Here is a 55,107-nt window from a genome sequence, read left to right as displayed (position 1 = left end):
TCGGCGAGCAGGAGGTCGCGCCAGCGTTCGGGTACGGGGCCGGCTTCGGCTTCGGAGAACTTGACGATGACGTGCCTGGGGCCGTCCGGGGTCTGGGCGCAGGCGGTGAACTTGGGCTGTTCGCCACCGGCGGAGGAGCCGGGCAGTTCGCCTTGGGCGGCTTCGTGGGCGAGCCGGGTGTAGGCCTCGGCCTTGTCTTCCGGAAGGATGGGGGTGGGCTGGGGGGCGGCGATGAAGTGATCCCGGGCCTGGTCGCCGGTGAGCAGGTTGCCGATGAGGTCGTGGCCGTGGGCGAGCAGGGCACGCAGGGCGTGGGTGTCGGTCCAGTCGCCCAGGCGCGGGGGCAGGCCCAGGGCGTGGCCGTGGCGGGCGGCGTAGGCCCGGCCGAGGTAGCCTTGGGGGCGCATGTCATACAGCCACCATGGGAGGCCGGGGCTGTGCAGACGGGGGCCGTCGAAGGGCTGCATGACGAAGCCGTCCGGGCAGACGGGGATGAGTGTGCCGATCAGCTGGATACGCCCCTCGGGGTCGACCCGGTGAATGGGGATGTCCGGGAGCCCGCGGCGTGGGTCGCGGAGGGTGTACTGAATAGATCTTGCGGCGCCGATGCGCACCACGTCGGCCGCCATTGTGCCCAGCGCGCGGGACAGGCTTGGCTGGCTTATGCCAATTTTTTCAGTGAGTTGGCGGGCGGTTTGGGGGCCGCGGGTGAGTTGCAGCCTGATGGCGTCGGCGTGCGTGTCCATGGATTTGAATGGATGTGTGAATAGATACTCTGGTCCATTCTAGGGTGTCCTTTCAGCGCTGACCAGCCGTGCCGTCGCGGGCGATGGCGACCATGCCGGTGATGGTGCCGGTGGCGTCGCGGATGGGGGCGGCGTGGAGGTCGGTGTGGCGGGGGGTGCCCTTGAGGCTGCGGCTGCGGTAGCGGAGGTGGCCGCGGTGGCCGCCCAGGATGCGCTGGCGGAAGGCGAGGTAGTCGGCGAGGTCGTCGGGGTCGATGAGTTCTTCCATGCGGGCGGTGAGGCCATGGGCGAGGTTGTCGGCTTCGAGGTTGCGGATGCAGGCGGGGTTGAGCCGGCGCAGGCGGCCGCTGAGGTCGAAGACCTTGACGCACTCGGGCTGGCTGTCGAAGACGGCCTGGAGGTCGGCTTCGCGCTGGATGAGGGCTTCTTCGGCGAGGTATTGCACGGTGACGTCGTAGAGGCTGAGGAGGGCGCCGACGGGCTCGCCGTGTTCGAGGAGGGGGACCAGTTCGATCTCCCAGATGATGTCCTGCCAGTCGGTGTGCAGGCGATGGTAGCTGCGGCTTTGGCGGCCGTGCAGGCACTGGCCGATGTCGTGGCGGAGGCGGGTTCGGATGGGTTCGGGGAGGAGGTCGGGCAGGGATTGCTGGGCGAGGGTGGCGGGGTCGTGGGCGATGAGCCGGGCGAAGGCGGGGTTGGCGACGATGCAGCGCTCCAGCGGGTCGATCATGGCCAGCCCGCAGGGGGCGGTTTCGATGATGGCGGCGTAGGCCTGGAGTTGTTCCCGGTCTTTTTGGCGGGCCTGCTGCAGGGCGATTTCGTGCCGGTGCTGGCTGCGCAGCCACAGGGTGAGCAGCCCGGCGGCGATCAGCAGGAGCAGGGCCAGCCCGCCGGCCCAGCGCAGGTTGGTGATCCAGGCGTTGTCGTAGATGTCGCGGGGCACGGCCACGATGGCGCTCAGGGGGTAGCCGGTGACGCGGCTGGCGGCGCGGGCGCGGATCTGTCCGTCGAACTCCGAGGGGCCGACCTCGAAGGCTTGATTGCTCGTCTGCCGGAGCAGGTTGCCCGAGGAAGTGCGCCCGACCTGATCGGGGAGCATGGGGTAGCGCATCATCAGCTGCCGCTGGGCGTTCCACAGGGAGATGGCGGTGCCGGGGGGCCAGTCGATGGAGGCGTAAAACTTGGAGAGCTGCTCCTCGACCCCCAGGCTCACCACTACCACGCCGAGGAAGCGGCCGTTGCCGTCTTCAACCCGCCGGGCCACCTGGATGGCCCACTCGGCGCTGGTCTTGCCGCGCACGGTGTCGGAGATGGCGGTGCTGTTGCCGTGGGCGGCTGCCAGGCTGCGAAAGTAGGGGCGTTCGTGGATGCGGGTGCCGTCGGGCACGCTGGTGGCCGATGACAGCACCAGGCCGTTGGCGTCGGCGATGAAGAGGTTGATGGCGCCGGGGAGGTTGCGCAGAAAGGACTGGAGCAAGAGGCGGTTGCTCTCGGGGGCGATGGGGGATGCGCCGGTGTGGGCGGCCTGGCTGAGCTGGTGGAGGACGCGCGGGTCGTTCATCACGCCCTGGGCGGCAAGCTCGGCAGAGCGGACGATGCTGCCGGCGTGCTCCGCCAGGAGGCGGGAGTAGCCTTTGACCGACAGGGCCATGCGCTCATGGGTGGTCTGGCGCTCCAGGGCGAGGCCGGCGGCCATGACGGCCAGGAGCACCAGCACGCTGCCCCACAGGGCGATCAGGCGCAGCTTCATGATGCAAGCTCCAGGGGCCGGGGCTGACGCATGAAGTCCGTCATCCAGGCGGCGGCCTCGGGGGCCGGAACGGGCCTGCTCAGCAGATAGCCCTGGACGCAGTGACAGCCCATGCCCTCCAGGATGTGCAGCTGGCCGTCCTTCTCGACGCCTTCGGCGAGGGTACGCACTTTCATGGCGCCGGCCATGGTGATGATGGCGTCGACGATGGAGAGATCGAACTGGGAGGTTTCGAGGTCCTCGATGAAGCTGCGGTCGATCTTGAGGCAGTCGATGGGCAGGCGGTGGAGCTGGCTGAGGGACGAGTAGCCCACGCCAAAATCGTCGATGGCGATGCTGACGCCGATGCTGCGCAGCTGTTCCAGCAGCTGCATGGTTTCCACCCCGTCGGAGGAGAGGGTGGATTCGGTGATTTCGAGTTCCAGCCGCTGGGGCTCGACGCCGTTGCGGAACAGGGCGGCTTCGATCATCTCGGCAAAGTTGGCGCGGATCTCGCTGGGCGAGACGTTGATGGCGATGCGCGGCACCTCGAGGCCTTGCTCGTCCCAGTCGCGCAGCTGGCGCAGGGCCATGTCGAGCACCTTGCGGGTGACCTCGCCGATGAAGCCGCGCTGCTCGGCCAGGGGGATGAAGTGGTCGGGGGGCAGGATGCCGAAGTGGGGGTGGCGCCAGCGGACCAGGGCTTCGACACCGCACAGGGTGCCGGCGCTGAGGTTGGCCTGGGGCTGGAAGTGCAGGATGAGCTCGTCCCGGCGCAGGGCTTCGCGCAGGTCGGTGTCGAGGGCCTGGGTTTCTTCGGCGCGCTCGCTGAGGGCGCGGGAGTACAGGCAGGTCTTGTCGCCGCCGGTCTGCTTGGCCTGGTACATGGCCAGGTCGGCGTGGCGCAGCAGCTGGTCGCCCTGGCCGCCGTGCTCGGGGTACATGGCCACGCCTACGCTGGCGCTGAGGTGCAGGGTGTGGCCCTTGGCGATGAAGGGGGTGCGCAGGCTGTTGATGATCTTGGTGGCCACCTGCACCGCGTCGGCGTGCCCGGCGATGTCGGCCAGGATGACGGCAAATTCGTCGCCCCCCAGGCGGGCCACGGTGTCGGAGTTGCGGATCACCTTGGTCAGCCGTTCGGCGGCCTTCACCAGGGCGTCATCGCCCACGTCGTGGCCCAGGGAGTCGTTGATGGGCTTGAAGTGGTCCAGGTCGATGAACAGCACGCCGATCCGGGTGTGGCGGCGCTGGGCAAAGCGGACATGCTGGTCGAGGCGGTCGCGGAAGGTGGCGCGATTGGGCAGGGCGGTGAGCGGGTCGCGGGTGGCCAGATGCAGGATGTGGGATTCGGCGGCGCGGCGGCGTTCGGATTCCTGTTCCAGGTGGAGCAGGCGGCGGCGCAGCTCGATTTCGGCGAGGACGCTGCTGGCCAGGGTCTTGAGGGCGCTGCGCTGGCCGTCCGAGAGATGCCGGGGCTGGTGGTCGATCACGCACAGGGTGCCCACGGCCTCGCCCGACGGGAGCACCAGGGGCACGCCGGCGTAGAAGCGGATGCGGGGGCCACCCGCGACCAGGGGGTTGTCGTGGAAGCGGGGATCTTCCAGGGCGTCTTCGATCACCATCATCTCGTTGCGCAGGATGGTGTGGGCGCAGAAGGCGATGGAGCGGGAGGTTTCACGCACTTCGGTGCCGCAGTGGGACAGGAACCACTGGCGGTCTTCGGTGACCAGGGAGATCAGGGCGATGGGGGCATCGGTGATCCTGGCGGCGAGCTGGGTGAGGTTGTCAAAGGCTTCCTGTTCGGGAGTGTCCACCAGGTGGGTGCCGTGCAGTGCCTCGAGGCGCAGGGATTCGTTGTTGGGCAGGGGCGGCAGCAGGGCGTCGATCTGGGCCAGGCACTCGGCCAGCTCGGTGCTCTTGTCGAAGAAGCCGTTGGCGCCCAGCTGCTGGCAGGCCAGGCGCAGGGATTGCCCGGTGTTGTTGGTGAGGATCAGGACCCGGGCGCCGCAGCCGGCTTCGCGGATCTTCCTGAGTACATGTACGCCGCTGCCCGGGGCCAGGGACAGGTCGAGGAGCACCAGGTCGGGCTGGGTGCGCAGGATCAGGGCCGTTGCCTCGGTTTCTTCGGTGGCGGTGCCGACGATCTGGATGCGCGGCTGCTGCCGCAGCAGGCGTTGCAGCTGGGTGCGGATCAGCTCCGAGTCTTCGACGATGACGGTCTTCATGGCAAGCTCCTGCGGGTGTTCTTTCATGCTCGCAGTGTTGCCCGTGGCGGGGTTTTGGCGTATCAGGCGTTCGCTCAAGCTCGCATCAGGTTTACCGGTTTGGGCTGTAGGGGATCACCTACGTGCGGTCGCTGAGGAGGTCGTGCTGAAGGCAGTAGCGCACCAGGTCGGAGTTGTTTTCCACGCCGAGCTTGTCGAGGATGCGGGTGCGGTAGGTGGTGACCGTCTTGGGGGAGAGGCGCATGGCTTCACCGATCTCGGTGAGGCGCCGCCCTTCGGCCAGGAGCAGCAGGACGCGGTATTCCTGGGGGGAGAGCTCTTCGTGGGGGGCCTTCCTGGCCTCGCCGGTCATCAGGCTGGCCAGGTGGTCGGCAACCACGTCGGTGATGTAGCGCCCGCCGGCCATGACCCGCTCGAGGGCAATGGTCAGCTCGTCGGCGGCGCGGTCTTTGTTGAGGTAGCCGGCGGCCCCCAGCTGCATGGCGCGGGTGGCGTAGGCCAGCTCGTCGTTGAGGCTGAGCACCAGGATGCGCAGCCGGGGCGCGGCCCGGCGGAGACGGATGACGCTCTCCAGGCCGTCGGTGTCGGGCAGGTTCAGGTCCACCACCGCGGCATCGGGCTCGCCCTCACGCAGGGTCTGCAGGGCGGCGGCGAGGGTGCTGGCTTCCACCACGTCCGCGTCGGGCCAGCGCCGGGAGATGAGCTGTCGAACACCGAGCCGGACAATGGGGTGGTCTTCAAGGAGCAGGATCTTCATCGGGTGGGTCGCCATCGGGTCGGGATAACGGGATCTGCAGGCTCACGACGACGCCGCTCCCGTGGGGGGCGTTGCCGATCGCGAGGCTGCCACCAAGCAGTTCGGCCCGTTCCTGCATGCCGGCCACGCCCAGGGCGCCGGGCCGGCCGGCCGTGGCCGACATGCCGATACCATCATCCATGATTGTAATCCCGTAGCAGGAATTGTCCTCAACCCGGCCGGTCACCGCAAAGTGGCTGGCCCGGGCGTGGCGCAGGACGTTGGTGCTGGCCTCCTGGATGATCCGGTAGGCGGCCAGGGCCTGCCGTTCGTTGAGGATGTCGGCGTCGTCGAGGCGCACCGCATGGATGATGCCGTTGCCGCGGAAGCTGGTTTCCAGCAGCTGTTCGACGGCCGCCTGCAGGCCCAGGTCGTCGATCAGGGGGGGGCGCAGCTCGGAGGCGATGCGGCGGGCGGTGGCGACGCCCAGATCCAGGGCAGTGATGAGTTCGCGCTCCTGCTCCTGGGGCAGCACGCCTTCGGGCAGCCCGCGGAAGATCATCTTGATGCCGGTGAGCACGGCGCCGATCTGGTCGTGGACTTCGCGGGAGATGCGCTGGCGCTCGGCCTCGACGGTGCGTTCCTGCTGGTCGGCAAAGCGCGAGATGCGTTCCTTGGCAGACTGCAGCTCGGCGGTGCGTGCATCGACCCGCTGTTCGAGGAGGCGTCCGTATTCCTCAACCTCGGTGAGTGCCCGGTGCATCTGGTCGAGCTCGGTGATGCCCGCCGACTGGCCCGCCGCCACCTCGCCCCGCAGTACGGCCTTGGTGGCCTGCACGGTGTCGCGGATCGACAGGCTGATGCGTCGGGACAGCCAGATGGCCAGACCCAGGCCCAGGGCGAGCATCGCACCCCCCAGCCCGACGAGGATCTGCACGTCCTGCTTCCAGGGGGCAGCCAGGGATGCCTTGGGCACCCCGATTGCCAGGTACCAGCCCCAGGTGCCGATGGGGCGCAGGGCGGTCTGGGTGACCACGCCTTCCTTGGTGACGCCTTCCCACAGGGGTTCGGTCCGGTTCTGGATGGCCGCCACCAGTTGGGGTGAGCCCTGTTGCCCGACGAACTGGTCTGGCGACAGGGAGCGGGCGATGAAGCGCCCGTTGGCGTCGGTAACTGCCGCGACCCAGCCCGGTGGCAGCTTGTCGGGGCTGATCACGGCGTTGATCGTGTCCACGTTGAGGATGGCACGCAGACAGTAGGCCACCTTGCCGTCCTGCATCACGGGCACCGCCAGGGCCACCAGGAAGCGGTCGTTGATCGGCGAGCGGAACACGCTGGAGGCCACGGGATTTCCGGTGCGGAAGACCTCCTGGGCGGCGGCGATCTGGGCCGTGGGGGTGGTCTGCCCGTAGGGCAGCGAGGACAGGAAGAGCATCTTCCCGTCCCTGTCGATGAGGGTGACGGCGATGATCTCGGGGTTGCTGTCGCGGATGCGCCGGGCGATGTTGTACAGGCCTTCGACATCGCCCCGGGCGGCCGCGTCGGAGGCCGCCAGGCTGGCGATGTAGCCGAAGTTGCGGGCCAGCACCTGGCGCACATTGGCCGCCAGGGTGTTGGCCCGGGTGGTGAGGTCGGTTTCGATGGTGCTGCGCCGCTCGTCGGCATAGCGGTAGGCCGAGTAGCTGGCGAACAGCAGCAGGGGCAGGGAGGGCAGGAGGACCAGCAGGAGCAGCCAGGTCATGATGCCTGCGCGGATCTTCATGGGCCTCCTTGTGACACGGGTTTCAGGGGAAATGCAAACTTACCAGATATTCACCCGGCTTTTCTTGGGGGGGGCGTGCAGGGGTCAGGCCGGGCCGGGCGCGGCTACTTCGATAAGCCAGTCCTTGAGGGCGAGGGCGGCGGGGCGCAGGGGCAGGGCGCGGGGGTGGATCACGTAGTAGCCGGCGCTGAGGGGCAGGGCGTGGTCGAAGGGGGCGTAGAGGCCGCCCTGGGCGAGCTCCTCTTCCACCAGCAGTGGGCTGGTGAGGACGAGGCCTTGCCCCTGCCGGGCGGCTTCGATGGCCATCACGCCCTGGTCGAAGCGGATCTGCGGGAGCTGCTCGATCTGTGCGGCGCTCAACCGGGTGAAGCGCTCCAGCCAGATGGGCCAGTGGGGGTGCATGGTGGTGGTGAGCAGGGTGGCGCGGGCGATGTCGTCGGGCTGGGCCAGGCCGATGGCGGCGGCGTAGCCCGGCTGGCAGTAGAGCCGTGCCTCGTCGGTGTGGAGCAGGGTGGTTTCCAGCGCAGGGTCGTCGCCGTCGAAGTAGCGGATGGCCAGGTCGATGCCGTCGCGCTCGAACTCCACCAGGGTGGTGGTGGAGTTGAGGTGCAGGGCGATGTCCGGGTGGCGGGTGAGGAAGCCGGCCATGCGCCGGGGAAACCACTTGGCGGCAAAGGTGGGGGGCATGGACAGGGCCACGCTGCGGCTGCGCTGGTGGCGCACCCGCCGACTGGCGTCGGCGATGCGGGCCAGGGCGGGCTGGATCTGCTGCCAGTAGGCGAGCCCGTCGGGGGTGGGGGTGATCTGCCGCACCTGGCGGATGAACAGGGGCAGGCCGAGCCATTCCTCGAGTTTCTGGATCTGCTGGCCCACCGCGCCGGGGGTTACGCAGAGCTCGCTGGCGGCCGCAGAAAAACTGCGGTTCCGCATCACGGAATCAAGAAATACGAGTGCTTTGAGGGGCGGATAGGTGTTCATGGGATAGAAAAACTATTTCATGGTGCATCTTAAATGATTTGTGGCGGGTGCCGCGCGACGGGACAATCTCCAGCCAGACAAGGAGGTGAATCGTGTTCCAGAGCGTGCGTCGTCCCGATGTGCTGGCCATTACCCTGGCGGCGGCCGGCATCCTGATGGTCACCATGGGGATCCGTCAGTCCTTCGGGCTGTTTGTCAGCCCCATCAATACGTCCACGGGCCTGGGGGTGGCCACCATCAGCTTTGCCCTGGCCATCGGGCAGTTTGCCTGGGGGGCGATCCAGCCTATTGCCGGTGCGGTGGCCGACCGCCATGGCCCGGCGCCGGTGTTGCGCGCCGGGCTGGTGCTGCTGGCCCTGGGCTGTGCCCTCACGCCCTTCATGGACAGCGGCTTCGGGTTGGCCGTGAGCCTTGGCCTGCTGGCCTCCATCGGGTCGGGGGCGGGGGCCTTCTCGGTGCTTATCGGAGCGGCGGCCCAGCGTCTGCCGGCGCCTTCCCGTGGCACCGCGTCGGGCATCATCAACGCCGGCGGGTCGTTTGGGCAGTTTGTGTTTGCGCCGCTGCTGCAGCGCCTGATCCAGTCGTTCGGCTGGATGGGGGCGCTGTGGTCGATGGCGGTGGTGGCCCTGCTCACCCTGCCGCTGGTGGGGCGGCTCGCTGGGGCGGCCACGCTCCCGGCTGCGGCCGCCGAGGGGCAGGGCGGGCTGGGTCGCGCCGTGCGTGACGGGCTGCGCGACCGCAGCTATCTGCTGCTCCACGCGGGCTTCTTCACCTGCGGTTTCCACATCGCCTTTCTGGTCACGCATCTGCCCGGCGAGGTGGATCTGTGCGGCCTGCCGCCCAGCGTGGCGAGCTGGTCCCTGGCCATCATCGGGCTGGCCAACGTGGCCGGCAGCCTGTATGCCGGGGCCTGGGTGACGCGCTACCGGAGCAAGCACGTGCTGGCGGCCATGTATGGCTCCCGGGCGCTGCTGATCGGCGTGTATCTGCTGATGCCGCGCACCGAATGGACCTACTACCTGTTTGCCGCCGGGCTGGGCTTTACCTGGCTGGCCACGGTGCCGCCCACGGCGGCCCTGGTGGGCAAGCTGTTCGGCACGCGCTACCTGGGTACGCTGTTCGGGCTCACCCTGCTGTCCCACCAGATCGGTGGCTTTCTGGGGGCCTGGTTGGGCGGGCTGGCGGTGACACAGTTCGGGGATTTTTCGTGGATGTGGTACGCCGACATGGCACTGGCCGCCCTCGCCGCGCTGGCCAACCTGCCCATCCGCGAAGCACCGGTGCAGCCCGCCGCCCAGCCCGCCTGAACCCTAACCCCAACAAGGAAAGACCGTACCGTGAGCACACTCCGCGATGACATCTCCATCACCCACCTCAACGAGATCGGCCAGGAATACCTGCCCGGGGCCCTGGGCCTCGAGATGGTCGAGCTGACCGAAGGCAGCCTGAAGAGCCGCATGCCGGTGAAGAGGCTGCACTTTGCCCCCAACGAGTTTCTGCACGCGGCCAGCGTGGTGGCCCTGGCGGACACCACCTGCGGCTACGCCACCGTGGCTCACCTGCCGGCCGGGGCGACGTCGTTCACCACCATCGAGCTGAAGAGCAACCACCTGGGCACGGTGAAGGAGGGCAGCATCGCCTGCCACGCCACCGCCCAGCACCTGGGGCGCAACACCCAGGTGTGGGACGCGGTGGTCACCGACGAAGCCACCGGCCGCAAGATCGCCCTGTTTCGCTGCACCCAGATGATCCTGTGGCCGCGTAGCTGAGGCCGGCTGTTACCCGGGGGCCTGCCCTGGGGCGGGCAATTTGCCCGATGTTGCGGGCGATTTTGCCCATCCCGGGGGCGGGGGCTATCGGGGTGGTGCGGGATGTCTAGAATCCGGAGAAAAGACTACAACGCCGTCCAATACCCGGAGACAAGCCCCCATGCGCCCCACCCGACGTTACTTCTCCCTGGCCCTCGCCGCCTCGCTGTTGACCTGTTGTCTGCCGGCCCAGGCCGATGAGCAGATGGACACCATCCGCAAGCGCGGGCGGTTGAAGGTGGCGGTCTATAACAACTTTCCGCCGTATTCCGATGCCGGCAAGGGCATCGATGTGGAGCTCGGCCAGGCTCTGGCCGCCAGGCTGGGCGTGGAGGCCGAGATCATCAGCTTCATGAGCGGCGAAGACATGGGCGATGATCTGCGCAACATGGTCTGGAAAGGGCATTACCTGCGGGGTGATCCGGCCGACGTGATGATGCGCGTGCCGGTGGACCCGGTGTTCGCCGAGGCCAACGACAAGGCGCGCATCTTTGGGGCTTATCAGCGCGAGGTGATGGGCATGGCCCGGGTGGCCAGCCGGGTGCCGGTGCCCAGCGGTTCGGCGGCCATTGCGCTGGAGGTGTTCACCCGGGAGAAGGTCGGCGTCGAGGGTGACACCCTGGCCGACTCCTTCCTCGGCGGCGTGATGCAGGGGCGGATCCGCTCCAACGTCGTGCATTACCGCTCCATCGAGGAGGCCGCCAAGGCCCTGCGGGAGGATGGCATCGTGGCCATCATGGCACCCATCGGCGAGCTGGAGGCGGCGCTCCGGGGAGACACCCGTTTCGTCATCGACGAGGTCAAGCTGGGCGAGCTGAGCCAGAAGAGCTGGCCCATCGGCATGGCCGTGAAGGCCGAGGCGGACGAACTGGCCGGCAGCCTGAGCACCGCCCTGGCGGCACTGCAGAAGGATGGCACCGTGGAGGCTATCTTCAAGCGCCACGGCGTGACCCTGCGCTCTGCCCGCTGAGCGCGACTCGAAAGGGATTGATGATGCGTCTCCACACCCGCCTGCTTGCCCTCGTCGGCACCCTCGCACTCGCGCCGGCCTGGGCGGCCGACATCGAATGGCCGACCTACGGCCTTGACCACAGCAACCGGCGCTACGCCGCCATTGACCAGATCAACACCGGCAACGTGGCCAGGCTGGTCCGGGCCTGGACCTACCGGAGCGGGGTGAAGGCCACGTTTCAGGCGACCCCCATCATGGTGGATCGCACGATCTTCCTGTCGCTGCCCTTCAACCACGTGGTGGCCCTGGATGCCGTGACCGGCAGGGAGCTGTGGCGCTACGAACACGCCCGCAAGAAGGACTACCCCCTGTGCTGTGGCCCGGGCAACCGGGGCGTGGCGGTGGCCGACGGCAAGGTGTTCATGGGCACGGTGGATGCCAGGCTGGTGGCCCTGGACGCCAAAACCGGCAAGCTGCTATGGGACATCGAGGTGGCCGATGGCGGCAGCGCGCCGGCCGAATCGGTGAACACCCTCACCGACTCGGACCCCCTGCGCAAGGCCAGCATCGCCGGTACCTCGGGGGTGGGCATCGCCATGGCGCCGGTGGTGTACAAGGGCAAGGTGCTGATCGGCGTCACCGGCGTGGGCTACGGCCTGCACCTGGATTCCGACCGGGACGGCGCACCCCTGGGGGCGGTGGTGGGCTTTGCGGGCAACTACGGCCGGTCGGGGTTTCTGGCGGCTTTTGATGTAAACACCGGGCGCCGGGTGTGGCAGTTCGACACCATCGCCCCGGTCAACTGGGAGGGCGAGTTCCGCGCCACCACCCCCGACGGCATGCCCCTGCACCGGGACATCGCGAAGGAGCGGGCCGATCTGGCCAAATACCCCGACGCGGCCCGCTATGGCGGCGGCTCGGCCTGGTCCACCCCGGCCATCGATGCCCGTCACGGCCTGCTCTACTTCGGCACCGGCAACCCCTCACCCCAGATGGACGGCACCTCGCGGCCGGGGGACAACCTCTATTCCGTATCCCTGGTGTGCCTTGACGTGGACACCGGCAAGATCCGCTGGCATTACCAGCAGGTGCCCCATGACCAATGGGGCTACGACGTAGCCAGCCCGGCGGTGCTCTTCGACTATCCCCATCAGGGCAAGGTGGTGCCCGCCGTGGGCCAGGCTGCCAAGATCGGCTGGTACTACATCCATAACCGCCTGACCGGCGAGCTGCTGCGCAAGTCGGACGAGTTTGTGGAGCACCGCAACACCTTCACCCGGCCGACCCCGGAGGGGCAGGTGATCCTGCCCGGGGTGCTGGGCGGCATCAACTGGTCGCCCACCTCGGTGGACGAGGCGCGCCTGACGGCCTACGTGCCGGCCATCCACTGGCCGGTGAAGTACACCAAGCAGCGCATCCCCGCCACGGCGAGCAAGCCGGCCGTGGAATACACGACCCTTGAGCCCCTGATGGACGTGCCCCGCTGGGGCGTGCTGTCGGCCATCGACCTGGCCTCGGGCCGGATCAAATGGCAGAAGAAGACCGAACAGCCCCTGGTGGGCGGCCTGCTGGCCACCGCCGGCAACCTGGTCTTCATGGGGGAGGGCAGCGGGCGCTTCAATGCCTACGATTCCGCCGCGGGCGAGCTGCTGTGGAGCGACCAGCTGGACGCTGGGGTGAATGCCCCGCCGATCACCTACCAGATCGACGGCGTTCAGTACGTGGCGGTTGCCGCAGGCGGGAACCAGATCTTCGGCTACCGGACAGGGGACAGCTTCCAGGTTTACAGGCTGGGGAAATAATCGTGTGAGGGATCGATACTTCCGAACCAAGGCGTGACAAAAGCTGTCAATGGGAATTGCCTTTACAGGAGAGAATCCGGGGCCTTGCGCGGGGTGTATCAAACCCGGCGCGCTCAGCCCTCCTGAGTTCCCATGATCCATGTCACTCCATTCCGCCATCGGGGCTCTGCCCGGTGAGCGCAAAGTTTTTGTCCTGCGGCCTGCTCATCATCAATGAGCGGGCCGAACTGCTGGTGGGGCATTCCACGGGCAACGAGCACTGGGATCTGCCCAAAGGCCTGATCGAGCCCGGCGAGGCACCCATCGACTGCGCGCTGCGCGAGACAAGCGAAGAGTTCGGGCTGGCCTTCGAGCCGGCCTGCCTGATCAACCTGGGGCGCCATCCCTACTACCGCGGCAAGGATCTGCACCTGTTTGCCGTGGGTGTCGATTCCGCCGAGATCCGGCCGGAGCAGTGCCTCTGCACAAGCTATTTCCCCCATTACCGGACGGGCGAGTCGGTGCCCGAGATCGATGCCTACGCCTGGGCCACTGACATGAGCCTGGGCGTACGTCTGGCTGCGAGCATGCGGCGCCTCCTGCTGGGCAGAAGCCTGCTGAGCAAGGCCCGGCACCTGCTTGGCATATCCAGCCCGTCCCCCCACGACGGGATTGGCCGCGCGCTTTTCTGACCGGGCGCCCGGGCTTCCATGGCCTACAGCATTGCCGTACCGGTCTGCAGCGAGCTGCTCATCAAGAAAAGCCGCTTCATCGGTTGCGTGCAGGCCGTGCCCGACCGGGCTGCGGCCCAGGCCATCGTGGCCGCCCTGCGTGCCGAGCATCCGGGCGCCGCGCATGTGTGCTGGGCGCTGCTGGCCGGTGGGCATTCGGCGGCGGTGGATGACGGCGAGCCCGGCGGCACCGCGGGCCGCCCGATGCTCGACGTGTTGCGCCACCAGGATCTCGAAGGCGTGCTCGCCACCGTGGTGCGCTATTACGGCGGTGTCCGGCTGGGGGCTGGCGGCCTGGTCCGCGCCTACACCGACAGTGTCGCCCAGGCCCTGAAGAGCGCCCGCAAGATTCCCCTCGTCCGGTTGCGTACGCTGCTGTGCGCCGTGCCCTACGCGCTGGAGGGGGTGTTCCGGCGCGAGATCGACGCGGCCGGTGGTGCCCTGTTGAGCGTGCAGCACGGCGAGCAGGTGGAGCTGAGCTTCAGCGTGGCGGAAGGAGAGGCGGAGGCCTTGATGGCCCGCCTGAACGAAGCCGGGCAGGGGCGGGTGAGCTGGCGGGGCTGAATGGCCGGCGGTGGACATGAAAAAAGGCACCCGAAGGTGCCTTTTTTGCTGCGCATCGTTGCCAACTTGTTGAAAACGCTACGCTATATCTGGTGGGCGGTACTGGGATCGAACCAGTGGCTTCCACCGTGTGAAGGTGGCACTCTACCGCTGAGTTAACCGCCCGGTAGGTGAAGAGCGCATTGTAGTAATGGGTCGGAGGGCTGTCAAGCGGGTGCGCGAAATTTCTTTTGCGGAGGGGGCAAGGGGAACTTGCCGGTGGGCGGGGTTTTCTGGGTTTTGAGGGGGGCGTAGATCCACCCGGTTGCACATCCCGCCCCATCCGATACTTTCATGTTGCGTGTTCGTGTATCCCTGGCCCGTGTCGGGCTACTGCTTGTCGTGTGTGCCTTTCAGCCTGCCCGGGCGGAGTTGTTGGGCGAGGAGGATCTGGCGGAGGTGGTGCGCAAACCGGCCATTGGGCTTTACAAGGGCTATGCGGAGTTCAAGATGGCCCACTATGCGGAGGCGAAGCAGATCTGGACGGCGCTGGCGGAGCGGGGGATGGGCGAGGCCTGGTTCAACCTGGGAATTCTGGCCGAAGACGGGCTGGGCGAGCCGCAGGATGGCGCGGAGGCGCGGCGGCGTTACGAGAAGGCCGCCCTGGCCGGCAGCCGCAACGCCGCCCTGCGCCTGGGTACGTCCCTGCAGACTCACCGTTTTGGCGCGCCGGATGTGGCTGGCGCCCGCCACTGGCTGAAAACGGCAGCCGACATGGGGGACGATGAGGCCGCAACGCAGCTGGCGGTGCTGGATGGCACGACGCAGCGACCGGTCAGCGCCGCCGACCGGCGTCTGGCCCAGGCGCGCCGCCTGGAGGCCGATGGCAGCCTGCCCGATGCGCTGGCGGCCTACCGGGCGATTGCCGATGCGGGCGACCCTCGGGGGCTGACGCGCCTGGCCTGGTTGCATGAGGCGGGGCGGGGTGTGCCGCGCAATCTGGGCGAGGCGGCACGCCTGTTCCGCCAGGCTGCCGAGGCCGGTGAGCCCGAGGGGCAGTACGCCCTGTCGGTGATGCTGGAGACGGGGGCCGGGCAGGCGCAGGACGGTGCGCAGGCGCTGCGCTGGCTGCGGGCATCGGCGGAGGGCCGTTATCCGCCGGCCATCGAGGCGTTGAAGGCACGCTGAGCCGGGCTTTTGTGGGGTCGAATTCATTCGACCGCGGGCTTGGATCAAAGGCAGGCCGGTGATTGAACGCACGGAGGTCGAATAAATTCGACCCCACGGGGAGCCGGCGTGCTGGCGGTCAGATGACTTCAAACTGAGTAAATCAGGATGAATTCGACCCCACGGGACGCTAGATGGTGGTGGCCCGGGCCACGCGGCGGCTGTCGATGGCGATGAGCGCGCCGGCCACGCCGATCACCAGCATGCCGCCAAGGGCGATCCGGTCGGGGAGCTGTTCGAAGACCAGCCAGCCGAACAGGGTGGCCCACAGCAACTGCACGTAGAGCAGGGGCGAGAGCAGGGAGGCGGGGGCTTCGCGGAAGGCGCGGGTGAGCAGGAAGTGCCCGCAGCCGGCCAGCACGCCCATGGCGCCCATGGCCAGGTAGTCAGGGGCGGTGGGTTCCGGGCCGTGGTTCATCCACGGTAGGGCCGCGGTGGTCAGGGCGCTGCCGATGAGCGCGGTGTGGAACAGCAGGGTGACCGGGGTTTCGGTGTTCGACATCTTGCGGGTGAGGATCTGGTAGAGCGCATACACCACCGCGGCGGCGAGGGCGAAGGCGATGCCTTCGGGCACCAGGCCGCTGCCGGGCCGCGCCACCAGCAGCACGCCGCCAAAGCCCAGCAGCACGGCCAGCCAGCGCAGGGCACCGATCTTTTCGCCGAGGATGGGGCGCGCCAGCAGCACCACGATGACCGGCGAGGCGAAGATGATGGCGGTGGCTTCGGCCAGGGGCATGCGCTGGAAGGCCGCCACGCCGCAAAGGCTGGTGGATAGCAGGAGCAGGCCGCGCACCAGGTGCATGCCCGGCCGCCGGGTGGCGAAGAGCCGGCTGCGCAGGGCCGGGCCGAGCATCACCAGCATGAGCAGCAGGTGCACGGTGTAACGCGCCCACACCAGCAGCGGCACCGGAAAGCGGGTGCTCAGGTGCTTGGTGGTGACGTCGAGCATCACGAAGAGCAGCAGCGAGACCATGGCCAGGCCGATGCCCAGCAGCGGGCGCTGGGTGTGGCTCACGCGCCGAGGGAAAACAGGAAGATGGCGCCCTGGTCGGGACGGCTCTCGGCGCGGATCCAGCCGCCGTGGCGCCGCACGATGCGATGCACGGTGGCCAGGCCGATGCCGCTGCCCTCGAACTCGGCTGCGGCGTGAAAGCGCTGGAAGGGCGTGAACAGCTTGGTGGCGTCGGCGCGGTTGAAACCCACCCCGTTGTCCGCCACGAAATAGGCCATGCCCTCCGGCTCCTGGCGCAGCCCGAAGCGGATGCACGGCCGGGCCACCGGGCGGGTGAACTTCCAGGCGTTGCCGATGAGGTTCTCGAGCACGGTGCGCAGCAGCACCGGGTCGCACTCGGCATGGATGCCGGGCTGGATCTCGAAGCGCACCCCGCGCTCGGGGAACTCGTCGGCAAAATCCCGGGCGATGCTGCTGGCTGTGGCGGAGAGGTCGGTGTCCCGGCGCTGCAGGGGCTTGCGGACGTGGCGTGACAGGTCGAGCAGATCGTCGATCAGGCTGGCCATGCGCCGGGCCGCCTCGCGCACCCGGTTGAGGTGGTCCATGCCCTCGGGGCCGAGGGTGGCGGCGTGCTCGTCCATGACCACGCTGGAGAAGCCTTCGATGGCACGCAGGGGGGTGCGCAGGTCGTGGGAGACGGAGTAGCTGAAGGATTCGAGCTCGGCCAGGGTGGCGCTGAGTTCGTCGGTGCGTCGGGCAACCCGCTCTTCGAGGGTGGCGTTGAGGGCCCGGACCTGTTCTTCCATCTGCAGCCGGTCGGTGATGTCGCGGCCCACCACGACCAGCATCTGGCGGCTGCCGTCCGGGTTGAAGACGGGCGTCTTGATCACGTCCAGGTGGCAGATTGTGCCGTCGGCGTCGGGCAGGTGGTCGATGTAGCGGTAGCCCTCCGGGGTGTTCCACGCCTGTTCGTTGGTGGCGGCGCAGTTGAGCAGGGGGGCCGCCCGGGGGGGCGTGGCGAGGCCCGCCAGTTCCTCTTCGGTCAGGCCGGCGTAATGGACGCCGGTGAGCCCGAAGAGCTGCAGCCCGGCCCGGTTGCTGATGAGCCAGCGGTTGTCCCCGTCCTTCACGATGATCACGTCAGGGGTGGATTCGATGATCCGGTGCAGGCGCTCTTCGCCCTCGCGCCGGGCCAGGCGCACGCGCTGGTCGATGAGCTCCTGCTCCTGCTCGGCGATGATCTCCCGCAGGAAGGCAACGTAGCGTCCCTCCAGGCTGGTCACGATGTCGTGCTCGGAAAGGATGCCCACCAGGCGCCCGCCGCGCATCACCAGCAGGTGGCGGATGCCGGCCTGCTGCATGGTCTGGGCGGCCGACCAGACCGAGGTGGAGGCCTGGATGCTGATCGGATTCGAGGTCATCACCTGGGCCAGGGTGATGTCGGCGATCCGTGCGTTGCGCGACAGCAGCACGGTCAGGTCGTGGAAGGTGAACACCCCCACCGGCAGCCCGGCGGATTCGGCCACCACGCAGCCGATGTTGTACTGGCGCATCTGGCGGATGGCCTGATCGACCCCCGAGGTGTCCGGAATGGTGTGGGGGCGGGGGCTCATGACGTGACCCACGGTGTCCAGGTGGGTGAAATGCTCAACGCCCAGGGCCGCCAGCAGCTCGGTTTCGGAGATCAGCACGCCGGGGTCTTCGGCACTGTCCTCGATGCGGATATGCCGGCTGCCGTGGCGCACCAGCAGGCGATAGGCCTCGCGCAGGTCGGTGTCGGGGTAGCCGACGGGCGGGTTGGGGTCGCAGGCTTCGCCGAGCATCAGGCTGGTGGGGTCGCCATCCAGGCAGGCCCGGGCGGCGCTGCGTTCGGTGATGATGCCCACGTAGCGTTCGTCGCACATCACGATGGCTCCCGAAACCCGTTGCTTCAGCAGGGTGCCGAGGGCTTCGGCCAGGGGCATCTCGGCCGGCAGGCGCAGGGTAATGGGCGAGCAGACGTCCTTCAGGGTGCCGCCGTGGGTGGATTGCCGGAGCGGGTTCATGGGGGCGTTATCGGGGCCGGGGGCCGAAGCCAGTGGTTCAGAATCCGGCGGGCGGCGCCAGCCATCTCGTCGGCGAGCAGGCCGGTGTCCAGGCCCAGTTCGGCGCACAGGCTGTCGCCGGCCAGGCCATGGAGATGCACGCCGGCCAGCAGGGCATCCCGGGGCGGCCAGCCGCGGGCGAGGAGGGCGCAGATGAGGCCGGTGAGCACGTCGCCCATGCCGGCCGTGGCCATGGCGGGGTTGCCGGTGGTGTTGATCCACCAGGCGCCATCGGGCCCGGCGATCACGCTGCCACAGCCCTTCAGCACAACCCAGGCCTGGTAGCGGCGGGCCAGGGCGCAGGCTGCGGCGACCCGGTCGGCCTGGATGGCGGCGGTGGTGCAGGCCAGCAGGCGGGCCGCTTCGGCCGGGTGGGGGGTGAGTACGGCAGGCCGGGCACGCCCGGCGAGGGCCGCTTGCAGCGCGGTGTCGCGGGCCACCAGGTTGAGGGCGTCCGCATCCAGCACCAGGGGCGTGGCTGCCCCCAGGGCCGTTGCCACCAGGGTGCGGGCCGCGTCGCACTGGCCCAGGCCCGGGCCCACGGCGAGGGCGCCGAGGCCGGCCTCGTCGAGCAGCGCGACGGCGCTGCGGAACATCAGCTCGGGGCGCAGCAGGTCGACGGCCAGGGCTGCCGGGTCGAGCAGGCCGACCAGCACCCGGCCGGCACCCAGGTAGGCCGCCGCCCGCCCGGCCAGCAGGGCTGCGCCGACCATGCCCGGCGCGCCGCCGATGATGGCCGCGTCGCCGTAGCTGCCCTTGTGGCTGTTGCGCCGGCGGGGCTGCAGGTGGGCGCCGAACAGGGCCGGGCGCACGGCGTGGCCGGGGGCCGGGGCCAGGGCTTCGGCGTCCAGGTCCAGGGTGGCCAGGTGCAGGGTGCCGCACCGGTCGGGGCCGTCCAGGGTGAGCAGCCCGGGCTTGAGGGCGATGAAGGTGAGGGTGTGGTCGGCCTGGAAGCAGGCGCCGGGGCAGCCGCCGGTGTCCGCATCCAGGCCGCTGGGAATGTCCAGGGCCAGGCGCAGGCCCGGCGCGGCCGACATCTGGGTGATCCAGTTGCCGTACAGGCCTTCGATGGGGCGCTGCAGGCCGATGCCGAACAGGGCGTCGATGACCAGCGCCCAGCCCCCCTCGGGGGGCGGTGGCAGGGTGGTGTGGGTGGTGCCGCCAAAGGCCAGCCAGGCGGCGTGGGCGGCGGCGGCGTCGGCGGGCAGGCGGATGGGGTCGGCGGCAAAGGCCACGCTCACGTGGTGACCGGCGGCATGCAGGCGGCGGGCCACCACGAAACCGTCGCCGCCGTTGTTGCCGGGCCCGCAGGCCACCAGCACCGCGGCACCCGGGGCGGGCAGCAGCTCGAGGGCCAGCGCCGCGGCGGCAGCGCCGGCCCGTTCCATCAGGGGCGGTACGGCGCCGGGGAGGGCCAGGGCCTCGATGGCGCGGATGGCGGCGACGGGGTAGATCGGGGGGGCGGGCATGCGGTTATGGAGTTCAGATGTTTTCCATTAGTTCGAAAGCCATTTCCCGCAGGTCGTGAAATTCACTTTCGCCAATGTTCAGGTGTTGCAGCACGTGGGGGCGGATGCGCAGCCAGCTGGCGTCCTCGCTCATGCGCATGAAGCTGCCCACGAAGCAGTCGGACAGGGCGGCGAGGCTGATCAGGGTGCGGCAGCGGGCGTCGTCGGTTTCGGCGTCGGGGGCGAAGATGGACAGATCGTGGTGCACCAGGGTGGCCCGGCTGATGTCCTCGGCGAGGCCCCAGTTGCGGGTGAGAAAGCAGCCGATGGCGGCGTGGTGGGTGGCGTGCCGGGCCTCTTCCACTTCGGTGAAGCTGCGGCTGTCATCACTGTTGGCCACCTGCAGGGTGTCCCGGTAGTCGGGAAAGCGCTGCATCAGCACGGCAATGCCGCAATCGTGGAACAGCCCGAAGGTGTAGGCGTGGTCGGCGGGAACGCCCCGGAACTCCTTGGTCAGGCGGGCTGACAGCTGGGCGACGCGGATGCTGCTGTCCCAGAAGCGGTCCAGCCGCACCGGCCCGGTGATGCTGCTGCGCAGGGCAAAGCCGGCCACCAGGCTGGCCAGCACGCGGCTGCCGAGCACCGGGATGGCCTGCTGCACGGTGCTGACCTTGCGGCTGAGGCCGAAGGCCGGGGAGTTGGCCACCTTCATCACCGCGGCAGCCAGGGCCACGTCGCTGTTGATGATCTGCCCGACCACCGACAGGGACATGTTGGGCGATTCGATTTCCTTCTGCAGACGGGTGAGCACCTCGGGACGGGGCGGGATGCCGATGCCTTTGACGAGGCGTTCGACATCGGCGGGTGCGGGAGTGGACATGGGGGTGGGCGTCGAAAGGTGTGCCCTGATTCTAGCCGACCCGGGGGGCTACGCAGCACCTACGCAATCTGACGTATTCCGGCGCGGAGGAGGGCTCCGTAATCTTCAAACCGTTGCTGCACCGCATTAAACCGAATCCACCGATCCAAGGAGCCCTCGATGCAAAACCGTCGCACCTTCCTCAAGGCCGCTGTTCTCTCCGCCTCCATCGCCGCCATGGGCGGCCTGTCTGCCAGTGCCTACGCGGCCGACACCATCAAGGTCGGTATCCTGCACTCCCTGTCCGGCACCATGGCCATCTCCGAGACCGCGCTCAAGGAGACCGCGCTGATGACCATCGAGGAAATCAACGCCAAGGGCGGCGTGCTGGGCAAGAAGCTCGAGCCGGTGGTGGTGGACCCGGCCTCCGACTGGCCGAAGTTTGCCGAGAAGGCCCGCCAGCTGCTGTCCCAGGACAAGGTGGCGGTGACCTTCGGCTGCTGGACCTCGGTGTCCCGCAAGTCGGTGCTGCCGGTGTACAAGGAGCTCAACGGCCTGCTGTTCTACCCGGTGCAGTACGAGGGTGAGGAGCTCGAGAAGAACGTCTTCTACACCGGCGCAGCCCCCAACCAGCAGGCCATCCCGGCGGTGGAATACCTGATGAGCAAGGAAGGCGGCTCGGCCAAGCGCTTCGTGCTGCTGGGCACCGACTATGTGTATCCGCGCACCACCAACAAGATCCTGCGCGCCTTCCTCAAGAGCAAGGGCGTGGCCGATGCGGACATCATCGAGGAATACACCCCCTTCGGTCACTCCGACTACCAGACCATCATCGCCAAGATCAAGAAGTTCGCCGGCGAGGGCAAGAAGACGGCGGTGATCTCCACCATCAACGGCGACTCCAACGTGCCCTTCTACAAGGAGCTGGGCAACGCCGGCCTGAAGGCCAAGGACGTGCCGGTGGTGGCCTTCTCGGTGGGTGAGGAGGAGCTGCGCGGCGTCGATGCCAAGCCCCTGGTCGGCCACCTGGCCGCCTGGAACTACTTCATGTCGGTGAAGAACCCCGAGAACGACAAGTTCATCAAGATGTACCGGGACTGGGCCAAGAAGGCCAAGCTGCCCAAGGCCGACACCGTGGTCACCAACGACCCGATGGAAGCCACCTACGTGGGCATCCACATGTGGGCCCAGGCCGTCGAGAAGGCCAAGTCCACCGACACCGACAAGGTCATCGCCGCCATGGGAGGGCAGACCTTCAAGGCGCCGTCGGGCTTCACCCTCAAGATGGACGAGACCAACCACCACCTGCACAAGCCGGTGTTCATCGGCGAGATCAAGGCTGACGGCCAGTTCAACACCGTGTGGAAGACCAAGGGCCCGATCCGCGCCCAGCCCTGGAGCCCCTTCATCCCGGGCAACGAAAGCAAGCAGAAGCTGTAAGCGCTCGCGACCTCCTCTCGCGAAGGCAGTAGTTGGCCGGCAATGGGCTCCGGGCCCGGAGCCGGCTTTTTTTGGAGGAGGTGATGTGCTTGTGGGGTCGAATTCATTCGACCTCCCCGCCTTGATTCACCTCCGAGGTCGAATGAATTCGACCCCACGGGGCTTTGCCCTGTACCCATCCCAACCCCGGGGGATCCCATGAAACGACTTCTCTTTCTGATCAGCCTGTGGCTGTGGGCCGGCGTTGCCGCCGCAGCCCTCGACCCGGCCAGGGTCAAGGACCTGGCCTCGGACGATTTCGACGTCAAACAGGCCGCCGTGGCTGCCCTGGCTGCCGCGGGTGACGACGCCGACGCCCAGCGCCTGCTCAAGGCGCTGTCGGACGACGCCGTGGCCGTTGCCGGCGAGCGTGTCGTGATCGTGGCCGGCGACCAGGTGCTGGATGCAGCCACCGGCGCCGCCATCAAGCCCGCGCCGGCCAACTCCGAATCCCTGAGCCTCAACAACAGCCTGCGCCAGCAGGTGGACGGTGCCCTGGCTGCCGTGCGCCTGCTGTCCACCGACCGGGCCGAGCGCCTCGCCGCAGCCCGTGCCCTGCTCGCCGACATGGGCGACGGCGCAGCCCTGCTGCCGCTTTTCGACAAGGCCCTGGCCCAGGAGCAGGACGGCGAGATCAAGCCCATCCTGGCCCAGCTCGCCGCCCAGGCGGCTCTGGGCAGCCCCGACGTCGCCCGCCGCCTGCAGGCCGTGCGCGACTTGTCGGGCTCGGGCAGCGCGGCGGTCAAGGCCCTGCTGCTGCCCCTGCTGGACGCCGCCAATGAACCCGAAGAGAAGGTGCGCCTGGAGGCCGGCACGGCCATCAAGGCCATCGACGCACGCCTGGCCTGGAGCGACACCGCCGGGCAGATCTTCACCGGCATCTCCCTGGGCTCCATCCTGCTGCTGGCGGCCCTGGGCCTGGCCATCACCTACGGGGTGATGGGCGTCATCAACATGGCCCATGGCGAGCTGCTGATGGTGGGGGCCTACTCCGCCTACGCCATGCAGGCCCTGTTCCGGGCGAAGTTTCCGGAGTTCGTCGATTACTACGTGCTGGCGGCGGTGCCGGTGGCCTTCTTCGTGGCGGCAGCCGTGGGCATGCTGATGGAGCGCACGGTGATCCGGCACCTGTATGGCCGGCCCCTGGAGACCCTGCTGGCCACCTGGGGCCTGTCCCTGGTGCTGATCCAGGCGGCGCGCCTGCTCTTCGGTGCCCAGAACGTGGAGGTGGCCAACCCGGCGTGGATGTCCGGCGGCGTGCAGCTGGCCGAAAACCTCTCCCTGCCCTGGAACCGCCTGGTCATCGTGGCCTTCTCCGGCTTCGTGCTGCTGCTGGTGTGGCTGATGATGAACAAGACCCGCCTGGGCATGTTCGTCCGTGCCGTCACCCAGAACCGCCCCATGGCCGGCTGCGTGGGCGTGCCCACGGCGCGCATCGACACCCTGGCCTTCGGCATCGGCTCGGGCATTGCCGGGCTGGGCGGGGTGGCCCTGTCGCAGATCGCCAACGTGGGCCCCGACATGGGCCAGGGCTACATCGTCGATTCCTTCATGGTGGTGGTGCTCGGCGGTGTGGGCCAGCTGGCCGGCGCGGTGTGGGCGGCCCTGGGCCTGGGCGTGGTTACCAAGTTCCTCGAAGGCTGGGCCGGGGCGGTGATCGCCAAGATCCTGGTGCTGGTCTTCATCATCATCTTCATCCAGAAGCGACCCCAGGGGCTGTTCGCCCTCAAGGGCCGGTTCGTCGATTGAGCGGAGGACACGCCCATGCGCACACCTTTGACCGTCAAACTCTTCGCAGGCCTCGGCCCGCGGGGCTGGCTGGCCGTGGCGGCCGTCGCCTTCATCGCCTGGGTGCTGGTCCCCATGGCCCACCTGATGCTGCCCGAGAGCCACCCGCTGCACGTCTCCACCTACGCCATCACCCTGATCGGCAAGATCCTGTGCTACGCCGTGGTGGCGGTGGCCATGGACTTGATCTGGGGCTTCGGCGGCATCCTGAGTCTTGGCCACGGGCTGTTCTTCGCCCTGGGCGGCTACAGCTTCGGCATGTACCTGATGCGCCAGATCGGCCGCGAAGGCAGCTATCAGAGCGACCTGCCGGACTTCATGGTCTTCCTGGACTGGAAGGAACTGCCCTGGTACTGGAGCGGCTCCGATCACTTCCTGTGGGCGCTGTTCCTGGCCATTGCCGTGCCCGGCGTGGTGGCCTGGATCTTTGGCTACTTTGCCTTCCGCTCGCGCATCAAGGGGGTGTATTTCTCGATCATCACCCAGGCCATGACCTACGCGGCCATGCTGTTCTTCTTCCGCAACGAGACCGGCTTTGGCGGCAACAACGGTTTCACCGACTTCAAGCGCATCCTGGGCTACTCCATCACCGCGCCGGAAACCCGGCTGGTGCTGTTCGGCCTGTCGGTGGCCCTGCTGCTGGCGGTGATCATCCTCGGCAAGGTGCTGATCGCCTCCAAGTTCGGCAAGGTGCTCACCGCCATCCGCGACTCGGAAAACCGCGTCATGTTCATCGGCTACAACCCGGTGCACTACAAGCTCTTCATCTGGACCCTGTCGGCCATGCTGTGCGGCCTGGCCGGCGCCCTCTACGTGCCCCAGGTGGGCATCATCAACCCCTCCGAGATGTCGGTGGCCAACTCCATCGAGATCGCCATCTGGGTGGCGGTGGGTGGGCGCGGCACCCTGGTCGGGCCGGTGCTGGGCGCGGGCATCGTCAATCTGTCCAAGACCTGGTTCACCACCAGCTTCCCGGAATACTGGCTGTTCTTCCTGGGCCTGCTGTTCATCCTCGTCACCCTCTACCTGCCCCAGGGTGTGGTCGGGCTGTGGGCCAAGATCAAGGCCCGCCGGGCCGAGAAGGCGGCCATCGCCGCGTCCCGGGCCGAGGTGGCCGCCGCACCGGCGCCCCGCGCTCCGGCCGCCGAATCCAAGATCCCCAACGGCACCGCCGCCAAAGGAGCCTGAGCATGCGCGTCGAATCCTCCATCTCCCGCAACGCCCCGGCCGACGGCCAGCAGGAACACTGGGACGGTGCCGCCAGCACCGGCCACGTCCTCAAGCCTGGCGAGCTCGACCTCTCCCACGGGGTCATGCTCTACCTGGATGACATCACGGTGAGCTTTGATGGCTTCCGCGCCCTCAACAAGCTGTCCCTGCAGATCGACGCCGGTGAGCTGCGCTGCATCATCGGCCCCAACGGCGCGGGCAAGACCACCATGATGGACGTCATTACCGGCAAGACCCGGCCCGATTCGGGCAAGGCCTTCTTCGGGCAGACCATCGACCTGACCCGCCTGACCGAGCCGCAGATCGCCCACACCGGCATCGGCCGCAAATTCCAGAAGCCCACGGTGTTCGAGAACCACACCGTCTTCGAGAACCTGGAGCTGGCCCTGAAGACCGACAAGCAGGTCAAGAAGAGCCTGTTCGCCCGCCTGTTCGGCGATGACCTGGACAAGATCTCCGACACCCTCCGGCAGATCCGCCTGGCCGACCAGGCCGACCGGCCCGCCGGGCTGCTCTCCCACGGCCAGAAGCAGTGGCTGGAGATCGGCATGCTGCTGGTGCAGGACCCGAAGCTGCTGCTGCTGGACGAGCCCGTGGCCGGCATGACCGACGACGAAACCGAGCGCACCGCCGAGCTGTTCGTCAGCCTCAAGGGCAAGCACTCCCTGATGGTGGTGGAGCACGACATGGCCTTCGTCGAGGCCCTGGGCGGCAAGGTTACGGTGCTGTGCGAAGGCTCGGTGCTGGCCGAAGGCGACCTGGCCACCGTGCAGGCCGATCCGAGGGTCATCGAGGTGTATCTGGGCCGGTAACAAGGCAAATATTCAAAGAGGAACACGCAATGCTCACCGTCACCAACCTCAACCAGTACTACGGCGGCTCCCACATCCTGCGCAACCTCAGCTTCGAGGTGCCCATGGGCAAGGTCACGACCCTGCTCGGGCGCAACGGGGTGGGCAAGACCACCTTGCTCAAGACCCTGATGGGCCTGGTGCCCGCCGCCACCGGCAGCGTCCAGCTGGGCGGTGAGGACATCACCAAGGCCCCCAGCTACGGCCGCGTGCGCGCCGGCATCGGCTACGTGCCCCAGGGGCGCGAGATCTTTCCGCGCCTCACCGTGGAGGAGAACCTGCTGATGGGTCTTGCCACCCGGCCCGCCGGCAGCGAGGTGCCGGCCCGCATCTTCGAGATGTTCCCGGTGCTCAAGCAGATGATGCGGCGCCGCGGCGGTGACCTCTCCGGCGGCCAGCAGCAACAGCTCGCCATCGGCCGCGCCCTGGCCCCGGGGCCGACGCTGCTGATCCTCGACGAGCCCACCGAGGGCATCCAGCCTTCCATCATCAAGGACATCGAACGCGCCATCCGCGCCCTGGCTGAGACCGGCGAAATGGCCATCCTGCTGGTGGAGCAGTACTACGACTTCGCCCGCTCCCTGGCCGACCACTATCTGCTGATGGAGCGCGGCGAGATCATCAGCGCCGGGCGGGGCGACGAGATGGAGGCCAACAAGGTGCGGGAGATGCTGTCGGTGTGAGGAGGCGCCGGGCGCATTCAGGATGTTGCCCAGGATGCGCATTATCGGTATGGTCGCAAGCATCCATCCAAGCCGGAGTTCGCCATGGCTGCCAGCAATACTTCACCGAATGTCGCCAAGAAGGCCACCAACGTGTCCTTGTCCGAGACGGTGCTCGCCGAGGCCAAGGCCTTGCGCATCAACATCTCCCAGGCAGCCGAATCCGGTGTGGTCAGGGCGGTAGCCGAAAAACGCGCGGAACTGTGGGTGGCAGAGAACGCCAAGGCTTTCGAGTGCTGGAATGACTACGTGGAGAAGAACGGTCTGCCTTTGGCCAAGTACCGGAGCTTCTGATGTCGCAGTACACCGTCTACAAGAACCCCGAGGGGCGCGGCTACCTTCTGGATCTGCAGGCCGGCATCAACAGTCATTTCTCGACTCGGGTTGTCGCCCCCCTGTTTCTGCTGGAGGAGATTCCGGTCTTCGCCAAGGGGCTGAATCCGGTTTTCGAGGTTGAGGGGCAGCGCGTCGTCATGATGACCCAGGGCATGGCCGCCGTGCCGGTACAGATGCTCAAACAGCCGGTCATGTCACTGGCTGATCGACGGGTGGAGATTGTTGCGGCCCTGGATCTGTTGTTTCAGGGGTTTTAGGCTCGGCAGTCTGTTGCTCGCGAGGGCGGGTAACTTCATCTGTTTTCCTCATCGGCACGCGTCTTGCTGTTTCAACCCCCATGCCGGTGACGATTTCTCCCCCCCTTGGGGCGCGGCCTTCCGAGGTCGCTGATTTATCAAACAATAACGCCCGCAATTGGTGCGCCCGCCTGGAGCTTGGCTTCGAGGCTCGCGCTGGCTATGGCACTGTATTGGTGCATCGGCGCCATGAGGGCCCGCTTCGGGTGCAGAAAGCCCTCTATCCCGAAGGGCCGGACGTCTGTCATGCCCTGATGCTGCACCCGCCGGCCGGCATTGCCGGGGGGGATGCGCTCACCGTGCAGCTGCGGGTGGGGGCGGGGGCCAAGGCCCTGATCACCACTCCGGGCGCCGGCAAGTGGTATCGCAGCAACGGCCCGTTGGCTACCCAGCGACTGGACTTCGCGGTGGCGGCGGGGGGCGTGCTCGAGTGGCTGCCCCAGGAGAGCATCGTTTTCGATCAGGTCCGTGGCCGCACCGAGACGGTGGTGCGCCTGGCCGGCGACGCGGTGTACATCGGGCTGGATCTGCTGTGCCTGGGGCGCACGGCCTCCGGCGAGCGCCTGACCCGGGGTGAGCTGCGCCTGGCTTCGCGCATCGAGCGGGACGGGCGGCTCGTGTGGTGCGAGCAGGGGCGGATCGAGGGGGGCTCGCGCCTGCTGGTCTCGCCCGTGGGGCTGCGTGGCCAGCCGGTGACGGGCAGCCTGCTGGTGGTGGCCGAGGGGCTCGACACGGCATTGCTGGAGGCCTGCCGGGCGATCCGGCCGCAGGTGGGGGAGGGGGCGGTGACCCGCCTGCCCGACCTGCTGGTGGCCCGCTACCTGGGGCCCTCGGCCGAGGCCGCCCGGGCCTGGTTCGTCGCCCTGTGGGCGGTGCTGCGGCCGGCCATCGTGGGGCGCCCGGCGGCGGTACCCCGGATCTGGCATACCTGATATTCATGGGCACGGATGGCCGGTAGGCGGCCTGTGCCCCAGACTGACACGAAAGAAGGAATCACCATGGAACTGACCCCCCGCGAGAAGGACAAGCTGCTGATCTTCACCGCCGGCCTGGTGGCCGAGCGGCGCAAGGCCCGTGGCCTCAAGCTCAATTACCCGGAGGCGGTGGCTTACATCAGCGCCGCCCTGCTGGAGGGCGCCCGGGACGGCCAGACCGTGGCCGAGCTGATGAGCTACGGCACCACCTTGCTCGGCCGCGCCGACGTGATGGAGGGCGTGCCCGAGCTGATCCCCGAGATCCAGGTGGAAGCCACCTTTCCCGACGGGACCAAGCTGGTCACCGTCCACCAGCCCATCGTCTGAGGAGCGAGCATGATCCCCGGAGAAATCGACACCGCAGACGGCGAGCTGGAGCTCAACGTCGGCCGCGCCACCCTGAGCATCACGGTCGCCAACACCGGCGACCGCCCCATCCAGGTGGGCTCCCACTACCACTTTGCCGAGACCAACCTGGCCCTGGATTTCGACCGGGCCGCGGCCCGGGGCTATCGCCTCAACATTGCCGCCGGCACCGCCGTGCGCTTCGAGCCCGGCCAGACGCGTACCGTTGAGCTGGTGGCGCTGGCGGGAGATCGCAAGGTCTTCGGTTTCAACGGCCAGGTGATGGGAGTCCTCTGACATGGCAAAGATCTCGCGCCGCGCCTATGCGGAAATGTTTGGCCCCACCGTGGGCGATCGGGTGCGCCTGGCCGACACCGAGCTGTGGATCGAAGTCGAGAAGGACTTCACCATTTACGGCGAAGAGGTGAAGTTTGGCGGCGGCAAGGTGATCCGCGACGGCATGGGGCAGGGCCAGCGCCTGTCCTTCGAGGTGGCCGACACGGTGATCACCAATGCGCTGATCCTCGACCACTGGGGCATCGTCAAGGCCGACATCGGCATCAAGAACGGCCGCATCAGCGGCATCGGCAAGGCCGGCAACCCGGACATCCAGCCGGGCGTCACCATCGCCATCGGGGCGTCCACCGAGATCATCGCCGGCGAAGGCATGATCGTCACCGCCGGCGGCATCGACACCCACATCCACTTCATCTGCCCCCAGCAGATCGAAGAAGCCCTGATGAGCGGCGTGACCACCATGATCGGCGGCGGCACCGGCCCGGCCACCGGCACCTACGCCACCACCTGCACCCCGGGCCCCTGGCACATCGCCCGCATGTTGCAGGCGGCGGATGCCTTCCCCATGAACCTCGGTTTTCTCGGCAAGGGCAACGCCAGCCTGCCCGAGCCCCTGCGCGAGCAGGTGGAGGCCGGCGTGATCGGCCTCAAGCTGCACGAAGACTGGGGCACCACCCCGGCCGCCATCGACAACTGCCTGAGCGTGGCCGAGGAGATGGACATTCAGGTGGCCATCCACTCCGACACCCTCAACGAGGCGGGCTTTGTGGAAACCACCGCCGCCGCCTTCAAGGGCCGCAGCATCCACACCTTCCACACCGAAGGTGCCGGTGGCGGTCACGCCCCGGATATCGTCAAGCTCGCGGGTCTGCCCAACGTGCTGCCCAGCTCCACCAATCCCACCCGGCCCTACACCATCAATACCATCGACGAGCACCTGGACATGCTGATGGTGTGCCACCACCTCGACCCGGCCATCGCCGAGGACGTGGCCTTTGCCGAGAGCCGCATCCGCCGCGAGACCATCGCCGCCGAGGACATCCTCCACGACATCGGCGCCCTGTCCATGTTCTCGTCCGATTCCCAGGCCATGGGCCGGGTGGGCGAAGTGATCATCCGCACCTGGCAGACCGCCCACAAGATGAAGGTGCAGCGCGGCGCCCTGGCCGAGGATACGGCCCGCAGCGACAACTTCCGTGCCCGCCGCTACATCGCCAAATACACCATCAACCCGGCCATCACCCACGGCATCGGCCACGTGGTGGGCTCCATCGAGCCGGGCAAACTCGCCGACCTGGTGATCTGGAAGCCGGCCTTTTTCGGCGTCAAGCCCAGCCTCATCCTCAAGGGCGGCATGATCGCCGCCGCCGCCATGGGCGACGCCAACGCCTCCATCCCCACCCCCCAGCCGGTGCACTACAAGCCCATGTTTGGCGCCTTTGGTGGCGGCCTCAAGACGTCGCTCACCTTCGTCTCCCAGGCGGCCCTGGCCAGCGGCCACCTGGACGAACTCCGCCTCCAGAAACCCCTCGAAGCCGTGCGCAACATCCGCGGCGTCACCAAGTCGTCAATGATCCTCAACGACTGGCAGGGCGAGATCTCCGTTGACCCGGAGACCTACGAGGTCCGCGCCGCGGGCGAGGTCCTGACCTGCGAACCGGCCAGCGTGCTGCCCATGGCCCAGAGGTATTTCCTGTTTTAGACTTCCGGTCACTATGACAAATGTGACTGTTCGGAAATTGGGCTATCTGCGGGTATTTGATGTTTCGCGGAGCATGATGGGAAGAGATGAGGCGTGGGCCTTCTCGGTGGAGTACGACGGACGCAGGGAGTGGAGCCTTCTGGTGATCGAGAAGCCCACGGAGGGCCAGTGGCGGGATGTGCCCGCGCTGGTCAGCCTGTCTGCCGGAGGTGAGCCGGAGGAATTGCTTGCTTGGCGAGACCAGGAGCAAGGAAAGCTGAATGGGTCGCTCGTCTCCACGGTCGGCCGAGCGCGTAACAAGGCATGGGCGACATTTTTTGTTGGCTTGCTGTTTGCAATCCTCGCGATGATTCCTGACCCTGGGAACGCAATTGAAATCGGGATCATGTTGTTCATGTTTGGCGCCAGCATGCTGAAAGCGCTGTCGGTGCGTCGCAATGGTCGGCTCCTGTCACGTCTGAGCCAGATGGGGTGCTGACCGTGTTGTTGATTGCGCCCCATAAATTAATGAAGGAAAGCTGAATCTTGCTCCTGATCGAATCCCTCTACACCGGCGATGCCACCCCCGCGGCGCGTCTTGAACTCAACTTCGATGCCCGCACCAAGAGCCGGCTGCGCACCCAGCTGGTGGGGGGCGAGGAGGTGGGGATGTTCCTGCCCCGGGGTACCATCCTGCGGGGCGGTGACCGGCTGCTGGCCCAGGACGGGCGGGTGGTCGAGGTGGTGTCGGCGCCCGAGGATCTGCTCGAGGCGCGCTGCGCCGACGCCTTTGCCCTGGCCCGGGTGGCCTATCACCTGGGCAACCGCCATGTGGCGGTGCAGGTGGGCGACGGCTGGCTGCGCATCCAGACCGACCACGTGCTGAAGACCATGCTTACCGGCCTGGGGGCGGATGTGCATGCCCTGTCGGCACCCTTCGAGCCCGAGGCGGGGGCCTATGCCCATGGCCACCACCACGCGGAGCGGGGCGCCACCGAAGCGAAGATCCACCAGTACAAATGAGCCTGCCCCTGATCCGCCTGATGCAGCTGGTCAGCCCGGCCTTGCCGGTGGGGGCCTACACCTACTCCCAGGGGCTGGAGTGGGTGGTCGATACCGGCGCGGTGAAGACCGAGGTCCAGGTGGGCGAGTGGATCGGCGATGCGCTGGACGGGGCCTTCGGGGGCTATGAGCTGCCGCTGCTGGCGCGCCTGATGGCCGCCTGGGAGCAGGGCGACGATGCCGCCGTGGCGGATCTTAATGCCCAGTGCCTGGCCAGCCGCGAGACCTCCGAGCTGCGGGCCGAGACCGTGCAGATGGGTTATTCCCTGGTGCGTCTGCTGGTGGATCTGCCGGCCTTCCGGGATCTGCCGGGCTGGATTGCGCGGCTCAGGGCCGTCGACGAGCAGGTGTTTCCCACCGTGTGGGCGGCGGCGGCGGTGGCCTGGGGCGTGCAGCCGGAGCCGGCGCTCAACGGCTATGCCTGGGCCTGGATCGAGAACCAGGTGATGGCGGCGGTCAAGGCTGTGCCCCTGGGGCAGGCCGCCGGGCAGCGGCTGCTGTCGGCTCTGGCCGAGGCAGTGCCGGCCCGGGTGGCCGAGGCTCTGGTGATGCCACCCGCCGCGTGGTCCAACTTTCAGCCCGGGCTGGCCATTGCCAGTTCGCTGCATGAGGTCCAGTATTCCCGGCTTTTCCGGTCCTGAATTCATGCCAACCGCAACCTGCCGCGTTCCCCGACTCGCCATCGCCTGCCAGGGCGGCGGCGCGCACACCGCCTTCACCGCCGGGGTGCTGGCCTATCTCTTCCTGTCCTTCGAGCATTTCCGCGCCCAGGGCGAAGACGGGCGCTGGTTCGAGCTGGTGGGCCTGTCGGGTACTTCGGGCGGGGCCATCACCGCGGCCATGGCCTGGAGCCACACGCCGGACGACAGCTGGGCCGAAGGCGCACGCCGGGTGCTGCGCTACTGGAACCGCAACAAGGCCAGCCTGGACCCCCGGGGCAAGCTGCCCTTCTGGTGGGGGGAGTATTTCAGCAATGCCGCCAGCCGGGCCCTGGCCGCCTGGCAGGACTACCTGCCCTCGGTGAGCCTGCCGCCTTCGCCCTTTCTGTCGTCCCTGGTCCAGGCCCGCATGAAGGACGACCTGCGCGCCGTGGCCAGTGTGCCCGATCAGGCCGACCGCATCACCGGCCGCCCGGGGCTTGATCTGTTCGTCGGCGCCGTGGATGTGGTCAATCCCGAGGGAGAGCCCCAGACCGCCTTCCGCACCTTTCCCGATCAGCCGGCCGAGGGCCTGCGCCTCGACGAGCTGCTGGCCAGCGCCTGCATCCCCGAGCTCTTCGTGGCCCAGCCCCTCACCGTGGACAGCCGCGATGGCACGGGCCGGCGGGAGGCACGCTATTTCTGGGATGGCCTGTATTCCCAGAACCCGCCGATCAACGACTTCTTCATCGGCCGCCCGCGGGACTGCAAGCCCGACCTGCTGTGGGTCATCCAGATCAACCCCAACCGCTATGAAGGGCCCGACACCGGCCCCCTGACCCCACACGATCAGGCCGACCGGCGCAACGAGCTGGCCGGCAACCTGTCCCTGGCCCAGGAGCTGCGCGCCATCGACGTGGTCAATCGCATCGCCTTCGAGCTGGCCGAACTGCCGAAGCTGGAAGGCCCCCTGGCCGACTACAAGCCGGTGACCGTGTCCTTCGTGCGCCTTGGCCAGCGCGACGACGGCCCCCTGGCCCGGCATCGCCTCGACTACGCCTCCAAGCTGGACCGGGACCCGGACTTCATCGATGCGCTGATGGCCGAAGGCATCGCCGCCGCCCACCGGGCCGCCGTGGCCGGCGAGCTGATCCGCCCCCACGCCTGCATGAACGAGGTGTGCGCCTTCTCCTACCCCAACCCGGCCTGGCCCGAACCGGCTGTGCTGGCCGCGCTGCTGGCGGACGCCGGGCTGGCCCGCCAGTGGCAGGCTCTCGTCACGGCCTGACCTCCCGAATCCATCGACACCACCCCACAAGGACATTCCATGAAAGGCCAACCCCTCCGCGTCGGCATCGGCGGCCCCGTCGGCTCCGGCAAGACCGCCCTGACCCTGGCCCTGTGCCAGGCCCTGCGGCAAAAGTACGACCTCTGCGTGGTGACCAACGACATCTACACCGCCGAAGATGCCCAGTTTCTGGTGCGCAACGAGGCCCTGACCCCCGACCGCATCATCGGCGTCGAGACCGGGGGGTGCCCCCACACCGCCATCCGTGAGGACGCCTCCATCAACCTGGAGGCCGTGGACCGGCTGATCCGCCTGTTTCCCGATGTGGAGCTGATCTTCGTGGAGTCCGGTGGCGACAACCTGGCGGCGACGTTTTCACCGGAGCTGTCCGACCTGACGATCTACGTGATCGACGTGTCCGCCGGCGACAAGATCCCCCGCAAGGGCGGGCCGGGCATCACCAAGAGCGACCTGCTGGTGATCAACAAGATCGACCTGGCGCCACTGGTGGGGGCGTCCCTGGAGGTCATGGACCGGGACGCGAAGAAGATGCGCGGCGAGCGCCCTTTCATCTTCAGCAACCTCAAGACCGGCCAGGGCCTGGCCGAGATCATTGCCTTCATTGAAAAACAGGGCCTGCTGGTGGACGCCTGAGTGCTTGCCGTCTCAAAGCCGTCACGGCTTTGCGGTATGCTGCGGAGGTGTCCCGGGGTGCAGTCCACATGCCGCGGGACGCAGCTTCAACCCCATCCAATAACACGCAAAGGGAGCAGCAATGAGTGAGCAGACAAACGATTTTGAAGAATTCTACGGCGCCAAGTTTGAAGACCTGGCCGTGGGCCAGAGCGGTGTCTACGCCCGCACCGTGACCGAGGCCGACATTCTGGCCTTTGCCGGCGTCACCGGCGACTTCAACCCCGTACACGTCAATGAAGAGCTGGCCTCCGCCAGCATGTTCGGTGGCCGCATCGCCCACGGCATGCTGTCCGCCGGCTTCATCTCCACCGTGTTTGGCACCAAGTTCCCCGGCCCGGGCTCCATCTACCTGTCCCAGACCCTGAAGTTCAAGGCACCGGTGAAGATTGGCGACACCGTGGTGGCCCGCTGCACCATCAAGGAACTCACCCCCGAAAAGCGCAAGGCCAAGTTCGACACCGTGTGCACGGTGAAGGGCAAGGTGGTGCTCGAAGGTGAAGCCGAGATCATGATCCCGAAGCGTTGAGCGTCTTCGACATCGTCTGACCGTGGGGGCCGATATGCGTATCGGCCCCCTGTCATTTGGGGTGGAGCTTTGCGCCAGGCCCGCTCAGCCCTGCCTGCTACGCCGGATTACGGCGAGTCCGGCCAGGGCCGTGAGCGCCAGGCCCCCGGGTTCGGGCACGGCCTGGCTGGCGATGCTCTGACCGACAAAGCGGTAGCGGAACGAGTTGAAGATGCCATTGTGGGGGTCAGTGCCTTCCACGCTCAGGGTATGCCCGTCATAGGTGGCCTCGAAATCACCGAAGCTGCCCATGGACATGCAGTTCATGCCCTGGAGGAGCGACAGGGTGCAGGGGTCTTCCTTGCCCACGTAGGTATTGCCGTTCAGGATCCCGACAAAGGTCGGGAAGGAGAACCCAATGGCGTCCGCGCCGTTGAGGTTGAGTGCGACAGGGGTGAATTGAATCAGGTCCACTTCGATGGTCGGATCGGTCGGGAGGAAGCCGACGGTGAACGTCTTTCTCTGCACGTCCACCTGCAGGGCACCCGACAGCGTGAAGGTTTGTGGTGCCGGAGGCGCGCAGCCCAAGGGGTCGCAAATGACGAAGGTGCTGCTGTATGTCACCTGGCTCTGGCTGGCGTCCAGCTGGATCAGGCTTGCCTGGGCCTGGTGGGATGCGCAGGCGAGGAGAAGGCTGCAGATGCCGCCTGCAAGTCGGGATTTTGAGGTTTGAAGGGCGCGTAGCGGGTTCGACATGCTTTCCGATCCTAAAAATGACGGTCGCAAAGGGGGGCGACCTCGTCATTTTTGGCTGAATGCAATTTACATACCCTTTGTGGATTTTTCAGGGCAGGCGGGGCTATCCGGGGGCGTTGGGCGTGGCCTGTCCGCGCATGTGTAAAAACTGTCGACACCGAACGTGCGCTGCGGCTGTGCCTTCCCTCAGGATGCGTTGAGAGGTTGCATGCCTTGCTTCCGCGCTGGGATTGCCGATCGATCCTGGCCACGCCTCATCAAGGGAGGGGGCGGCGCTCCAGCAGTGCCTCCCTCGTCACCGGATCGGCCAGGCGGGCCTGCCACCAGGCCATCGCCTTGCCGGGTAGTCCGGAGGACCGTTGCCAGGCATAACGGATATAGGCGACGCGTTCCTGGCGGGCCACCGGTGGGGCGATCAGGCGGCCGGATTCGATGTAGGGGCGTGCCAGGCATTCGGGCAGAAAGCCCACGCCGATGCCCCGCAGTTGTGCCTCGAGCTTTTCGGTGAGCCCTGGTACGGTGAATACGTCCTGACCACCCAGCAGGCCGATGGTGAGGCCGCTGCCCCGGGTGGTGGAGTCGGCGACGGCCACCGCCCGATGGCGGCCGATGGTTGCGTCGTCCAGTGCTGAGGTGGCCGTGGCCAGGGGATGGTGGGGGGCGACGGTGAAGATGAAGCGCTGACTGCCGAGGGGCAGGGACTCGACGTTTTCGGGCATCACCGTTTCGGCAACCACGCCAATGGCCAGATCGGCCTGTCCGGAGGTGAGGGCTTCCAGCGTTCCCGACAAGATCCCGTCCCGCAGGCGCAGGCGTGTCGGCGGTTCGAGGGCGAGAAAGGCTTCGCACAATTCGAACAGGGTTGTCCGGTTGATGATGCCATCCACCGCCACCGTGAACTGGGCTTCCCAGCCCGTGGCGACGCGCTTCACCCGGTTGGCCACTGCGTCGAGCTCGTCCAGCAGGCGCGTACCTTCCCGCAGCAACTCCGCTCCCGCCGGCGTCAGCCGGGCATGGCGCGAACTGCGGTCAAACAGCAGCACATCCAGCGCGTCCTCGATCTGCCGGACCCGGTAGGTGAGGGCGCTCGGCACCATCCCCGCCGTCCGGGCAGCGGCAGCAAAGCTGCCGGCTTCGGCAATGCGCTGGAGCATGCCAAGGGCGTCAGGGGTCAGCACATCCCGGGGAGAGAGACGAAATTTCGACATCGCCGACTGCTTTCGTTCAGATTTATTGAATGATGCCATCAAAGCCGCTGGATCATCGGCGTTGGAGCTGACGCTACACTGGGCTTCATTTCAGGAGGTCAGACAATGCTTACCCTGCGTAGATCCGAAGACCGCGGCCTTGCCGACCATGGCTGGCTGCTCAGCCGTCACAGTTTCTCCTTCGCCGGCTACCACGATCCCGCCCACATGGGCTGGGGCAACTTGCTGGTCATCAACGAAGACCGCATTGCCCCGGGCGGTGGTTTCGGCACTCACGGGCACCGGGACATGGAGATCATCAGCTACGTGCTGTCCGGCGCCCTGGCCCACAAGGACAGCATGGGCAATGGCACGGCGATTCTGCCGGGCGAGGTGCAGCGCATGAGCGCGGGCACCGGCGTGCGTCACAGCGAGTTCAACCACGCGGCCGACGCCACCACCCACTTCCTGCAGATCTGGATCGAGCCTCGCCAGGTGGGCCTGGCCCCGGGTTACGAGCAAAAGTCGTTCCCTGAGGCCGAGAAGCGTGGCCGCCTGCGCCGGGTGGCGGCGCCCGACGGCGCGGATGGAGCGGTGACCCTGAACGCGGACGCGACCCTCTATGCCGGGCTGTTCGATGGCGACGAGTCTGCCCACCTGGCACTCGACCCTGCCCGCAAGGCCTATGTGTATCTGGTGCGTGGTGCCCTCACTGTCAATGGCCAGCCCCTCCGGGCGGGGGATGCGCTGCTGCTGGCCAACGAGCCCGTGCTGAGTCTGGCTGGCGGACACGATGCCGAGGTTCTGGTCTTCGATCTGGCACCCTGAAGGGCATCGCGTCCAGCGGCTGCGGCAATAGGCCGCAAACCCGTTGCCGGACAAGTTTCCAGAATCGCGCCTCCCGCAGGGCCGGTGGCTGTTGCCGGCCCTGCCCGAAGTCCGGGTGGAGGCATCGCGGGAGTCATCCTACGGGGCCGAGGCGGCCACGGTGGCCGCAATCTGACCCGCCTCCAGGGCGCTGCGGGCGCCCTCGGCCACATCCTTGCTGCTGGTGGCCACTTCTGCGGACACCGCAGCGCTCAGGCTCTGGATGCGCTGAATCATGGTGGCGGTCTCCTGGGTCGAGTTGCCAGTGCGTTCCTCCAGTTTGCGGACCTCGTCCGCCACCACGGCAAAGCCGCGTCCCTGTTCGCTCATGGTGAGGGTGGAGTGGGACAGCCCGTCCACCGTCGTGGCGACACCTGCCAGGGTGATCGACGAGGTTTCGTCGAGGCGCTGGATCTCCTTCAGCAGCACGTCCCGGATCTCGCGCCACTTGGGTGTTTCTTCCTTGTTGAGGACTTCCCTGGCGCTATCTCCCTGGCCTTCCTTGGCTTGCTGGGCGGCCGGGGTCCGTGGCGAACCGCTCCAAGGAAAATGAGAGTTTCCTTATATGTCGGTCAGGCGGCTCCATGCTTGATTGAACAAAGGGCGACCCCTGACGCGTGCGGCTTCTCAGCCCGCCCGGGCCTTGTCCTTCTTGTGCAGCAGCATGATGGGCGCGCAGCGGCCGGGGTCGTGGTAGATGCCGACGCAGTCGAGGCACTGGAAGCAGCGCTCGTAGCGGATGGCGCCGTTCTTCTCGATGGCGTCGTAGGCGCAGCGGTGGCGGCAGGTCTGGCAGGGCTGGCCGCATTCCTTGCGGCGGGGTAGCCAGTCGAGCAGGCGCAGCTTGCCGCCCAGGGCCATGGCGGCGCCCAGGGGGCACAGGTAGCGGCAGAAGAACTTGTAGTACAGGCCGCCCAGCACCAGCAGGATCAGCGCATAGGCCACGAAGGGTGCGCTGCGGTCGAAGCCCACGGTGATGGCGGTCTTGAAGGGTTCCACCTCCACGCCCTTTTCGGCCCATTGGGGGGCGAACGCGGCCAGGGCAGCGAGGACGGCCAGGATCACGAAGCGGCCCCGGTCGAGCACGCCGGCCAGCCGGGCCGGCAGCCTCAGTTCGGGCAGGCGCAGGGCACGGGCGAGCAGGGCGGCAAATTCCTGCAGCGCGCCGAAGGGGCACAGCCAGCCGCAAAAGGTGCCGCGGCCCCACACCACGAAGCTGACCAGAGTGAAGGCGATCAGCAGCAGGCTCACCGGATCGTAGAGAAAGCTCTTAAGCCCGGCGCCGGCGACGAGGGATTTGATGGCCCCGGTGATCTGGACGATGGACAGCTGCCCCTGGGCGTACCAGCCGATGTAGCCGAGGGTAAAGGCCAGGAAGGCGAGGCGGAAGGCCTTCAGGCGGCGTGCCGACACGGAGATCCAGCGGGGCCGGGCGAGCACCAACGACAGCAGGGCCAGCGAGGCGGCGATGATGCCCAGTTCCACGCCGCGATCCTTCCAGGCGATCAGCCAGTCGGGCAGGGGCGCCGGCGGGCGGTAGAACAGGGCCTCCGGTGCCTGATAGTCGAGCTGGGCGCTGCGCTGGGTGATCACCGGCAGCATGGAGCCCTTGGCCCGGGTCAGGGTCAGCTCGAAGCGCACCGGGCTGGCCGGGTCGATGCCGGACATGGGGGGCACCCGCAGCACCAGCGCGGCGTTGAGGGGCGGGGCCCCGACGGGCGGGCGGGGCGACAGGTCCAGGTCGCGCAGCTCGACGGGCGCACCGGCTTGGCTGAAGGCGAGGCGGGCGGGTACGGTGCCGCGGGTGAAGCTCTCGTCGATGTAGGCGTCGCGCCCGGCGCTGGCCACCCACCAGGCGTGCTGGCCGGGCTCCAGCCGACGCATCAGGTCGGCGTGGCCGGCGTCGCCCAGAATGGCCCGGCCGATGGTGGGGGCGTTGAGGTAGGCCACGTACAGGTCGATGAAGGTTTCGCCGGGGCGGGCCAGGGCCTCGGCATCGACCCCGGCGCCGTCGCTGCCGGCGAAGCGCTGTTCCACGTCGGCATGGCTCAGGTGCAGGCGGCCGATGGCGCCGGACTTGAGCAGCGCATCAAAGCTGCGGGCCTCATAGACGTCCTCCCGGACCTGTGCCAGCGGGCCTTTTTCGGCCGGTGCGGCAAAGCCCAGGCGGGCCCGGGCCACGGCGAGGGCCGAGGTGAGGACGGTCTGATTGACGATGCGCACCGAGGCGGTGGCCTTGCTCACCCCGTCCAGCACCACCCGGTTGCCCCCGGCGCCGGCCCGGGTGTTGCCGTAGAGGCTGGAGACGGTGATCTCCTGCTTCAGGCTCTTGTTGGCGTACTGGGCCAGGAAGTCGCGCAGGGGGCCTTCGCCCAGGCCGGACAGGAACACCGGCTCATGCTGGCGCAGCAGTTCCACGTCCATGAAGTTGCCCTTGCGGTCGATGCTGACCAGCAGGTTCATGGGCGTGCCCTCGAAGCCCGGGATGGGGGCGAGGTCGATGGATTCAAAGGCCCAGGCGACCGGGCCGGCTTCGGGTTCGAGTTCGCTGGTGATGGGCCAGGCGGGGATGTCGCGCAGCTTGTCGCCCACATGCAGGGGCGGCTGGAAGCGTCGGGCGATGTCGGCCTGGCCCAGATCGCCGGCCCAGGCCGCCGGGCCGGCGAGGAGCAGGCCCATGCCGGCGGCGACGCAGCGGAGAAGGCGGCGCGCAGGCATGGGGCCGTGCCCGGCTTACTTGGCCTCGAGCTGCTGCTTGAGGGCGCCCAGGCCGCTGGTGTAGATGCCGGCCACGGCCTTCTTGGCGCCGGCGTTGTCGGCCCCCTCGGCGGGCTTCTCGTCCTTGCGCTTGAAGGTGGAGGACCACTCCACGTGGCTGCCGCCCTTGGCTGCCTTGACCTTGAGGGTGGACACGTAGTCGCTCACCGGCAGGGGCGAGTCGATGATGCGGTACTTGAGGCTGCGGGTGGAGTCCTGGTGGCTCAGCAACTCTTCGACCAGCTTGGCGCCGTCCTTGGTGGTGACGGTGCGTACGGCGCCGCGCTTGTCCTTGCTGCCCTTGTCGAGGGTGGTGCTGCCCACGGCCGGGTGCCAGGCCAGGCTGCCGAAGTCGCGTACGGCTTCCCAAACCTTGGCCGGCGGGGCGGAGATGTCGATGTGCTCGGTGACCTTGAGGGGCTGACGGGCAGCCAGGGCCGGGGTGGCCGCGGCGATGGCAAGGGTGGCGATGAGGACGGCGGCTTTGTTGTTCATGGAGCTCTCTCGGTTGGGGAAAGGGGGATGAAACCTAGACTTCGATCAGGCCGGAACGCACGGCCGCCATGGCCAGTTCGGCCATGTTCTGTACGCCAAGCTTCTGCTTGATGTGATAAAGGTGGGTGCCGACGGTGTTGGGGCTGAGGTGGAAGGTCTCGGCCACTTCGGCCACCGAGCGGCCCTGGGCCAGCTGCAGGAAGACGCTGAATTCCTTGTCGGTCAGGGCTTCGGCGGGGTGCTCCGGGCGGTCGGCGCGGCGCAGGGCGGCGGCGATCTCCGGGTCGATGTAGCGCTGGCCCGCGGCCACCAGCCCCACCGCCTTGAGCAACTCGTCGGGGGGGCTGCGCTTGCACAGGTAGCCGGCGGCACCCGCCTTGAGGGCCCGTTCGGCGGTGATGGCGTCGGCGTGGGCCGAGGCGATCAGTACCTTCTGGCCGGGCTTGCGGGCGAGGATGCGCTCCAGCGCGGCGAGGCCGCCGCAGCCGGGCATGGAGAGATCCATCACCAGCACATCCGGGTCGAGTTCCTGCATCCGCTGCTGGGCGGCCTCGCCGCTGTCGGCTTCGGCCAGCACCCGGGCGCCGACGCCCTCGAGGAGCAGGCGGAACCCCATGCGCACGATGGCGTGGTCGTCGGCCAGGACCAGGGAAAGGGCGGACAGGGGGGCGGCTGCGCTCATGAGGGGAGGCCTTCCGGGAGGGCGGCCGGGGCAAGGGGCTCCGGCAGGGTGAGGGGCAGGCGGGCGCGGATGCGCGTGCCGCCGCCCGGCGGGCTGCTGATCTCCAGGCTGCCGGCCAGGCCGATGACCCGTTCGCGCATGCCGGCGAGGCCGAAGCCGGCCTGGCCCGGCGCGGGCAGGATGCCGCGGCCGTTGTCGCTGATCTCGATGGTCAGGGTGTCGCCCTCGCGCAGCAGGCGCACCCGGGCCCGGCTGGCCAGGGCGTGACGGACGATGTTGGTGCACGACTCCTGGACGATGCGCAGGGTGGCCAGGGTGATGTCGTCGGGCAGGGGCTGGGGGCCGGCGAAGAGCTCGGTGGACAGCTCGATGTCGGCATGGTGGCGGCTCCAGCTGGCGAGGTAGCTGCGCACCGCGTCGTCGAGGGTCTCGCGTTGGGCGCTGCCGGGGGGGCGCAGGCGGGTGAGCAGGGCGCGCACGTCGCCCTGCATGCGCGAGGCCACGTCGCGAATCACTTCGGCGCTCTGGTGGATCTGCGGAGTGTCGGTGCTGCGCTGGACGATGGCGCCGGCCAGCGCGGCAACGGCGGTGATGCTCTGGCCGAGTTCGTCGTGGAGATCCCGGGCGATGGCCAGGCGGTCGGCCTCGAGGCGCTCGGTGATGGCCCGGGCCACGGCCTGCTCGTGGGTCAGGCGGACGTTTTCGACCACGGCTTCGTTGAGGCGCCGGGCCATGCCGTTGAAGGCCTGGCCGAGGCGGGCGAGTTCGGCCGGGCCGTCGGTGGGCAGGCGGGTGTCGAAGTTGCCCTGGCCGGTGCGGTCGAGGGCGGCCATCACGGTTTCAAGGGGCTTGAGGGCGTGGTGGATGGCGAACCAGCTACCGATGAACAGGCCGGCCAGGGCCAGCAGGGCGCGGGCGGCGGCGGCGCTGAGGTCGTCCCACAGGTCAATCAGGGCCCGCGAGGGGTCGGGCTGCAGGTGCAGGGTGAGGCTGCCGGCGTGCAGGGTCATGGCCGGAATGCCGGGCTCCATCCAGTGGGTGAACCAGGCGGGTGCGTCCCGGCCGGGCTTGTAGGCGGAGGGCGGCGAGGTGTACAGCAGGCGGCCCGATTCGTCGCGGGCCTCGAGCTGGTGGGCGCGGATGCGGCCGACGGCGTTGAGGTGGGCGAGGAGCCGGGTCTCCGTCCAGGCCGGATCGCCGGAGGCGGTGCCCTGGGCGGATACGGCCAGCCACTGGGCGGCCACCCGGTGGGCGGCGGTGATCTCTTCGGTGATGGCAGTGCGGGCATCGCTCACCCACAGGGCGGCGCTGGCGATCACGAAGGCGGCTGCCAGGGCCGTCAGCACCAGGCTCACCCGCAGCCGCAGGGACTGGCCGTTGCCGGGCTGGCTGGGGCTGAGCTTGATGTCGGGGCCGGAGGGGAGGGAGCAGGCAGCTGCGTTCATGCCGGTTTCTCCAGTTTGAAAAGTACGGGGACGACGATCTGGAGCTCGCGGTTCTGCAGGGCTTCGGGCGGGCGGGGCAGCTGGCCGGCGCCGGAGACCAGCTGGATGGCGCTCTGGTCGAGGATTTCAAAGCCGCTGGAGCGAACCACCTGGGCGGCCACGATGTTGCCCTTGCGGGCGATGGTGACACGCACCTGCACCTCGCCCTCCCAGCCGCGCATGGCGGCCAGCCGGGGGTAGTTCTGCTGGCGGGCGAAGAGGCTGGAGAGGCTGCGCCCGTAGCGTTCGAGCAGGGCAGGGTCGAGGGCCTCGTCGGCGGCGGGTGCGGCAACTGCAGCGGGCTCGACATGGGTTGGCCGCGGGGCCGCTACGGCGATGGCCGGGGGCGGCGGGGTGTCGACGGCAGGGGCGGCGGGTGCGAGGGGGGTGGGGGCCGGAGTGGGCTCGGTGCGCAGGGCGGGTGTGTTGTTGGGGGCCTGGGCCAGCGGGCGGGTCAGCACGGGGGCCGGGCGCGGTGCGACCTGGGGGGCGCGGGCCGGGGCTTCAACGCGGGGCGGCGGTGGGGGTGTCCGCACTTCGGCGACGGGCGGCGGGCTTACTGGCGCGGGCAGCGCTGCGGGCGTGCGGAGCACGATTTCGAGGGTGGGCGGCGTGGCGGGGGCTGGCGGCAGGCCCTTGCCTTGCACCAGCAAGGCCATGGCATGGACACCGATGGACAGCCCGATGGCCAGCTGCAACGGGCGTGGCAGGGCCGCGGGGCGGGGCCAGGCGGTATCGGGCAGCGGCAGGGCGGGGCTCATGGCTTGCGGCGTTCGCCGGAAAGGGCACGTTGCTCATAGGCCGGATAGAGCTGGCCCACGGAGCGGCGGTACTCTGCGTCGACCACGGCCAGGCCGCGGAATTCCGCCGGCAGCGGCAGGGTCAGGACTTCAGTCATGTCGAGGCCGTCGTCGGCCGCCTGGCGCAGCTGGCGGTCCAGCCAGGCCAGCCAGGTGCGGGTCTGGCGGATCGGCCCGGTGTCGCCGGCCACCGGGCCGTGGCCGGGCACGAGGGCGGTGAAGGAGGTCTTCTCGAGCTGATCGAGGGCGGCCTGCCAGCGGGGCAGATCGGCATGGGGCGTGGTGGGGGTGCGACCGTTGAACACCAGGTCGCCCGCAAAGAGCACGCCGGTGCTGCGGTCGAGAATGACCAGGTCGGCCTCGGTGTGGCCGGCGAGGGCGATCAGTTCTAAGCGGTGCCCGCCCATCTCCAGGGGGCCGGCGGTGAGCGGGCGGGCCGGGGCGACGGGTTCGGTGCCGGCCATCCAGTCACCGGCCAGGCGGTACATGTTTTCGTTGAGGCTGCCGCCTTCGCTGTGGATGCCCTTGATGGTGGCGGGCAGCGCGGCCAGGCTGGCCGGGGCGAAGGCCTGGTTGCCGAGGAAGTGGTCCGGATGGTGGTGGGTGTTGAGCACCAGGCTCACCGGCTTGTCGGTGATGCGGGCGATGGCGCGCTTGAGCTGCTCGCCGTAGGCCCGCGACGGGCCGCTGTCGATCACCACCACGCCGGCCTGGGTGACGATGAAGGCGGTATTGACGATGTTGCCGCCGTTGGCAAAGCTGAAATCCTCGCTGCGCCCGACCAGCACCCAGGTGTCGTCGGCAATGCGCACGGGGGTGAGGCCGTAGTCCCGGTCGGCGGCGGCGAGGAGCACCGTCCAGCCGAGGGCGAAGACGGCAATGAGGCTGCGTGCGGTGCGGGAGAGGGGGGTCATTTTTCGATCGCAGCCGAAATGGCGTTGCCGTTGTTGTCGCGGCCGCTGACCCGGTACGCGGCGGCGGCCCGGGTGGCGGGGATGTCGACGGTGAACACCGGGTTCTCGGCGATGGGCTCGAAGCCCTCGATGTGCATCAGGGCCTTGCCCTGGTCGTCGCTGAGGTCCAGGTCCTGCAGGAAGAAGGCCGGAATGCCGGCGGCGAGGCCGGTGTCGATGGGGTGGATGATGCGCAGACGGATGCGCTCGCCACCTTCCTTGCGGGCCCACACGCGACTGCTCACTTCCCCCAGGCGTTTCTGCCATTCGGGCGAGCCGCTGCCCGTGGAGGGCAGGGTGCAGCCGCCGCCGGCGGTATTGACCCAGGTGCCGCCCACATGCCAGATGCCGTCGGCGGTGCGCACCGCGGCGCGAACCGGGGTGGACTGCTGCAGCTTGATGCGGAAGCCCAGGGCCGCGTGGGCGCCGCTGGGTTCGAAGCGGACGATGCGCACGATGGGGTTGAAGTCGGCGAAGACGAGCACCTCGCGCACGCCGTTCAGGGCGCTGGCGTCCACGCTCACCGGCACGTTCATGGCGTTCTCGGCGGTGAGGGGGGCGGTGACCTTGACCCGATCGTCAAAGATGACCTGGGCCGTCGCCGGAAACATCTCCTTGCGCATGTCGGCCCAGCGGGGCGAATCGAGGGGGTCGGTACGGCGCTCGGCAGGGGCGGCGGCGTGACCTGCGCTGCAGGCACAGGCCATCCACAGGGCCGTGAGGGCCGCGAGGGCTTGCTTCTTCATTCTGTCTCCTGACGGCGGCCTGCCGGTGGCGGCGCGCTCTGTTTGCTGTGAAAGGCGCTGCAAGAGCTGTGCCACTGCCCGGGAAGTCGACGGCCTGGCAGCCGGAAGCGGGTTTCAGCGCGGGGGACAAGGGTTTGCGTGGACCGTGGTGCCAGGGACCGGCGAGTTCTGCGCTGCGGACATCTGTCGCAGGTGGTACATCTGTCGCGCCTGTCCTGCTTCGGGGTGCTCCAGCTTGGAGCAGTTGGTGTGGAATGAAGCATCAAGTGGGCGGAATGGCCCAGGCTGGCTTTATTTTTCCCATTCGAACGTGTTTTCGACCAGAGCCAACTTCCCGTTTTCTATCGGGAATTTTTCCCGGTCGATCTATTTTCCGGCCCGGCGCCAAGCCTTTGGCACAGCTCTTGCGCAGGGAAAGCGCTGCACGACCTGGTTGGGCCGGGAGGTGGCCGCCCCAGGTAGCGCTTAAGCACCTTCTCGAAGGAGACATTCAATGATCCAAAGGAGCAAAACAATGAAAAAGCCGTTTGCGTTGAGCCTGATCGCGGCCGCCCTGATGGTGGCCGGTTCGGTCCACGCCAAGGAAGTCACGGACGCCGACATTGCCAACGACGCCAAGACCACTGGCGATGTCACCCACTTCGGCCTGGGCCAGCAGGGTCAGCGCTTCAGCCCCCTGGACAAGGTCAACGTCAAGACCGTCAAGAACCTGGTCCCGGTGTGGTCCTTCTCCTTTGGTGGCGAGAAGCAGCGCGGCCAGGAATCCCAGCCGCTGATCCACGACGGCAAGATGTTCGTGACCGCTTCCTACAGCCGCATCTTTGCCCTGGATGCCAAGACCGGCAAGAAGCTGTGGAAGTACGAGCACCGCCTGCCCGAAGGCATCATGCCCTGCTGTGACGTGATCAACCGTGGCGCTGCCCTGTATGGCGACGTGGTGATCTTCGCCACCCTCGACGCCCAGCTGGTGGCCCTGAACAAGGACACCGGCAAGGTCGTGTGGAAGGAGAAGATCGACGACTACGCCGCCGGCTACTCCGCCACTGCGGCACCGCTGATCGTCAAGGGCCTGGTCATCACCGGTGTGTCCGGTGGCGAATTCGGCGTGCAGGGCCGTATGGAAGCCCGCGATGCCAAGACCGGCAAGATGGTGTGGATGCGTCCCACCGTTGAAGGCCACATGGGCTACAAGTGGGTGAACGGCGAGAAGGTCGAGAACGGCATCTCCGGTACCCTCAACGCCACCTGGACCGGCGACCTGTGGAAGACCGGCGGTGCGGCCACCTGGAACGGCGCCACCTACGACCCCGAGACCAACCTGGTCTTCGCGGGCACCGGCAACCCGGCTCCGTGGAACAGCCACCTGCGCCCCGGCGACAACCTGTTCTCCTCCGCCACCGTGGCCATCGACCCGGATACCGGCAAGATTGTCTGGCACTACCAGACCACCCCCCACGACGGCTGGGACTTTGACGGTGTGAACGAATTCGTGTCCTTCGACTACAAGGATCCGAAGACCGGCAAGGTCATCAAGGCGGGCGGCAAGGCTGACCGTAACGGCTTCTTCTTCGTGCTCGACCGTACCAACGGCAAGCCGCTGAACATCTTCCCCTTCGTCAAGGACATCACCTGGGCCAAGGGCTTCGACATGAACACCGGCCGTCCCATCTACGTGGATGAGAACCGTCCTGGCGACCCGTCCGGCAGCGCGGATGGCAAGAAGGGCAAGAACGTCTTCGCCGCTCCGTCCTTCCTGGGCGGCAAGAACCAGCAGCAGATCGCCTACAACCCGCAGACCGGCCTGTTCTACGTGCCGGCCAACGAGTGGGGCATGGACATCTGGAACGAGCCCGTCTCCTACAAGCGCGGTGCGGCTTACCTGGGCGCCGGCTTCACCATCAAGGCCCTGCACGACGACTACATCGGCTCCCTGCGCGCCGTGGATCCGACCACCGGCAAGATCGTGTGGGAAAACAAGAACTTCGCTCCCCTGTGGGGCGGTGTCCTGACCACCGGCGGCAACCTGACCTTCTACGGTACCCCCGAAGGCTACCTGAAGGCGCTGGATGCCAAGACCGGCAAGGAAGTCTGGTCCTTCCAGACCGGCTCCGGCGTGGTGGCTCCCCCGGTTACCTGGATGGAAGGCGGCGAGCAGTACGTGGCCGTGGTGTCCGGCTGGGGCGGCGCTGTTCCCCTGTGGGGCGGCGACGTGGCCCGTCGCGTGAACTTCCTGGAGCAGGGCGGTTCCGTGTGGGTGTTCAAGCTGCACAACGGCAAGTAATTGTGCTTGCCCGGTACAGTCCGGCTTTTCGGGCTGTACCGGCTGAAACCTCCCCGCGGCTTCACTGCTGCGGGGTAGCGGCCCCCTCTCGAGGGGGCCGTTTTCATTGCCAGGGTGAGTCGGCGTCCTTTGAGGAGACGGATTACCAGAGCTCGCGGGTATCCAGCCAGACCACCTGGCCGGTGCGTTGCTTCACTTCGCGAACCATGTGTTCGGTGCCGCCGGGGCCGTCGCCGCCACTGCCGTTCCACAGGCAGATCATGTAGCCACGCCTGACGCCCAGGGACAGGGTGCTGTGCAGCAGCCAGTGGTTGCAGCGTTCGAAGGGGCTCATCGGCTTGCCGGACGCGTCTCTGGGCAAGGGGCCGAGGACCTCCGGCATGATCCGGTTGGGCAGGGTGAGGGCGTGGTCGCGTACGGCAAGGAAGCGCTCGCGCCAGACGTCGCCGTTGGTGGCGGGGAGAACGGACTGTTCGATGAAATCGGCTTCGGGCAGGGGCAGCAGCAACTGCACATGCATGCCCAGGGCGAGGCAGGCTTCGGCGAACAGCAGGTCGCCGCCCGAGGCGCCCTGGGTGATGGCCAGGTCGTCCTTGCCGGCGCCGAGGCGGGTCAGGGCATCGGCGATGGCCTGGGCGGCGATGGGTTCCTTGTCGGCCGGGAAGCGCGGCGTGGGGCGGGTGGGGCTGTCGATCATGTGCCCGGAAAAGAGGAATACCTTGCGCGGCTGCCAGCCCTTGTCGGTGGGGGGGGCCAGCCGGATGAGGGCCCGTTCGAAGGTGGTGACGCCCGCACCGACCTCGTCGGGCCGGAAGCCCAGGCTGGCCAGCAGCCGCAGCTGGGCCAGGCAGGCATCCAGGGCGAACCAGTCCTTGTCGGCAAGGGCGATGGCGGCCTGGTAGGCGTTCTTCACCTCGTCGGCGTTGCCGCCGAGCACGGCCAGGTCGCCCAGGGTGGCAGCGGCCCAGAAGCGCTGGGCCGGGGATCGCTCGCAGGCGGCGGCCCAGGCCACCCCGCCGGCCATGGCGCCTGCCTCGGCATCGAAGTCGGGCTTGTTGGTGAGGTGCCGGTGGAGGTGCATCAGGGTGACGGCATTGATGCCCGAGTAGTAGTGGCCGGGCGCGGTGCGAAAGGCCCGGGCGTAGCCGGCGATGGCCGCCTTCAGCAGGGCCTCCTCGTAGGCGGCGTCTTCACGCTTCTTCTCGGGGCTGTGCTCCGGGCGGTTCCAGGCGTCCATCCACGCATCCTTGTCGAGGCGGGCGAGAAGCGACAGGGTTTCGACGTCGTCCGGGTGCTCGGCGAGGAGGGCTTCGTAGACCTCGCGGGCTTCGTCGGGCCGCTTCAGGCGCTGCAGGCAGATGCCGCGCTGGCGGGCCGCTTCCAGGTTGGCGGGGTCGAAGCCGAGGGCCTGCTCGAATTGCTCCAGGGCGTAGGTGTAGTGCCGGCCCTTGAGCAGGGCGGTGCCGGCCTTGAGCCGGGCCTCCACCCGCAGGGCGGTGACCGGCGCCTCGTCGGCCAGCACCAGTACATCCTCCGGCCGGCCGGCCTTGCGGGCTTTTTCGATGAGCGCGGCCCAGGTGTCGTGGCGCTGCCAATACTCACGCACCGCACCGATGCGCAGGGTCTTCCAGTCGGGCTCCTGCAGATTGGGGAGGAGCCCATACACCGGGCTTACCGGCCGCTCGTGCCAGGCCGCCAGGGTGGCGATGGTCATGTCGGTGATGGCCTTGCGGTCGTCGGCCAGGTGGGTTGGGTCGGGCGCGCCGTCCTTGAGGTGGTAGCTCAGTTTGCGGTCGGTGTAGATGTCGAAGGGCTTGGTGCCCCGCGGCCCCTGCACGAGGATCACCCCGCGGGCCCGCAGGGCATGGCGTACGCCCAGTTCGTACCATACGTTGGGGTTGTCGATGCTCAGGTCGGCCACCACCAGATCGGCCATCAGCAGCTCCTGGAACATGTCCAGGCGAATGTCCCCGGCCCGCTGCTCCTTGTCGGCCCTCAGCACCTCCAGGCCTGCATCCTCCAGGGCCGGCTTGATCAGTTCATCGAAGACACGGTTGAAATCGATCTGCTCGCCCTTGTCATTCAGCTTGCTGCCGAAGGGCATGGCCACGAAGGCATGGAGTTTCATCGGGGGCTTTCCGGGAGTGGAGGTGGGCGACCTGCCAAGGGTCTTATGAATCTTAGTTGGCCGTCGGTGGCGCTGACAAGCGCGAGGGGGAGGTCGGCTGGACGAGCAGCGCGATGTGAAAAATGGTGTTGCAAAATCAGCGGCGGCATTCGAATATGCCTGCTGGCAGAAAGACCGAGCCACGCCGGGCCGGCAGCATTCTGTGCGCTCATGAGGACGTCCGATCCATGATCTCCGACTTTTTCAGGCGGTTTCTTGCACGGCTGCCGTTGGCCTGCAAGGTGCTTCACTCGGGTCGGATGCGGCTCTCCGGCGGGAGTGCCACCGAGAACACTGCGGGCCTGGACTGGGCCAGCAACAAGCGTATCCCCGAAACCTATTTCGAGCCCTATTGCGCGGCGCGTCCGAAGGTCAATTAGGCGTTGATTGATCGTGATGTCTTTTTCATAAAGGAAAAAAGAAATGGCTCTCAACGTGATCTTCGCCGGAGGCGATCGTGTGGGTCTCGTTGTTCGGGGGAAGTCGTCGCACGAGGATGACCCCAGTGTCTTTGCGCAGCATGCTGACTGCATTCTTTCGAACGGTGCGCCGGTGGGGTTCTTTGGCAGCGGAAATACCGGCAGTTCCGGTGGCGGCTCCTCTGGCAGCGGGGCGTCCAGCAAATCGAGCGCCAACTTCTCGAATTCGTCCGGTATGGGCATGACCGGCGTGGTGTACGACCAGGCCGGGTTGGCACGCAACCGCGCCAACTATGTGGATGTTGCGGTGGCCAAGGCGACCAAGACGGTTTCCACGGTGCTGCTCGTCCAGGTTTCGGCCGCTGAGGCAGCCTTGTTTGATGGCGCGTGGCAAGACATGACCAAAGATCCGGGCAGCTTTCAGATCCTGGGGTGGAACTGTTCGACACATGCCTCGCAGGCGTTTCGCAAGGCGGGCATCTTGAGTGCCGGAATTCCCGGGCTGGATACGCCAAACAATCTCTACAAGCAGTTGTGTATCGAGAAGAACGGGAAGGTCACTGTGGCCTCGGGATATGTCGGGTTTTCGACCTTGGGATCGGGCTATATGCTGACCATAGAGCCGGTCACGCCATGAAGCTGCAGAGCTGGTTTGTGCGATGCTGTTCTGCCATCGCGAAGCCACGCAGCAGCGTGGCCGTGTTTGCTTTAGTTGGAGGTGCTTGTATGGCATCCAGTAGCCTGGAGCTGAAATGGGAATGGCCCGCGGGTCGGACCAGCGATATGGCTGCGCTGGTCAAAGTGCAATCCATCAAACCGGCTTCAAAAGGGTTTTTTGGCATCCTCGCGTCGCCTTCAGTGGCCAATGCGTTGCCCGAAGCAACGGACGTCAGTTTCATCTTTGACGAGCAGGGGCCACATAACGCGGGGCAGGTCGCTACCGTCCGGCTCCCGGGCGTGGAGGCGCGCAAACTCGAGGTGGGCTCCTGGGCGGCCATCGGGTTGCTGGAGTCAGGGCGTGTCTGCGCCTGTGTTCAGGCCGCGCCGAAAGTGAATGTTGAAGAGTTGCGACGCTGGATTGCGGGCTGGAAGTGCCCGGCTGATTCCAATTAGTTAGCTGGTGGTCTGATCGTCGCAGAAACGGGCTGGCTACCGTCAGCCACGCCTGCGCATCAGGGCGACGACCATCACGTACACAACCACTGCATTGGCGAGCAACAGGCTGGCGTGGAGAAATGTGCTCTCCTGAAGGAAGGACAGGAGCTCGAAAGGCAGGTAAATGCCGCCACTGGCGGCGGCCAGCATTTCGGCCCAAGCGCGTCGGTAGTACAGGCCGAACGCCTCCACAAAGCGCAGGGCCGAGTAGGCCAGGGCTCCAGCGGCCAGCATGAGCAGGCGCGACGCATGGATGTTGTTTGCGGCGTCTAGGAATATCTGCGGGTAGTGCCCGGCCGGGTTGAGGTGGGCGTGCTGGACCAATGACAGCACCAGTGCGTGCAAGTCCTTGTGCACGAGGCTCAGCAGCCCTGTCCCCGCAAGCAGCACGACCAGCCCCTTGAGGGCTTCAAACAGCGCAACAAACCGGATCGCGCGGTTCATGGAGGCGTCTGACTCGTTTGCCCGTATGCCCTACCGTGTTGTCAGAAGGCGAGTGGGACATCGGGGAGGTTGGCAAGCACCTGGTCGTAGCGATCATGGCGCTCGAGAACCTCGATGACGGGAGCCAGGGGTTCGGCCCAGATTTCGGGCAGATCGCGCTCCCGGGCTTCCCTGATGGGGAACGCAAGTGCTTCGTCTGGAGGGCAGAACCGGGCATCGATGCCAGGTTTGTTTCCCCTGGCATCGATTCGGTACCACCCGTGGTCCTGCAGATAGACGGCGTTCAAGCCGTGGAGGCAGTAGGGGGCACCCTCGTCTCCAACGGACAGGCGCTGATAGCAGAGGCCTGTCGGGATGCGATTGGCCCTCAGCACGGCCGCGAGCAGATGGCTCTTGGCATAGCAGTAACCCGTTCGGTAGCGCAGGACGTCCGACGCCTTGCATGTGACCGGGTTGAGCTTGAAGTCGGAGCTATGCCGAATTTCATCCCGGACGAACTCGAAGCAGCGACGGACCAGATCCCTTTCGGAGCTTGCATCCCGTGCCAGATCACGCGCGAGTGCTGCAACCTGAGAGTCTTCGAAGTCGATGTATTTGCTGGGGGAGAGAAAGCGCTGCATGGGGGCTCTTCTGGAACTGTTTTGAAAGGTAGGGGCTGCGCGCCGGGTCGCCAGAGGCCACAGCCCGAAGAGACGATAGCAGATCGGGCTGGGCCTTGGCGGAGTGCAATCAGCCGCGGGTGGCGCCGATCAGCACGAAGAACATGCGCGCCGCTTGCTCGCTGCGGTTGCGCCAGGCATGCCGGGTGCCGAGCTGCACGACCACGTCACCCGCCTTCAGATGGCGTTCGCGCCCGTCATCGAGATCCAGCCAGATCTCGCCTTCCAGCACCACGCCGTAGTCCATCGTATCCGTCTGGTGGAAGCCCGAGCCGTCGGGGTCGAAGCTCTCGGCGAGGCCGGGTAGCCTCTGTGCAAACTCCATTCCCGCCGCGGCGGGGTCGAAGTGGGGGGCGCTCATCACGCTGTCGGGAGGGAAGCTCACCACCATGGCGGTGGTGCCGCCAGGCTGCGGAAGGACGGACTCCACCGCCACCACCGGATCGGACGGGCTTGCGGGAATGCCGGGTTGTGCCCCGGTCTGCCAGACCAGATTGACGACGAAGCCGGGGTGGTGTTGGAAGGTGCCATGGGTGAGTGGTGCTTGCAGGGCAAAGTCGGCGTGGCCATCGGCATCGTGGCCGGTGACGATTCTCGTGGTTTGCATCGGGTTCTCCTTTTTGGGCTAAGGCGTGCCGGGCCGCTCAGGCGTGGGTGATATGGAAGTTGGTGAAGCCGTTGGCCTGGGACTCGACCGCCGCGAGGGCTTCGTTGAGCTGCTCCAGCGGATAGGCGCGAGGCTCCAGCAGGCCCAGGTCCACGAGACCGGCGCCGATCATGCCCACCAGCTCCTCTCCTTCAGTCGGGGTGAACCACAGGGAGCCGATGTACTGCAGTTGGGCGCACATGAAGGGGTGCGGGTCGATGGGAATGGGGCCGGCCACGCCGCCGATCTGCACGATGCGCCCGCCCCGGGCCACCGCGCCCATGGCGTCGACCGACAGCTCGGCAGGTGCCTTCGCCCCCAGGGTGTCCAGCATCGCGTCGACACCGTCGGGCAGATGCCGGCGCGCCTGCTCGGCGATCCCGCCTTCGCCCAGCACCACCGGCACCACGCGTTGCGGGTCCAGCGCGACCAGGTGCTCCAGTGCCGCGCGATCCCGCGCAACAACCAGCACCCGGGCGGCACCGAAAGCCAGCGCAAGCAGCGTCGCGCCCACCCCCAGGGTGCCGGTGGCACCGAGGATCAGCAGGCTCTGGCTGGGGCGCAGGGCCGACTTGCGGATCGCCGAATAGGCAGTGCCCAGGTAGCCGAGGCGGGCTGCCTGGGCTGCACTCAGCGTGTCGGGGAGGCGTACCAGGTTGGTCGCCGGTGCGGTCAGGTACTCGCCGTAGCCCGCATGGGGGTAGCGCTCGAAGATCGCCTGGGAGCCCGGGCCGAAACCGAAGTAGCCCATGAAGGTATAGCTGTCGCAGCGCGTCGGCTCGCCCTGCCTGCAGTAACGGCATTCACCGCAGCCGATGCCCGGGTTCACATACACCCGGTCGCCCGGCTTCCAGGCGGTGACGCCGTCGCCCACCGCCGCCACCGTGCCGGCACTGTCCAGGCCGAAGGTGGCCGGCAGCGCCGGCAGCGGCAGAAAGGGATACCAGCTCGGAAAGTGGGTAACCACGTTGCGCAGGTTGGGAATCAGCCCGCAGGCCTCAACTTTTACCAGTACCTCGTGCCTGGCTGGCGTGGGAACGGGAATTTGATCAATGGAAAACCTGCCGCCGATCTCGTGCAAGCGCGCAGCCCGCATCATGCTCATGGTGTCTCCTCCTCGGGTGGTTGCGGTTCTGGCCGCACGGGAATGGCGGGCCAGCCAGGGGAGGGCACACGCCCAGGCAGAATCTGCGACACCCGCCCCGATAGGCGAGTGCATCCCCGGCGACTATGCTCGCCTTTCCGTCACCGGCATGCGCTCCGGAGGCTGACGGGTTTATCCCGGCGGTGCACGGAAAGTGTGGGGTGGGCGGGGGAGCCGCGTGGGCAGGAGGTGTGGAGATCTTGGTCTGGTCGGGCGTGGGTGTGTGGGCGCTTTGGTCAGAGTCCGCCATGCTGCATTCAGAAATCAGCTGGGGAGATGACGGTGTAGCGATCACCGAAGACGAGCAAGTCCTTGTTTCCTGTGATGAGGTAATTGACGTTGCCCACCTGAAGCGCTGCCAACAACGATGCCACGCGCCGGAAGATGTGGGGTGAGCATCGTTAGCGCGGCGCTCCGAATGCAGCCTGCACTTGCTTTGCGGAAAAGAAGCGTGCGAGTGCCTCGGTAAAATCGGTGTCAAGTGGAAGGGCAGGGTTACCGTATGAGGCGATCTGCTCCTGGCGATCAAGGGGAACGCTCTTCATGACGTGGTTCATTCCCGCTACGACCGTCAGTACGCACGCCTTGTTGGCGGCGTGAAGCGCTTCGGCGTCAGCTACACCAACCTGAATATCGGTTTGTATTGACCCACCAAATCCTGCACAGGTCACGCTGCTAAAGCGAATGCCTCAGCCGGCGTTTTCATATCCAGCGCC

General features: G+C 67.5%; 54 protein-coding genes, 1 tRNA gene and 1 pseudogene (1 of these 56 only partly in view). 30 read left to right on the top strand and 26 right to left on the bottom strand.

The features are described from left to right. From yjjJ to L6Q67_RS21065, 6 genes are all read right to left on the bottom strand, one after another. Positions 1-746, bottom strand: partial view of a type II toxin-antitoxin system HipA family toxin YjjJ gene (gene yjjJ, locus L6Q67_RS21090; protein ID WP_296574459.1) — the 5' portion only. It extends 598 nt beyond the left edge of the window; 746 of the gene's 1,344 nt are visible here — the first part of the coding sequence; its start codon is at positions 744-746; the stop codon falls past the left edge of the window. A gap of 52 nt (positions 747-798) precedes the next feature. After that, positions 799-2,496, bottom strand: a complete 1,698-nt coding sequence (locus L6Q67_RS21085) for a PAS domain-containing protein (protein ID WP_296574455.1) — start codon at positions 2,494-2,496, stop codon at positions 799-801. Further along, the gene (locus L6Q67_RS21080; RefSeq protein WP_296574452.1) at positions 2,493-4,700 is read right to left on the bottom strand and encodes an EAL domain-containing protein; all 2,208 of its coding nucleotides are present in this window, start codon (positions 4,698-4,700) and stop codon (positions 2,493-2,495) included. Before L6Q67_RS21080 ends, L6Q67_RS21085 begins: the two co-directional genes overlap by 4 nt. Positions 4,701-4,818: 118 nt before the next feature. Continuing rightward, positions 4,819-5,457 carry a response regulator transcription factor gene (locus L6Q67_RS21075; protein ID WP_296574449.1) on the bottom strand — a complete coding sequence of 213 codons (639 nt, stop codon included), beginning with the start codon at positions 5,455-5,457 and terminating at the stop codon, positions 4,819-4,821. After that, positions 5,438-7,198, bottom strand: a complete 1,761-nt coding sequence (locus L6Q67_RS21070) for a cache domain-containing protein (RefSeq protein ID WP_296574445.1) — start codon at positions 7,196-7,198, stop codon at positions 5,438-5,440. The genes L6Q67_RS21075 and L6Q67_RS21070 overlap by 20 nt, the downstream gene beginning before the upstream one ends. Positions 7,199-7,282: 84 nt before the next feature. After that, on the bottom strand, positions 7,283-8,176 hold the full coding sequence (locus tag L6Q67_RS21065; RefSeq protein ID WP_296574442.1) for a LysR substrate-binding domain-containing protein: 894 nt from the start codon (positions 8,174-8,176) through the stop codon (positions 7,283-7,285). A 92-nt stretch (positions 8,177-8,268) separates the two neighbouring features. Between L6Q67_RS21065 and L6Q67_RS21060 the strand changes: the two genes are divergently transcribed. From L6Q67_RS21060 to L6Q67_RS21035, 6 genes are all read left to right on the top strand, one after another. Further along, complete coding sequence (locus L6Q67_RS21060) at positions 8,269-9,483, top strand: MFS transporter (protein ID WP_296574439.1); 1,215 nt, start codon at positions 8,269-8,271, stop codon at positions 9,481-9,483. A 30-nt stretch (positions 9,484-9,513) separates the two neighbouring features. Beyond that, a complete protein-coding gene (locus tag L6Q67_RS21055; protein ID WP_296574436.1) occupies positions 9,514-9,945 on the top strand; it encodes a PaaI family thioesterase in 432 nt (143 codons plus the stop codon). 160 nt (positions 9,946-10,105) lie between these two features. After that, positions 10,106-10,954 carry an ABC transporter substrate-binding protein gene (locus L6Q67_RS21050; protein WP_296574433.1) on the top strand — a complete coding sequence of 283 codons (849 nt, stop codon included), beginning with the start codon at positions 10,106-10,108 and terminating at the stop codon, positions 10,952-10,954. Between the two features lie 20 nt (positions 10,955-10,974). After that, positions 10,975-12,738, top strand: coding sequence for a PQQ-binding-like beta-propeller repeat protein (locus L6Q67_RS21045; protein ID WP_296574430.1), 1,764 nt, complete (start codon positions 10,975-10,977; stop codon positions 12,736-12,738). Positions 12,739-12,911: 173 nt separating this feature from the next. Then, entirely contained in the window at positions 12,912-13,409 is a 498-nt protein-coding gene (locus tag L6Q67_RS21040; RefSeq protein ID WP_296574427.1) for an NUDIX domain-containing protein, read from the top strand. A gap of 18 nt (positions 13,410-13,427) precedes the next feature. Further along, positions 13,428-14,012 (top strand): YigZ family protein, encoded by a 585-nt coding sequence (locus tag L6Q67_RS21035; RefSeq protein WP_296574424.1) that lies wholly within the window; start codon positions 13,428-13,430, stop codon positions 14,010-14,012. Between the two features lie 90 nt (positions 14,013-14,102). Here the strand turns inward: L6Q67_RS21035 and L6Q67_RS21030 are convergent. Further along, positions 14,103-14,177, bottom strand: a tRNA-Val gene (locus L6Q67_RS21030). A 168-nt stretch (positions 14,178-14,345) separates the two neighbouring features. Between L6Q67_RS21030 and L6Q67_RS21025 the strand changes: the two genes are divergently transcribed. Further along, positions 14,346-15,179 (top strand): tetratricopeptide repeat protein, encoded by an 834-nt coding sequence (locus L6Q67_RS21025; protein ID WP_296574422.1) that lies wholly within the window; start codon positions 14,346-14,348, stop codon positions 15,177-15,179. Between the two features lie 169 nt (positions 15,180-15,348). Here L6Q67_RS21025 and L6Q67_RS21020 read toward each other — a convergent pair whose 3' ends face one another. The 4 genes from L6Q67_RS21020 to L6Q67_RS21005 are packed head-to-tail and all read right to left on the bottom strand — an operon-like array spanning position 15,349 to position 20,582. Then, positions 15,349-16,233 (bottom strand): DMT family transporter, encoded by an 885-nt coding sequence (locus tag L6Q67_RS21020; RefSeq protein WP_296574420.1) that lies wholly within the window; start codon positions 16,231-16,233, stop codon positions 15,349-15,351. Continuing rightward, a complete protein-coding gene (locus tag L6Q67_RS21015) occupies positions 16,230-18,215 on the bottom strand; it encodes a CBS domain-containing protein (RefSeq protein WP_296574417.1) in 1,986 nt (661 codons plus the stop codon). Before L6Q67_RS21015 ends, L6Q67_RS21020 begins: the two co-directional genes overlap by 4 nt. Continuing rightward, the gene (locus L6Q67_RS21010) at positions 18,212-19,723 is read right to left on the bottom strand and encodes an NAD(P)H-hydrate dehydratase (protein WP_296574415.1); all 1,512 of its coding nucleotides are present in this window, start codon (positions 19,721-19,723) and stop codon (positions 18,212-18,214) included. The genes L6Q67_RS21015 and L6Q67_RS21010 overlap by 4 nt, the downstream gene beginning before the upstream one ends. Positions 19,724-19,736: 13 nt before the next feature. Further along, the gene (locus tag L6Q67_RS21005; protein WP_296574412.1) at positions 19,737-20,582 is read right to left on the bottom strand and encodes an HDOD domain-containing protein; all 846 of its coding nucleotides are present in this window, start codon (positions 20,580-20,582) and stop codon (positions 19,737-19,739) included. Between the two features lie 159 nt (positions 20,583-20,741). On the opposite strand from L6Q67_RS21005, the gene urtA reads away from it, so the two are divergent. The 17 genes from urtA (at position 20,742) to L6Q67_RS20920 (ending at position 34,770) form a co-directional block, all read left to right on the top strand. Beyond that, entirely contained in the window at positions 20,742-22,001 is a 1,260-nt protein-coding gene (gene urtA, locus L6Q67_RS21000; RefSeq protein ID WP_296574409.1) for an urea ABC transporter substrate-binding protein, read from the top strand. A 198-nt stretch (positions 22,002-22,199) separates the two neighbouring features. Next, positions 22,200-23,789 carry an urea ABC transporter permease subunit UrtB gene (gene urtB, locus L6Q67_RS20995; RefSeq protein ID WP_296574406.1) on the top strand — a complete coding sequence of 530 codons (1,590 nt, stop codon included), beginning with the start codon at positions 22,200-22,202 and terminating at the stop codon, positions 23,787-23,789. 15 nt (positions 23,790-23,804) lie between these two features. Further along, positions 23,805-25,016: an urea ABC transporter permease subunit UrtC gene (gene urtC, locus L6Q67_RS20990; protein WP_296574403.1), complete on the top strand. Its 1,212-nt coding sequence runs from the start codon at positions 23,805-23,807 to the stop codon at positions 25,014-25,016. Between the two features lie 2 nt (positions 25,017-25,018). Beyond that, positions 25,019-25,870 carry an urea ABC transporter ATP-binding protein UrtD gene (urtD, locus tag L6Q67_RS20985; RefSeq protein WP_296574401.1) on the top strand — a complete coding sequence of 284 codons (852 nt, stop codon included), beginning with the start codon at positions 25,019-25,021 and terminating at the stop codon, positions 25,868-25,870. A gap of 29 nt (positions 25,871-25,899) precedes the next feature. Beyond that, positions 25,900-26,592, top strand: a complete 693-nt coding sequence (gene urtE, locus L6Q67_RS20980) for an urea ABC transporter ATP-binding subunit UrtE (RefSeq protein WP_296574397.1) — start codon at positions 25,900-25,902, stop codon at positions 26,590-26,592. An 84-nt stretch (positions 26,593-26,676) separates the two neighbouring features. After that, the gene (locus L6Q67_RS20975; RefSeq protein ID WP_296574388.1) at positions 26,677-26,925 is read left to right on the top strand and encodes a type II toxin-antitoxin system CcdA family antitoxin; all 249 of its coding nucleotides are present in this window, start codon (positions 26,677-26,679) and stop codon (positions 26,923-26,925) included. Beyond that, positions 26,925-27,224 carry a CcdB family protein gene (locus L6Q67_RS20970; protein ID WP_296574385.1) on the top strand — a complete coding sequence of 100 codons (300 nt, stop codon included), beginning with the start codon at positions 26,925-26,927 and terminating at the stop codon, positions 27,222-27,224. Before L6Q67_RS20975 ends, L6Q67_RS20970 begins: the two co-directional genes overlap by 1 nt. A gap of 245 nt (positions 27,225-27,469) precedes the next feature. Continuing rightward, on the top strand, positions 27,470-28,195 hold the full coding sequence (locus L6Q67_RS20965) for an urease accessory protein UreD (RefSeq protein WP_296574382.1): 726 nt from the start codon (positions 27,470-27,472) through the stop codon (positions 28,193-28,195). A 66-nt stretch (positions 28,196-28,261) separates the two neighbouring features. After that, positions 28,262-28,564, top strand: a complete 303-nt coding sequence (gene ureA / locus L6Q67_RS20960; protein WP_296574379.1) for an urease subunit gamma — start codon at positions 28,262-28,264, stop codon at positions 28,562-28,564. A gap of 9 nt (positions 28,565-28,573) precedes the next feature. Next, complete coding sequence (locus L6Q67_RS20955) at positions 28,574-28,879, top strand: urease subunit beta (RefSeq protein WP_296574377.1); 306 nt, start codon at positions 28,574-28,576, stop codon at positions 28,877-28,879. A 1-nt stretch (position 28,880) separates the two neighbouring features. Continuing rightward, positions 28,881-30,581 carry an urease subunit alpha gene (ureC, locus tag L6Q67_RS20950; RefSeq protein WP_296574374.1) on the top strand — a complete coding sequence of 567 codons (1,701 nt, stop codon included), beginning with the start codon at positions 28,881-28,883 and terminating at the stop codon, positions 30,579-30,581. Positions 30,582-30,723: 142 nt separating this feature from the next. Further along, a complete protein-coding gene (locus L6Q67_RS20945) occupies positions 30,724-31,059 on the top strand; it encodes a hypothetical protein (RefSeq protein ID WP_296574371.1) in 336 nt (111 codons plus the stop codon). A gap of 47 nt (positions 31,060-31,106) precedes the next feature. Beyond that, positions 31,107-31,583: an urease accessory protein UreE gene (gene ureE / locus L6Q67_RS20940; RefSeq protein WP_296574367.1), complete on the top strand. Its 477-nt coding sequence runs from the start codon at positions 31,107-31,109 to the stop codon at positions 31,581-31,583. Next, entirely contained in the window at positions 31,580-32,263 is a 684-nt protein-coding gene (locus L6Q67_RS20935; protein WP_296574364.1) for an urease accessory protein UreF, read from the top strand. The genes ureE and L6Q67_RS20935 overlap by 4 nt, the downstream gene beginning before the upstream one ends. 4 nt (positions 32,264-32,267) lie before the next feature. Then, positions 32,268-33,548 (top strand): patatin-like phospholipase family protein, encoded by a 1,281-nt coding sequence (locus L6Q67_RS20930; protein WP_296574361.1) that lies wholly within the window; start codon positions 32,268-32,270, stop codon positions 33,546-33,548. Between the two features lie 39 nt (positions 33,549-33,587). Beyond that, entirely contained in the window at positions 33,588-34,202 is a 615-nt protein-coding gene (gene ureG, locus L6Q67_RS20925) for an urease accessory protein UreG (protein ID WP_296574359.1), read from the top strand. A 121-nt stretch (positions 34,203-34,323) separates the two neighbouring features. Continuing rightward, positions 34,324-34,770 (top strand): MaoC family dehydratase, encoded by a 447-nt coding sequence (locus tag L6Q67_RS20920; protein ID WP_296574358.1) that lies wholly within the window; start codon positions 34,324-34,326, stop codon positions 34,768-34,770. An 84-nt stretch (positions 34,771-34,854) separates the two neighbouring features. Here the strand turns inward: L6Q67_RS20920 and L6Q67_RS20915 are convergent, their stop codons facing one another. Together L6Q67_RS20915 and L6Q67_RS20910 are read right to left on the bottom strand one after the other, a co-directional pair. After that, positions 34,855-35,505, bottom strand: a complete 651-nt coding sequence (locus L6Q67_RS20915) for a hypothetical protein (RefSeq protein ID WP_296574356.1) — start codon at positions 35,503-35,505, stop codon at positions 34,855-34,857. A 257-nt stretch (positions 35,506-35,762) separates the two neighbouring features. Then, on the bottom strand, positions 35,763-36,713 hold the full coding sequence (locus L6Q67_RS20910; RefSeq protein ID WP_296574354.1) for a LysR family transcriptional regulator: 951 nt from the start codon (positions 36,711-36,713) through the stop codon (positions 35,763-35,765). A gap of 105 nt (positions 36,714-36,818) precedes the next feature. On the opposite strand from L6Q67_RS20910, the gene L6Q67_RS20905 reads away from it, so the two are divergent. Next, complete coding sequence (locus L6Q67_RS20905) at positions 36,819-37,520, top strand: pirin family protein (RefSeq protein WP_296574351.1); 702 nt, start codon at positions 36,819-36,821, stop codon at positions 37,518-37,520. 138 nt (positions 37,521-37,658) lie between these two features. Here L6Q67_RS20905 and L6Q67_RS20900 read toward each other — a convergent pair. The 8 genes and pseudogenes from L6Q67_RS20900 to L6Q67_RS20865 all read right to left on the bottom strand — a co-directional run. After that, positions 37,659-37,883, bottom strand: a pseudogene (locus tag L6Q67_RS20900) (methyl-accepting chemotaxis protein); the annotation flags it as partial. A 303-nt stretch (positions 37,884-38,186) separates the two neighbouring features. Then, a complete protein-coding gene (locus L6Q67_RS20895) occupies positions 38,187-40,277 on the bottom strand; it encodes a 4Fe-4S binding protein (RefSeq protein ID WP_296574348.1) in 2,091 nt (696 codons plus the stop codon). 15 nt (positions 40,278-40,292) lie between these two features. After that, a complete protein-coding gene (locus L6Q67_RS20890) occupies positions 40,293-40,811 on the bottom strand; it encodes an SRPBCC family protein (RefSeq protein WP_296574345.1) in 519 nt (172 codons plus the stop codon). Positions 40,812-40,845: 34 nt separating this feature from the next. Then, positions 40,846-41,493, bottom strand: a complete 648-nt coding sequence (locus L6Q67_RS20885; RefSeq protein WP_296574343.1) for a response regulator transcription factor — start codon at positions 41,491-41,493, stop codon at positions 40,846-40,848. Further along, on the bottom strand, positions 41,490-42,938 hold the full coding sequence (locus tag L6Q67_RS20880; RefSeq protein WP_296574340.1) for an ATP-binding protein: 1,449 nt from the start codon (positions 42,936-42,938) through the stop codon (positions 41,490-41,492). The genes L6Q67_RS20885 and L6Q67_RS20880 overlap by 4 nt, the downstream gene beginning before the upstream one ends. Then, positions 42,935-43,738: an energy transducer TonB gene (locus L6Q67_RS20875; protein WP_296574336.1), complete on the bottom strand. Its 804-nt coding sequence runs from the start codon at positions 43,736-43,738 to the stop codon at positions 42,935-42,937. The genes L6Q67_RS20880 and L6Q67_RS20875 overlap by 4 nt, the downstream gene beginning before the upstream one ends. Further along, the gene (locus L6Q67_RS20870; RefSeq protein WP_296574333.1) at positions 43,735-44,691 is read right to left on the bottom strand and encodes a quinoprotein relay system zinc metallohydrolase 1; all 957 of its coding nucleotides are present in this window, start codon (positions 44,689-44,691) and stop codon (positions 43,735-43,737) included. Before L6Q67_RS20870 ends, L6Q67_RS20875 begins: the two co-directional genes overlap by 4 nt. After that, a complete protein-coding gene (locus L6Q67_RS20865) occupies positions 44,688-45,437 on the bottom strand; it encodes a quinoprotein dehydrogenase-associated SoxYZ-like carrier (protein ID WP_296574466.1) in 750 nt (249 codons plus the stop codon). Before L6Q67_RS20865 ends, L6Q67_RS20870 begins: the two co-directional genes overlap by 4 nt. Before the next feature lie 553 nt (positions 45,438-45,990). Between L6Q67_RS20865 and L6Q67_RS20860 the strand changes: the two genes are divergently transcribed. After that, entirely contained in the window at positions 45,991-47,757 is a 1,767-nt protein-coding gene (locus tag L6Q67_RS20860) for a PQQ-dependent methanol/ethanol family dehydrogenase (protein ID WP_296574328.1), read from the top strand. 142 nt (positions 47,758-47,899) lie between these two features. Here L6Q67_RS20860 and L6Q67_RS20855 read toward each other — a convergent pair whose 3' ends face one another. After that, the gene (locus L6Q67_RS20855) at positions 47,900-49,885 is read right to left on the bottom strand and encodes a tetratricopeptide repeat protein (RefSeq protein ID WP_296574325.1); all 1,986 of its coding nucleotides are present in this window, start codon (positions 49,883-49,885) and stop codon (positions 47,900-47,902) included. A gap of 227 nt (positions 49,886-50,112) precedes the next feature. Between L6Q67_RS20855 and L6Q67_RS20850 the strand changes: the two genes are divergently transcribed. The 3 genes from L6Q67_RS20850 to L6Q67_RS20840 are packed head-to-tail and all read left to right on the top strand — an operon-like array spanning position 50,113 to position 51,456. Continuing rightward, complete coding sequence (locus tag L6Q67_RS20850) at positions 50,113-50,304, top strand: hypothetical protein (RefSeq protein WP_296574322.1); 192 nt, start codon at positions 50,113-50,115, stop codon at positions 50,302-50,304. 43 nt (positions 50,305-50,347) lie between these two features. Then, positions 50,348-50,980, top strand: a complete 633-nt coding sequence (locus L6Q67_RS20845) for a hypothetical protein (RefSeq protein ID WP_296574319.1) — start codon at positions 50,348-50,350, stop codon at positions 50,978-50,980. After that, positions 50,977-51,456 carry a hypothetical protein gene (locus L6Q67_RS20840; protein ID WP_296574316.1) on the top strand — a complete coding sequence of 160 codons (480 nt, stop codon included), beginning with the start codon at positions 50,977-50,979 and terminating at the stop codon, positions 51,454-51,456. The genes L6Q67_RS20845 and L6Q67_RS20840 overlap by 4 nt, the downstream gene beginning before the upstream one ends. 42 nt (positions 51,457-51,498) lie before the next feature. Here L6Q67_RS20840 and L6Q67_RS20835 read toward each other — a convergent pair whose 3' ends face one another. From L6Q67_RS20835 to L6Q67_RS20820, 4 genes are all read right to left on the bottom strand, one after another. Next, positions 51,499-51,942 carry a DUF2127 domain-containing protein gene (locus L6Q67_RS20835; RefSeq protein ID WP_296574314.1) on the bottom strand — a complete coding sequence of 148 codons (444 nt, stop codon included), beginning with the start codon at positions 51,940-51,942 and terminating at the stop codon, positions 51,499-51,501. A 41-nt stretch (positions 51,943-51,983) separates the two neighbouring features. Beyond that, positions 51,984-52,562, bottom strand: a complete 579-nt coding sequence (locus L6Q67_RS20830; RefSeq protein WP_296574313.1) for a transglutaminase family protein — start codon at positions 52,560-52,562, stop codon at positions 51,984-51,986. A gap of 109 nt (positions 52,563-52,671) precedes the next feature. Beyond that, the gene (locus L6Q67_RS20825) at positions 52,672-53,208 is read right to left on the bottom strand and encodes a cupin domain-containing protein (protein WP_296574311.1); all 537 of its coding nucleotides are present in this window, start codon (positions 53,206-53,208) and stop codon (positions 52,672-52,674) included. A 37-nt stretch (positions 53,209-53,245) separates the two neighbouring features. After that, the gene (locus L6Q67_RS20820; RefSeq protein ID WP_296574308.1) at positions 53,246-54,352 is read right to left on the bottom strand and encodes an alcohol dehydrogenase catalytic domain-containing protein; all 1,107 of its coding nucleotides are present in this window, start codon (positions 54,350-54,352) and stop codon (positions 53,246-53,248) included. Positions 54,353-54,639: 287 nt separating this feature from the next. Here L6Q67_RS20820 and L6Q67_RS20815 point away from each other — a divergent pair, with 287 nt between their 5' ends. Next, positions 54,640-54,786, top strand: coding sequence for a hypothetical protein (locus L6Q67_RS20815; protein WP_296574305.1), 147 nt, complete (start codon positions 54,640-54,642; stop codon positions 54,784-54,786). Positions 54,787-55,107 lie beyond the last annotated feature (321 nt).

It is taken from the genome of Zoogloea sp. (assembly GCF_023150065.1).
Lineage (GTDB): Bacteria > Pseudomonadota > Gammaproteobacteria > Burkholderiales > Rhodocyclaceae > Zoogloea.
Note: the sequence above shows the minus strand (reverse complement) of the source record. Positions and strands in the feature narration are given on the sequence as shown.

Bases quoted from the DNA above. Each gene is read 5' to 3' on its own strand.
- L6Q67_RS21085 (WP_296574455.1), bottom strand. From the start codon at position 2,496: ATGAAGCTGCGCCTGATCGCCCTGTGGGGCAGCGTGCTGGTGCTCCTG.
- L6Q67_RS21080 (WP_296574452.1), bottom strand. From the start codon at position 4,700: ATGAAGACCGTCATCGTCGAAGACTCGGAGCTGATCCGCACCCAGCTG.
- L6Q67_RS21075 (WP_296574449.1), bottom strand. From the start codon at position 5,457: ATGAAGATCCTGCTCCTTGAAGACCACCCCATTGTCCGGCTCGGTGTT.
- L6Q67_RS21070 (WP_296574445.1), bottom strand. From the start codon at position 7,198: ATGAAGATCCGCGCAGGCATCATGACCTGGCTGCTCCTGCTGGTCCTC.
- L6Q67_RS21065 (WP_296574442.1), bottom strand. From the start codon at position 8,176: ATGAACACCTATCCGCCCCTCAAAGCACTCGTATTTCTTGATTCCGTG.
- L6Q67_RS21050 (WP_296574433.1), top strand. From the start codon at position 10,106: ATGCGCCCCACCCGACGTTACTTCTCCCTGGCCCTCGCCGCCTCGCTG.
- L6Q67_RS21045 (WP_296574430.1), top strand. From the start codon at position 10,975: ATGATGCGTCTCCACACCCGCCTGCTTGCCCTCGTCGGCACCCTCGCA.
- L6Q67_RS21035 (WP_296574424.1), top strand. From the start codon at position 13,428: ATGGCCTACAGCATTGCCGTACCGGTCTGCAGCGAGCTGCTCATCAAG.
- L6Q67_RS21025 (WP_296574422.1), top strand. From the start codon at position 14,346: ATGTTGCGTGTTCGTGTATCCCTGGCCCGTGTCGGGCTACTGCTTGTC.
- L6Q67_RS21015 (WP_296574417.1), bottom strand. From the start codon at position 18,215: ATGAACCCGCTCCGGCAATCCACCCACGGCGGCACCCTGAAGGACGTC.
- L6Q67_RS21010 (WP_296574415.1), bottom strand. From the start codon at position 19,723: ATGCCCGCCCCCCCGATCTACCCCGTCGCCGCCATCCGCGCCATCGAG.
- L6Q67_RS21005 (WP_296574412.1), bottom strand. From the start codon at position 20,582: ATGTCCACTCCCGCACCCGCCGATGTCGAACGCCTCGTCAAAGGCATC.
- urtA (WP_296574409.1), top strand. From the start codon at position 20,742: ATGCAAAACCGTCGCACCTTCCTCAAGGCCGCTGTTCTCTCCGCCTCC.
- urtB (WP_296574406.1), top strand. From the start codon at position 22,200: ATGAAACGACTTCTCTTTCTGATCAGCCTGTGGCTGTGGGCCGGCGTT.
- urtC (WP_296574403.1), top strand. From the start codon at position 23,805: ATGCGCACACCTTTGACCGTCAAACTCTTCGCAGGCCTCGGCCCGCGG.
- urtD (WP_296574401.1), top strand. From the start codon at position 25,019: ATGCGCGTCGAATCCTCCATCTCCCGCAACGCCCCGGCCGACGGCCAG.
- urtE (WP_296574397.1), top strand. From the start codon at position 25,900: ATGCTCACCGTCACCAACCTCAACCAGTACTACGGCGGCTCCCACATC.
- L6Q67_RS20975 (WP_296574388.1), top strand. From the start codon at position 26,677: ATGGCTGCCAGCAATACTTCACCGAATGTCGCCAAGAAGGCCACCAAC.
- L6Q67_RS20970 (WP_296574385.1), top strand. From the start codon at position 26,925: ATGTCGCAGTACACCGTCTACAAGAACCCCGAGGGGCGCGGCTACCTT.
- ureA (WP_296574379.1), top strand. From the start codon at position 28,262: ATGGAACTGACCCCCCGCGAGAAGGACAAGCTGCTGATCTTCACCGCC.
- L6Q67_RS20955 (WP_296574377.1), top strand. From the start codon at position 28,574: ATGATCCCCGGAGAAATCGACACCGCAGACGGCGAGCTGGAGCTCAAC.
- ureC (WP_296574374.1), top strand. From the start codon at position 28,881: ATGGCAAAGATCTCGCGCCGCGCCTATGCGGAAATGTTTGGCCCCACC.
- L6Q67_RS20935 (WP_296574364.1), top strand. From the start codon at position 31,580: ATGAGCCTGCCCCTGATCCGCCTGATGCAGCTGGTCAGCCCGGCCTTG.
- L6Q67_RS20930 (WP_296574361.1), top strand. From the start codon at position 32,268: ATGCCAACCGCAACCTGCCGCGTTCCCCGACTCGCCATCGCCTGCCAG.
- ureG (WP_296574359.1), top strand. From the start codon at position 33,588: ATGAAAGGCCAACCCCTCCGCGTCGGCATCGGCGGCCCCGTCGGCTCC.
- L6Q67_RS20920 (WP_296574358.1), top strand. From the start codon at position 34,324: ATGAGTGAGCAGACAAACGATTTTGAAGAATTCTACGGCGCCAAGTTT.
- L6Q67_RS20915 (WP_296574356.1), bottom strand. From the start codon at position 35,505: ATGTCGAACCCGCTACGCGCCCTTCAAACCTCAAAATCCCGACTTGCA.
- L6Q67_RS20910 (WP_296574354.1), bottom strand. From the start codon at position 36,713: ATGTCGAAATTTCGTCTCTCTCCCCGGGATGTGCTGACCCCTGACGCC.
- L6Q67_RS20905 (WP_296574351.1), top strand. From the start codon at position 36,819: ATGCTTACCCTGCGTAGATCCGAAGACCGCGGCCTTGCCGACCATGGC.
- L6Q67_RS20895 (WP_296574348.1), bottom strand. From the start codon at position 40,277: ATGCCTGCGCGCCGCCTTCTCCGCTGCGTCGCCGCCGGCATGGGCCTG.
- L6Q67_RS20890 (WP_296574345.1), bottom strand. From the start codon at position 40,811: ATGAACAACAAAGCCGCCGTCCTCATCGCCACCCTTGCCATCGCCGCG.
- L6Q67_RS20885 (WP_296574343.1), bottom strand. From the start codon at position 41,493: ATGAGCGCAGCCGCCCCCCTGTCCGCCCTTTCCCTGGTCCTGGCCGAC.
- L6Q67_RS20880 (WP_296574340.1), bottom strand. From the start codon at position 42,938: ATGAACGCAGCTGCCTGCTCCCTCCCCTCCGGCCCCGACATCAAGCTC.
- L6Q67_RS20875 (WP_296574336.1), bottom strand. From the start codon at position 43,738: ATGAGCCCCGCCCTGCCGCTGCCCGATACCGCCTGGCCCCGCCCCGCG.
- L6Q67_RS20870 (WP_296574333.1), bottom strand. From the start codon at position 44,691: ATGACCCCCCTCTCCCGCACCGCACGCAGCCTCATTGCCGTCTTCGCC.
- L6Q67_RS20865 (WP_296574466.1), bottom strand. From the start codon at position 45,437: ATGGCCTGTGCCTGCAGCGCAGGTCACGCCGCCGCCCCTGCCGAGCGC.
- L6Q67_RS20860 (WP_296574328.1), top strand. From the start codon at position 45,991: ATGAAAAAGCCGTTTGCGTTGAGCCTGATCGCGGCCGCCCTGATGGTG.
- L6Q67_RS20855 (WP_296574325.1), bottom strand. From the start codon at position 49,885: ATGAAACTCCATGCCTTCGTGGCCATGCCCTTCGGCAGCAAGCTGAAT.
- L6Q67_RS20850 (WP_296574322.1), top strand. From the start codon at position 50,113: ATGATCTCCGACTTTTTCAGGCGGTTTCTTGCACGGCTGCCGTTGGCC.
- L6Q67_RS20845 (WP_296574319.1), top strand. From the start codon at position 50,348: ATGGCTCTCAACGTGATCTTCGCCGGAGGCGATCGTGTGGGTCTCGTT.
- L6Q67_RS20840 (WP_296574316.1), top strand. From the start codon at position 50,977: ATGAAGCTGCAGAGCTGGTTTGTGCGATGCTGTTCTGCCATCGCGAAG.
- L6Q67_RS20835 (WP_296574314.1), bottom strand. From the start codon at position 51,942: ATGAACCGCGCGATCCGGTTTGTTGCGCTGTTTGAAGCCCTCAAGGGG.
- L6Q67_RS20830 (WP_296574313.1), bottom strand. From the start codon at position 52,562: ATGCAGCGCTTTCTCTCCCCCAGCAAATACATCGACTTCGAAGACTCT.
- L6Q67_RS20825 (WP_296574311.1), bottom strand. From the start codon at position 53,208: ATGCAAACCACGAGAATCGTCACCGGCCACGATGCCGATGGCCACGCC.
- L6Q67_RS20820 (WP_296574308.1), bottom strand. From the start codon at position 54,352: ATGAGCATGATGCGGGCTGCGCGCTTGCACGAGATCGGCGGCAGGTTT.
- L6Q67_RS20815 (WP_296574305.1), top strand. From the start codon at position 54,640: ATGCTGCATTCAGAAATCAGCTGGGGAGATGACGGTGTAGCGATCACC.